Genomic DNA, 56,490 nt, shown 5'->3' on the forward strand with positions numbered 1-56,490 from the left:
GTTTATTGCAAAGCCTTATGTGCCGCCGCCACCCGGATGAATGTATTTTTAATGGACGGTGTCCATGCGGGTGGCGGTAGGGGCGAGGCGCGTGTTTACTGTTTTTTGCGTCGCTCCTGCAACATGCACAACTTTTGCACGCTGCGTTGAAGTGCCTCTTTCATCAGGTCGGCTGCATAGTGTTGCTTGCACGCTGGGCAGAGCATGTCAGAGGCCGACGACACTAGAAAGTCGGGGTCATCCAGCGTCGATTCGTAGGGTTGTTTGCATTGCAGGCAACTTCGGTTCGCTTGTAGATGGGGCACATCGATTCCTCCCTGAATGAACGGCCACTCTCGATTAAGAAATGGGCGTTTTCAACTGCTAAAAAGGAAGAATTCAAACAAGCGATTAGTTGATGTTTTAATGCCGGTATCGAGAGGCGGCGGGGCGGGGATGGCGCTTGGACGGCTGTCGATGTTTTAGAACCCTGGCAGGTTTATCGACAGGCGCGTCCTCACTCTCTGCTCTGTGGGTTCAGCAGTTGGGTTTTCTGCTGCGGGTTTTTTGCCCGGCGGCGGTCGCCTGGCGCTTTGATCGGTCCGGGTTGGGCGGGGTGACGCTACTTGCTATCGAGCCTGCCAGGCCGTCATTCGGCGGGGTTGTCAGCTCCTCCCTGGCTTGTAACCAGTGCACGAAATCCTGACCGCCAGGCTTCCCTTGCTGTTCCCAAATGCGGTACGCGGTGAGTCGGATCGTTTCTTCGTCCATTGTGAGGCTCCCCTATTGAATAAAAGGTGCTATGAGTGAATGAAGCTGCTCACGAAGTCCGCCTTGACCACGGGAGGTTCGATCCCATGGATCAAGCCGGCGGTCAGCGCTTGTTGCGGGTCGAGAATGCGTGGCGCGGCGATCAGGTACTTTTCGGTCTCCAGTTTTTCGACAGCATCGGCGGTGCGCTCGGCCACGATGCGTGCGTACAACTGCAAGTCGTAATCGAGGCTCATCGCATATTCGGACATGCGCGAGTGGTCAACCGCGCCTTGCACATGCCAGTGGAAGGGGTGGAACAGGAATTTACTGTGCTTGCAGGCGGTTCTGCGCTCACCGGCCAGGAAGATGATATTGCCCATGGATTCCACGGTGCCGAGGTTATGGGTATGCACCGGAATCGGCAGGGACAATAAAAAGTTGTACATCGTAAAGCCGTAGCTGCATTCACCACCCATGGTGGCGATATTCAGTACCAGGCCCTGGGCATCTTGTTGTACGGCCATCGAGGCTTTTTCAATCAGTTGGCTGCACGTAGAAGCGGTGACCGGTGCGGTGAAGTTGATAATGTGTAAAGGCATGGTGTCCCTCATCAATGAAAGCAGGGGAGCACGGCTCCCCTGCATCAAGCACATCAGCTTTTGCGTCCGCCGCCGTGGCTGTGTTCGCCACCTTTACGCCCGGCTTCGGAAGCTTTTTCACGGTCGTTGGCAAAATTGCCGCCACTGTTCTGGCCGCCTTTGCTGCCCGCCTCGGCGGCGCGTTCGGGGTCATTCTTGAAATTGCCCCCGCTGTTCTGGCCGCCTTTGCTGCCGACTTCAGCGGCGCGCTCGGGATCATTCTTGAAGTTCCCGCCACTGTTTTGGCCACCTTTGCTGCCGATCTCCTGGTAGAACTCTTTGTCATGGGACGCAGAAGTGGCTTCGCCGCCTTTTTTACCGGCTTCGCTGACGCTCATCTGGCCTTGCTTGTCTTGAGTAGTCATGTTCAGTTACCTCGTCGTTATGTCGGTAATGTAACGTTCACTTCGATTGTGCTGGAAACGTGCACTTAGGCGCGTGAGTCAAGCTGCACGGTTATAAGTGCCTTTCACACAAGGGTGGCGTTTTAGATGCACTTATCGTGGCTTCGGCTTGTTCAGAAAGTTGCTGATGTTCGTAACACGCAGACGTATTAGAACGCAGGCCAGTCCTTGCTTTAGTTTGCACTTCTACAATCGGCCTGCGAGCTGGCTCGCCGCGCTGATTATCAATGGACGCACGCATGATGAATGCCCTTTGTTAACGAACGGAACAGCGGTACTGCCCGTGTGGTCAGGACTTACGTCCACCACCATGACTGTTCTGGCCGCCTTTACGCCCGGCTTCCGAGGCTTTCTCGCGGTCGTTGGCGAAGTTGCCGCCAGAGGCCTGTCCACCTTTCTTTCCCGCCTGTGATGCTTTTTCGCGATCATTGGCAAAGTTTCCAGGGTTTTTATTGCTCGTCGTCATAACAATACTCCCAGTTTTGAAATGTCGTTTCGCTAGTTGCCCGTTTATGCAACGGACATCTTTTCTGATAAGGGCAAGTGCGCAGATGTTTTGAAATTTTTTAAAAAGGGCGATGAACGGTAGAGTGGCAGATGAAACTTGTACAAGTAGGCTCAGAAAGTGCCGCTTCGTCTAAGTTTTTCTGCGTCGATTGATATTGAATTAATGGCGACCTTAACGGTTGGTTTAGCTTTCAATACCCTGTTTGATAGTGGTCATTAAAGGCGCTGGCTCCGCTGGCCGGCGCTCAGCCGCACACTCTGTTGCTGCAGCCCGCACAGACTGCTTGTATGCTGGCACTCTGGAACCGGTTGCCCTGTGAGTACCGACGTTCGAATGATGGCTGGAACGGAAACCGGACTTCCTTAAGGTGCTGACGTGAAGCGTGATACCCGTCTTGTGATGCTGTTGCTGTTGGTGATCGGCTGTTCCCTGACTTCGCTGACGATTTGGAAAGTCCTGTCTTCCCGCGACCGTGCGCTGGCGGAAGTGGATGTGCATGGCTTGAACCTGACCCAGGCCCTTAACACCTATACCGAAGGCATCGTGCGGCAAAGCTCGTTGCTGTTGCTGGGGCTGGTTGAGCGCCTGGAAACCGAAGGCAGTGGCCCGGTGCAAATCCAGCGAATCAGCACGCTGATCAACCTACAGCAGCCGCTGATGCCGCAGCTCAGCGGCATCACCATTTATGATCATCAGGGCCGGTGGCTGCTGTCTTCCAATCGTGCGATTCCGGAGGGCGCCAATAGCAGTGATCGGGCCTATTTCATCCACCATCGCGACGATCCGAGCGCTGAACCTTTTATTGGCCCGCCGATTCAAAGCCGCGCCAACCATGAATGGGTGGTGACCATCAGCCGCCGTTTCAACGACGCGGCCGGCAACTTCGCTGGCGTGGTCGCTGTGACCCTGGGGGTGGAAAACTTTCTGCGGGTATTCGGTAAACTCGATGTGGGCCAGGAGGGCGCCATCGGCCTGTCCTACGCCGACGGCACGTTGCTGGTGCGTTACCCCTTCCGCGAGCAGGACATGGGCCGCAACTTTTCCACCTCGCCTATTTATTCCAAGTACCTCGTCGACCAGCCTGTGGGCACTGCGGCCTATACCTCCAGCCTGGACGGGGTAGAGCGACTCTATGCCTTTCGCAAAAGCGAAACCCTGCCGCTGATCACCACGGTCGCGTTGGGCAAGCACGAAGCCCTCGCGGCGTGGCGCATCGAGGCGGCACTGTCAGCGGTCGTGGTGGCGGGGCTGTTGGGGCTGACGGGGCTGATCGGCTGGTTTCTGATCCTGGATATCCGCAGGCGTACGGCGGCGGAAGAGGCGTTGCGTGTCGCCCAGCAACAGTTGCTCGACTCCAATCGGCAATTGGCGCTATTAGCGAAAAAGGATGCGCTGACCGGCCTCGCCAACCGCCGCTGTTTTGACGAAACGCTGGCGGTGGAAGCGCGCCGGGCGCAGCGCGAGGGTACGTCACTGGCATTGCTGATGATCGACATCGACCACTTCAAACGCTTCAACGATGCCTTTGGTCACGTCGCGGGAGATGCTTGCTTGCAGGCGGTCAGCACGTTATTGGAAACGTGCGTGCGGCGGCCGTCGGACCTGGTGGCGCGCTATGGCGGAGAAGAAATGGCGGTCATCATGCCCGCGACTGACAGTGCAGGCGCTGCGGTGGTCGCGCAACGCATTCTTTCGCGTCTACAGCAGGAGAACATCACACACCCAGGCAGCCCCTTCGGGCGCGTGAGTGTGAGTATCGGCGTTGCGACGGGCATGGGCTCACGGCTGGAGCCGGTGTTGGGTTTGGTCGAGGCGGCCGATGCAGCGCTTTACGGTGCGAAGGCGGCTGGGCGCAATGGGTTCAACGTGCATCCTGCGCACGTGGCTTCGGGCGGCTGAAACGGCTTTTACCTGGGTATGCGCGGCTCACATCCCAAGCGTCGGGATCATGAGTTCGCCGCACTCCATCAGTTGGCCAGCGGTGACTTGCAGCTGCGGGGTGGGTTTGGCCGCATAGCCTGCGATGAAGCCGGCACTTAGCAGTGCCAGGCAGAGGACGGCTTTTTTCACAAGCATGCGCAGGGTCTCGATCGGTTCAAAAGGGTGAACCACAGATTGTGCATTCGAGAAAAGGTTCCTGCGTAGCGCAGATGGCGTTCTGCTTTCTGTAGGAGCGAGCTTGCTCGCGAAAAACCTCAACGATAACGCGCGCTCCCTGAATAAGCGCGGCGCCTGTGAGTGTTTCGCGAGCAAGCTCGCTCCTACAAAAGGTATCGTCAGCGAATGAACCTGACGTACACACGTTCAGGGTCGTTATCGTCCAGATTCTCGATCTGCCCGCTGGGAATAAAGCCGGCTTTCGTCAGCAGGGCCTGGGACGCGCCGTTGGAGGCATTGGTCGACGCGAACAGCTTGGGCGTCTTGCAGGCCGCTTCGGCCGCTGCCAGCAGACGAAGGGCGACGCCTTGGCGTTGGTACAGCGGTGAAACCACCACCAGCGCTATAAACCCATGGTTGAAAAAATCGTGGGTGAGCACCAGGTAGCCGGCGCACACGTTAGCGTTGGCGGCTACCAGGCATTGCTGGCGAACCACGGCATCATAGATAAACACACGACGGCTGGCATGCTCGGTTGCGTAGGCATCCAGTGCGACCAAGGCATGCACATCGTCGGGGATGGCTTGGCGGATCAGCCAGTGTGGAGCAGCGGGAGGCAGAAGGTATTCAGCCATGGTCGTGGAGCATCCTCTGTTTAAACATTTGCCCCCACGTGCTTGATGACAGTCCCTTGTGCATTGATGACGCGATGCTATCGCCCGCTAGAGGGCGGCGTTATGGATAGCACAGTTATGGGGCGCGAAGGGGTTACGTTTGTTGGCCTGATTGCAGTCGTTGTTTAGAAATGTTTATGTGTTCCAATGGTTATCTCGACTTGCGCAGGAAGCGCATCGGCCGAGGCCATTCAGTCTTTTAACAGATTCATCCCAAGGAGTAACACCATGCAAGGAAGCACATCGCTCAAGTACCTGGCGTTTTCGTTGATCCCGTTGATGGCCGCCTGTACCACGCCCACACGCCAGTCCGCCGTCCTCCCTGCGCCACCCTTGCAGTTCGATAACTGCGCGGTTGGTTGCCCCACCGGCGGCAGCCCAGTGACGTTGAACCGCCAGGCCTACACGTTGAACAACAACGGTTCGACCAAGTTTGCCAATTGGGTGTCCTACAAGATCACCAAGGCCAGCGCGGCCAGCGGGCGTTCCCGTGACTGGCGCACCGACCCGGATATTCCAGCCGGGGAAACCCTGGACCCGGTGGATTACAACGGCGCCAACGTCGCGCTCAAAATCGACCGTGGGCATCAGGCCAACCTCGCGTCAATGGCGGGGGTGGCCGATTGGCAAACCCTCAACTACCTGTCGAACATCACGCCGCAAAAAGCCGAACTCAACCAGGGGCCGTGGGCGCGCCTGGAAGACCAGGAGCGCACTCTCAGCAAGGAGCCAGGCGTCGATCAGGTGTATGTGGCCACCGGGCCGCTGTATGAGCATTTTGTTGGCTCGTTGCCAGGTACGAACAAAGTGCACACCATCCCCAGCGGCTATTGGAAAATCATCGTGGTCGGCAGTTCGCCGGAAACGGGCCTGTACGCCTCATTCGTGATGAACCAGGAAACCCCCAAGGGCGCAGACTTCTGCGATTACCAGGTCACCGTGGATCACATCGAAGAGCGCTCGGGGCTGACGTTCTGGAGCACCTTGCCGCAAGCGATGCAAGCCACGCTGAAGGCCAGGCAGGGCCAGTTGCCGAGCCGGATCGGCTGTAGCCGAACCTGAGTCTGACGCCTATTCGGCACACACCAACGAGGGCCTGCGGCTGTTGTTCTTGCCCAGGCGCTCACGGGTGCTGATCTCTGTGAGCGGCGTGCCGGTGTTTGCCTGTTGATGCAGCGCTGCTTCCAGCGCTTGCAAATGCTTGTTCAGGATTTTCACCGAACCGCTCGGGTTAGCGGGGTCGAAGGGGATCCGGCCGTTGGCAATCAGCACCATGGCCAGTTCCCAGGCGCGTTGTGAGTCGTTCATGACAGGGATTCCTTCTTCAGCGTGATCGATATATAGCTGTGACCCGCTGCCAGCGCCCGGGTATCAACTGGGTTGCTGCCGAAATTTCGATCATTTCACCGATTCAGCGGCGCTGGAACCATCATCTTTTTAGATGGTGGCCGGGACGCGTCGAAAGAATGAACCTGAGCGGCACGGTGCTCACCTAATCCGTATGAATCGGTCGTTTCCCATTCACTGTTCCGAGGGGCAACCATGGACTCTGTACTGCGGGCTGTGGCGATTTACCTGGTGCTGCTGGTGCTGTTCAAAGTTGCCGGCAGGCGCACGCTGGCCGAGCTCACCACCTTTGACCTGGTGTTGTTGATGGTCATCGGCGAAGCCACCCAACAGGCGTTGCTGGGCGAAGATTTCTCGATGACCAACGCCGTGCTGGTCATCGCCACCCTCATTGCCATCGACATTGGCTTCTCGCTGGCCAAGCAGCGTTCAGCCTGGTTCGCACGGGTGCTCGATGGCGGGCCGACGGTGCTGGTCGAGCAAGGCCAGGTGCTGCATAAAAGGCTCAAGCATGCGCGCCTGGACGAGGGCGACATTCTTGAGGCGGCCCGGTCCACCCAAGGGCTTGTCGAACTCAAGCAGATCCGCTTTGCGATTCTTGAGCGCAACGGCAAGATTTCGGTGATCCCGTTTGAATAACACGCGGCGCCCATTCGTCAGCCAAGGGGCTATTTTTTGAACGCTAGCGCGCCTGTTCCAGACAGATAGATTATGGGCGGACGAATGTTGCTGTCGTCACGCGGATATCACTCACTCGCCAGCAGGTGAACCCTCATGAAGAAGCTCTATATGTGCCTGGGTCTGTGCAGCGCATTCATGCTGCACGGCTGTTTTGACAACGCCGACAACGCCACTAAAGACAACAACAGTGGCACCCAGTCGTCGGTGCAGATGCAGGAAGGCAAGGCGGACGAGAGCAAATAGAGCGGCCTGCCAGCCGCCGCTTATATCATTGATGCTCATTGCCGAATGTGGGAGCTGGCTTGCCTGCGATAGCGGTGGTTCAGTTAACGATGCAGTGACTGACCGTCCGCCTTCGCGGGCAAGCCCGCTCCCACAGCGGACCTGTGCCAGGCGCTGATTTTGTGGGCAATGCATGGCCAGCTCCCACAGTTGATCGCGACCGATCAGCGCATATGCAGGATGATCGGGCTACTGCTCGCCGGGTCGGTATGCCCACGCAACTTGCCCACGGCCTTCGCATCGACCGCACCGCCGTGGTTGCCCCAGGTACCGCGCACGTAGCTCAGCACGTCGGCGATTTCCGAGTCGGACAATTGCTCCCGGAACGCTGGCATGCGGTAGGCGTCCGGCAGGCCGGCGGTGATCACGCGCTGTGAGCCATTGAGCGTGATGTTGATCGCGGACGCATCTTCCTTGGCCAGGGCCGAGGTAGCGCCGGCCAGAGGCGGCATCCAGTCGGGCTGGCCTTTGCCGTCGAGCCCATGGCAGGAGGCGCAGCGGGTGGCGTACGTGTGAGCACCGGGGACATCCGAGCGCGCCGTTACCGGCTGATATTGCCAGGGGCTGCCGTCACGCTGGGGGTCGCCGGGCAGTGACTTGAGGTAGCGAGCGATCGCGGCCAGGTCATCGTCCTGCATGAACTGCGTGGAGTTGTTGAAGGCTTCGGTCATCGAGCCATAGACCACGGCATGCTGGTTGCGACCGGTCTTGAGGAACTGCACGATCTGTTCCTCACTCCAGCGCCCCAGGCCGGTGTTGTGGTCCTGGCGCAGGCTGGGGGCGTACCAGCCGTCGAGCAGGGCACCGGCCAGGAACGGCGCGCCGGATTCGTCCAGGGCCTTTTCGTTGAACGCCAGCCCCCGTGGCGTGTGGCAACTGCCGCAGTGGCCGGGGCCTTGGACGATATAGGCGCCCCGGTTCCACAGTGCGTCCTGGCCGGGCTTGGCGGCATAGGTCGCGGTCGGTGCAAACACACCGTTCCACAGGGCGATGGGCCAACGCAGGTTGAGCGGCCAGGGAATGTCGCTGGGGATATTAGGCTGGTTGGCCGGTTGCACGCCTTTCATGAAAAACGCGTACAGCGCCTGGATGTCATCGTCGCTGAGCTTCACATAAGACGGGTAGGGCATGGCCGGATAGAGTCGTCGCCCACCCGGTGCTACGCCGTGGCGTACGGCGCGGTCGAAGTCGGCCAGGCTATAGGTGCCGATACCATGCTCGCGGTCGGGGGTGATGTTGGTGGCGTGGATCGCCCCCAGCGGTGTGGCCATTTCCAGGCCACCAGCGAATGGCTGCTTGCCGGCCAGGCTATGGCAGGCCACGCAGTCACTCACTCGCGCGACGTATTCGCCGCGACTGACCAAGGCGGGGTCGAAACTCGTGGCCTGTTGCTGTTCAAAAGGCGAGGCAGGCTCGCGGGTGACGTACCAGGCCAGCAGGCCGGCGGCGACCACGCAGGGCAGCACCAGCCACCCTGCGGTTCTTGCGAATCGGCGGTTATTCATGGGCATTCCCTGTCGGTTAGCTGAAGGTGTAACGGCTCAAAGGCAGACTGCGGATGCGTTGGCCGGTCAGCTGCGCCACGGCATTCGCCACGGCCGGGGCCACAGCCGGCAACGGCGGTTCGCCGATACCGCCCATTTTTTCTCCGCTTTCGACGATCTTCACGTGTACCTGCGCCATACGCGAAGGCGGCAGCACCGGATAAAGGTCGTAGTTGCGCGCCCTTGGCTTGCCATCCACGTATACCGCTTCCTCCAACAAGGTTTGCGACAGTCCCAAGGCCACGGCACCGTTGACTTGCGCTTGCACAATCGCCGGGTTGACGATGCTGCCCGGGTCAATCGCTTCCCAGATGTGATGAACCTTGACCTGGCCGTTCTCGATCGACACCTCGGCCACCACCGCTGCATGGGAGCCAAACGGCGAGGCCATGGCTACGCCGCGTGCACGGCGGGTGCCGTCTTCGGCGGTGTAGGGCCCACGCTTCCAACCGCCAGACAGCTCGGCGGCCGCTTGCAGCAGGGTGGTCAGGCGCGGGTTGTCGCGCAGCAGGTGCAGGCGCAGTTCATAGGGATCATGGCCGCCTTTGTCGGCCAGTTCGTCCAGGAAGGCTTCGTAGAAAAAGTCATTGAGCGAGTTACCCACCGAGCGCCAATAACCGAGCATGGCCGGGCCTTTGACGTAAATCTGCGCGATGCGTTTGTTGGGTATCGCGTAGCTCTTGCCCGACAACCCTTCCAGGGCAGTAGGGTCGATGGCGTCGCCCTGTTTGCCGGCGATGGCTTCGGTGGGGCCTTCGGTGGCGCTCACCGCTTCGATGGCTACGGGCAGGCCTTTGTCATCCAGCGCGGCGCGGAACTTGACCACGGCGACCGGACGCAATACATCGCGCACGAATTCTTCTTCACGGCTCCAGATCAGCTTGATCGGCCGGCCCACCGCCTTTGCCAACGCGATGGCTTGCGGGTAAGGATTTGCCGAGTCATACAGGAAATGCCGGCCGAAAAAGCCGCCCAGCAGCGGCGAGTGCAGGGTGACTTGCTCAATGCTCAGACCGGTGCGCTTGGCAATGTCGGCACGGAACATATCCGGCGCCTGGTTAGGCAGCCACACCTCCAGTGTGCCGTCGGGGTTAAAGCGTGCCAGGGCTGAAGGCGGTTCCAACTGGGCATGGTTGAGGTACTGGTTGTGGTAGGTGGCTTCGACGCGGGTCTTGGCGCTGGCCAGTGCACCGGCCACATCGCCTTCGTTTTCGTCATCGCGGGCCGGGCCCTGCTGGGCGGCGAGGAAGTCGCGGTACTTGTCGCTGGAGAAATCCGCTGGCATGGCCCGCACGGTGGAGTCGGCGGCGGCTTCAAGCCACTCCACCTGGATGGCTTCGACGGCCCGCTTGGCATGCCACCAACGTTCAGCTACCACAGCTACGGCGCCGGGCAGGGTGTGAACCGAATGCACGCCTTTCATGGCTTGCACCTGCGCCTGGTTGCGCAGGCTGCCCACGGTCATGCCCAGGCGTGGCGCATGCTGGACGGCGGCATGGAGCATGCCGTCGATTTTCAGGTCGATGGTGTACTGCGACTTGCCGGTGGATTTGTCATAGGCATCCAGGCGCTTGACCGGCTTGCCGATCCAGCGGAACTGGCTCGGGTCGCGCAGGGTGATGCTGGCCGGGTCGGGCACCGGCATATCCAGGGCGGCACCTGCCAATTCGCCGTAGCCCAGGGAGCGACCGGAAGCGGCGTGCACCACGCGACCGGGCTGTGTGGTCAGCTCGCTGAGGGGTACGCGCAGTTGCTCGGCGCCGGCCTGCATCAGCATCGCGCGGGCGAGGGCGCCGAGGCGCCGCATGGTCGGGTAGCTCATGCGCACCGACATGCTGCCGCCGGTGATGCGCATGCCATTTTCCATCACCACGTAGGCTTCGCCGGGCGGGGCCGCTTCGACGATGAACGTGGCCGGGTCGGCATCCAATTCTTCACCGACGATCTGCGCCATGGCGGTGTGGGTACCTTGGCCGCCTTCCATGAAGGGGCTTAGCAGGCGCACGCTGCCGTCTGGGCGAATCTCCAGAAAGGCGGGTACCTGGGTTCCACGCTCAGCGGCCGCGCCGGTCGCGGCTTGCACGCGGGAGGTGCCCAGCGGCAAGCCGAAGCCGATCACCAGCGCGCCCACCGCGGTGCTGGCCAGGAAGCGGCGACGGGACAGGTTGATCGGTTCGCCCAGGGTAACGCCGGGAATGATCTCGGTGGTGTTCATCAGGCGGTCTCCTTCCCGGCGGCCAAGGCATCCATGGCGGCATGGATCGCGTTGTAGGTGCCGCAACGGCAGAGGTTGACCATCGCCGCGTCGATCTGCGCCTTGGTCGGCGCGGGGGTATGTTTGAGCAGCGCGGTGGCCGCCATCACCTGCCCGGACTGGCAGTAACCGCATTGCGCTACTTGATGTTCGACCCAGGCCGCCACCACACGCTTGCCCACGTCATCGGCCTCCACGGCCTCGATGGTGGTGATCTCGCGACCGACCACGCCGGCCACGGGCGTCACGCAGGCGCGCACCACGTTGCCGTCCACCAGCACCGAACAGGCGCCGCACTGGGCCAGGCCGCAGCCGTATTTGGTGCCGGTCATGCCCAGGTTGTCACGGATCACCCACAATAACGGGGTGTCGGCTTCGGCATCGACCTGATAGGCCTTTTGGTTGATACGTAATTCCATGCGGGCTCACCTGCTGATCATCGGTTGGTGGTGCTGAGTTCTTATAGGAGCGGTGCGACTGGAAGTCGCCCATCGTCGAACTCTAGACCAACGCGCAAGGGCTATCTATCCGATTGCCCTCAAGTTCAGAGGATCAGGCAAGAATTCAACAGGATTGGGTCACTGTCCTCTGTAGGAGCGAGCTTGCTCGCGAAGATCGCCAACGATAACGCGCGCTATCAGGTTTAACGCGGGGTTCTCGGTTTTTTCGCGAGCAAGCTCGCTCCTACAAGAGCCTTCATCAGCAGCCACCAAATTGAAACCCGCCTGACAGCTTTTCCTTCAAATACCCTACCAATACGGTCACCGATTTGGGCACATGGGGCGAGTAGGGCCGAATGAGGTAAATCTCATCGGCAAACGCGCCTTTGAGTGTCCAGTCCTTCAATACCTGCACCACTTTGCCAGCGGCCAGCGCCGCCTGGGCGCTGAAGTCCGGGAGCAGGGCGATGCCCAGGTGGTTGAGTGCGGCGTCGCGCAAGGCTTCGCTGTTATTGGTGGCGAAGCTGCCGGCGATGGGCACGGTGAGGCGCTCGAGGGGTTGGCTGCCGCGTTCGAAGGTCCAGGCGGGCTGGTCGGTGCCGCGTGGGTAAAACAGGCAGTTGTGGGCCGACAGGTCGCCCGGCTCGCGGGGTTCACCGTGGTGTTGCAGGTAATCATGGGTGGCGACCAGTACCGAGTTGGTGTCGCACAGTTTCCACGCCACGTGGGTTTCGGGCACCTGGAAGCCGTGGCGCACCGCCAGGTCGTAACCCTCGGCGGCCAGTGAGCTCAAGGCATCGGAGACGTCCAGTTGAATACGCACCTGGGGGTACTGCTGCAAAAAGCCGGACAGGTGCGGCACCAGTTGTTGCCGGGCGAAGGCCACGGGGGCGGTCAGGCGCACCAGCCCGCGTATTTCCCCGACCGAGTCGCGCACCGAGGAAAAACTGCGGGCGATCTGCGCGTAGGCGCTGCGCACTTCGCGGGCCAATGACAGCCCTGCATCGGTCAGCCGCACGCTGCGGGTGGTGCGCGTCACCAGCCGGGTACCCGTGGCCTTTTCCAAGTCGGAAATGCGCTGGCTCACCGCTGACTTGCTCACCCCCAGGCGCGCGGCGGCGGCGGTGTAGGTGCCTTGTTCCTCCAGCACAGACAGCCAGTGAATGTGGGTCCACAGCCCTTCGATCTCAGCCTTTTCCATGGGGGTATTGTTCGCATATGAGGACAATAAGTTCTGGATTCTGCTCTGGTTCGGAACAAAGTGAAAGCCTATCGTGTGGACCAACGCTACCCACCTGGATCGACTGCCATGACTGCAACCATCGAGCACTACATCAACGACCAGCGCGTCAGCCGCGATGACCGTTATCAGGACGTCTACAACCCGGCCACCGGTGAAGTCACCGCCCGTGTGGCCCTGGCCAGCCGCCATACCGTGGCCGAAGCCGTCGCCGCCGCCCAGGCTGCGTTTGCCGGCTGGGCCGACACCCCGCCGATCCGTCGCGCCCGGGTGTTGTTCCAATACCTGCACCTGCTGCGCGAACGCAAGGACGACCTGGCGCGCATCATCGTCGCCGAGCACGGCAAGGTATTCACCGATGCCCAGGGCGAAGTTGACCGTGGCATCGACATTCTCGAATTTGCCTGCGGCATTCCCAACCTGCTCAAGGGCGAACACTCCGACCAGGTCTCCCGTGGCATGGACAACTGGACGATGCGCCAGCCGTTGGGCGTGGTCGCCGGCGTGACGCCGTTCAACTTCCCGGTGATGGTACCGATGTGGATGTACCCCATTGCCATTGCGGCGGGTAACACCTTTATCCTCAAGCCCAGCCCGACTGACCCAAGCGCGTCGCTGTTCATGGCCGAGTTGCTGCATGAAGCCGGCCTGCCCAAAGGCGTGTTCAACGTGGTGCAGGGGGATAAAGAGTCAGTGGACGCGCTGATCGAACACCCGGACGTCAAGGCTGTGAGCTTCGTCGGCTCCACGCCGATTGCCCAATACATCTACGAGAGCGGCGCCCGCAACGGCAAGCGCGTGCAAGGCCTGGGCGGGGCGAAAAACCATATGGTGGTGATGCCCGACGCCGATATCGAACGCACCGTGGACGCGCTGATGGGCGCCGCCTACGGCAGTGCCGGCGAGCGCTGCATGGCGATCTCGGTGGCGGTGCTGGTAGGCGACGTGGGTGACAAAGTCATCGCCGCCTTGACCGAACGCGCCAAGCTGCTGCGCATCACCGATGGTCGCGATCTCAAAGCCGAGATGGGCCCGATCGTGTCGCGGGCCGCGCTGGAACGCATCAGTGGCTACATTGAGCAGGGTGTGCAAGCCGGCGCGCAGTTGCTGCTCGATGGCCGTGACTACGTGCCCACCGAACCCGGCCTGGAAAACGGCTTCTGGCTCGGCGCGACCTTGTTCGACCACGTGACCCAGGACATGAGCATCTACCGCGAAGAAATCTTCGGCCCGGTGTTGGCCTGTGTGCGCGTCAACGACTTTGCCGAAGCGGTGAAGCTGGTCAACGACCACGAGTTTGGCAACGGCGTCAGTTGCTTCACTCGCGATGGCAACATTGCTCGTGAGTTTGCGCGGCGTATCGAGGTGGGCATGGTCGGTATCAACGTGCCGATCCCGGTGCCCATGGCCTGGCACGGGTTTGGTGGCTGGAAGAAGAGCCTGTTCGGTGACATGCATGCCTACGGCACCGAGGGCGTGCGCTTCTACACCAAGCAGAAGTCGATCATGCAGCGCTGGTCGGAGAGCATCGAGCAGGGTGCGGAGTTTGCGATGCCGGTGTCCAAGTAACGTTCAAGCTGTGCTGCAGGATCTGATGTGGGAAGGCTCAAGCCCTCCCACATTTTTTTTGCCTGTTGACGGTTGAACACATAAAAGTCCAGTATGGAATTATAAGTACAAAATAGCCGCTCCACGTTTTTCTTCACTCTTGCCAAACCAACAACAACTTGCGAGAACCCCTCCATGAAGAAACGCCATCTCCTTCCCGCCCTGGCCCTGAGCCTGTTTGCCGCCAGCCACCTGCTGGCCGCCGAGAAAACCCTGCGTATTGGCATTGAGGCCGCTTACCCACCGTTCGCCTCCAAAACCGGTGACGGCAAGATCGTGGGGTTCGACTACGACATTGGCAACGCCCTGTGTACGCAAATGAAGGTCAAGTGCGTGTGGATCGAAGGGGAGTTCGACGGGCTGATTCCGTCCCTCAAGGTCAAGAAGATCGACATGGCGTTGTCGTCCATGACCATCAACGAAGACCGCAAGAAGTCGGTGGATTTCACCCACAAGTACTACTTCACCTCGTCGCGCCTGGTGATGAAGGACGGCGCCGTGGTGGATGACCAGTACGCCAGCCTCAAGGGCAAGAACGTTGGTGTACAGCGCGCAACGACTACCGACCGGTATGCCACCGAGGTGTTTGAGCCCAAGGGCATCAACGTCAAGCGCTACAGCAATAACGAAGAAATCTACATGGACCTGGCAGCGGGGCGCCTGGATGCGATCTTTGCCGACACCATTCCCCTGAGCGACTTCCTGTCGATGCCGCGCGGGCAGGGTTATGCCTTTGTCGGCCCGGAGCTCAAAGACCCGAAATACGTGGGTGAGGGGGCCGGCATCGCAGTACGCAAGGGTAATGGCGAGTTGGTCAGCGAATTGAATGCGGCCATCGACGGCATTCGCGCCAGCGGCGAATACCAGAAGATTTCACAGCAGTACTTCAAGGCCGATATCTACGGCGACTGATTCTAGCGGATCGAACTCTTGTAGGAGCGAGCTTGCTCGCGAAGAACTCTCAGGCACCGCGTTTACCCAGAATGCACGCGTTATCGTTAAAGTTCTTCGCGAGCAAGCTCGCTCCTACAACTGATCAGGCCTTCAATTCCTTCAAATGCTTGTAGACCGTCGCCCGCCCCATGCCCAGCACATTGGCCACATAGTTGGAGGCGCTCTTGCCCTTGAAGGCTCCCTCAGCATGCAGCGCCAGCACCAGTTCGCGTTTGTGGTCGCGGGTCAACAGGTTCAGGCTCAACTGACGCTCGCGCAGCCAGGCATGCAGGAAGGTGTTGATGCGTTCCTGCCAGTCATCACGGAACAGCGCGTCCGGCTGTGCGATCAGCTTGCTTGGCGACAGGAATAAATCCAGCGCCGCCTTGGCCGTTTCGAACATTGAAATATTCAGGTTGATGCACAACACAGCCAGCCTGCGCCCTTTGTGGTCGTGCAGCACGGTGCTCAGGCTGCGGATTTTCTGGCCGTCCCAGTTGAGCTTTTCGTAAGGGCCGATATTCACCTCGCTGACGTCGCCGTCGAGCATGTCCTCCAGGGACGAGTCGTCACCCAGGCTGCGTTTGGACAGGTTATTGGCGATGTAATCCACGGTTTGCGTGCGCAGGTCATGCAGCACCACTTCTGCATGGGGAAAGAACAACGTAGCGATTGCATCGGCAATCGCGCGAAAGTTCTGCATGACCTTGTCTTGTTCAGCGGTGTTCATCAATGGGGCTCCAGGCGGACCGGTGAGAGCATACCAGCGTCCAGGCCGAACCGGGTCAGTGCCTCCGGCAGCGGTTCGCCGCGCACCAGAGCGGCGCTTGCCTGGCCCATGGCGGGTGAGGTCTGGATACCATAGCCGCCTTGCGCTGCCACCCAGAACAGCCCCGGTACTTGCGGGTCAAAGCCCGACAGCAAATCACCGTCCTGCACAAAACTGCGCAGCCCGGCCCAGGTGCGCGTGGGGCGGCGGATGGTCAGGGTGGTGGCTTCCTCGATCTGGTAAATGCCCATGGCAATATCCAGCTCTTCGGGTTGCACATCCTGGGGTTCTACCGGGTCGGCGTTGGCCGGTGAGCCGAGGAACATGCCGGCATCCGGTTTCATGTAGAACGCTTCGTCGAGGGCTACCAGCATCGGCCAGTCGTGGCTGTCCATGCCCTCGGGGCCGGCAAAGACAAAGGCCGAGCGGCGCTTGGGCTGCAAGCCGATGGACGCTGCGCCCGCCAGCCCGCCGATATGGTCGGCCCAGGCACCGGCGGCGTTGATGATGACCGGCGCGGTGAAGGTCGCATCCTGGGTGCGCACCTGCCACAGGCCGTCGGCGTCGCGGCTCAAGCCCAGCACATGGCTGTCGGTGCGCACTTCGCCCTGGTTGCGGCGGATACCGCGCAGGTAGCCTTGATGCAGGGCGTCGGTGTCGATGTCACAGGCGGTAGGGTCGTAGATTGCCCCGTGGACTTTTTCACGGCGCAGGATCGGCAAGCGTGCACAGGCTTCATCGACCGTCAGGCGCTGCACCTGCTCTACGGTCGCCTTGGCGCTCAGGTACTGGCTGTCTAGTTCGGCCGGGTCACCGTTGAAATCAACGGTCATTTCGCCCCGGGGCGTCAGCAGGGGATGTTCGCAGAAGCCTGCGGGTGGCTGGTCGAAGAAGGCCCGGCTGGCCAAGGTCAGCGCGCGTACTTGCGGGGTGCCGTACGCGGCGGTGTAGAGCGCTGCCGAACGCCCGGTGGAGTGATAGGCCGGGTGGTTTTCACGCTCAAGCACCAACACCTTGCCGTGCTGCGACAACCAGAACCCGGTGGACGCGCCGGCAATGCCGCCGCCGATAATGATGAAGTCTGCCTGGCTCATGGAGATCTCCTGAAATAAGCATTGTAGGCGCGTGCGTGCTCGCGAAAAACGTTGACGATAACGCGCCGATTCTGTGTGACCGCAGTGCCTGTGAGGTCTTGGCGAGCAAGCTCGCTCCTACAGTCGATACAGGGCATTGGCCAGGGCGATGTCTTCCAGGCCCAGGCCGATGGAGCGGAAAAAGACGTGACGATCGTAGTCGGGGCGCTGGGCCATGTCGCTGAACAACTCGGGCAGGTCGCCGACAATCGTGCGTTTGTCCCAGCCGTGCTGTTCGCTGGCGATCAGCATCTCACCGGCCGAATCCGGAGTGGTCTGGCGGTAGTCGCAGAACACGTGCATCTGGTTGAGGCAATGTGGCGGTACTTCATGGGCACGTGGCGCATTGGTGCTGATGGAGGTAATCAGCGCGGGTTTGCTCAGGCGCGAGGGGTCGATGACCGGCCCGGCGGACGAGGTGCACAGCAGGATCACATCCGCGTCTTCCAGGGCGGCCTCACAACTTGAGACGAGGCTCAGGCGCGGGTCCAGGCTGGTCAACTGCGCACGCGTCTCGGCGCTGGCGCTGCCCAGGCTTGGCGAGTACAGGCGGATCTGCTGCCAGTCGCGCAGGTTCTGCACATAACGCAGGTGCGCCTGGGCGACCTTGCCGCTGCCGATGATCGCCAGGCGTAGCGCCGCCGCCGGTGCCAGCGCATCCACTGCCAAAGCCGTGGCGGCGGCGGTGCGTGCAGTGGTCAATTCAGCGGCATCGCACAACAGCAATGGCTGGCCGCTGTGCATCGACATCAATAAGGTCCAGGCCGTCACCAAAGGGCCCTGATCACGCACGATATAGGGGGAGGTCTTGACCCCGTACACGCCGTCTCCGGCCAGTACGCCCAGGTAGTTGATGAAATCCCCGGCGCCTTGAGGAAATTCCACCAGCTGTTGCGCCGGCTGTACCGCTTGCCCGGCGGCGAGGTCGCGGAACAGTTTGCGCAGGATCGCGGGTACATCGACTTGAGCCAATAAAGTACGGGCCTGGGCCTGGTCGATGACGAGGGGCGTCGTGGACATGGGGTTCTCCGGATAAACTAATTTGTCCATTATGGACTTTTAGTTTTTATCCGCAATAACCTGAGGTAAAAATGAGATCAATGTGGGGGGAGCCATGAAGATCAAATGTGGGAGCTGGCTTGCCTGCGATAGCGGTGTGTCAGTCGGTCCATCAGGTGGCTGACCCGCCGCCATCGCAGGCAAGCCAGCTCCCACAGGTGATCGGTGGTGTTCTGGCGGACGAGTTATCGCCTGCCCGAGCGCGTACTCACATCCACCCACACCGCCAGCACCAGAATGCTGCCCTTCACAATCATCTGCCAGTAGCTGTCCACATCCAGCATCGACATGCCGTTGTCCAAACTTGTAATCACCAACGCGCCAAGCAACGCGCCATAGACGGTGCCCGAGCCGCCGCGCATCGATGTGCCGCCGATAAAACAGGCCGCGATGGCATCGAGTTCACCCATGTTGCCCGCCGAGGGTGAACCCGCAGCAAGGCGGGCGGTGTTGACCAGGCCGGCCAGCGCGCACATCACCCCCATGATGCCGAAGATCCACAGTTTCACCGCTTGCACGTTGATGCCGGATAGCCGTGTGGCTTCCATATTGCTGCCTACCGCATACACGCGGCGGCCGAATACGGTCTGGCTGGTGACGTAGCTGAATACGCCGAGCAGCACCAGCAACAGCAGAACCGGCACGGGGATACCGTCGTAGCTGTTGAGGGTGGTGACGAACCCGGCGAGCACCGCGCCGATCAATACCACACGTAACACGTCGCGCACCAAAGCGTGCGCGGCCAAGCCATGCAGTGCGCGGTTGCGCCGCTGCTTCCAGGTCAGGAACAGCGTCAGTGCGAACAGCAGTACGCCAAGCCCCGCGCCCACACTGTGGGGCAAATACCCCTGGCCCACATACACCAGCGACGGCGACACCGGCGCAATGGTGGTGCCGCCGGTAATCCCCAGCAGAATCCCGCGAAACGCCAACATTCCGCCCAGGCCGACGATGAACGAGGGGATGCGCAGGTAAGCGGTCATGTAGCCGTTGGCAAGGCCGATCATCAAGCCGCACAGCGCCACCAGGCTCAGGTTGGCCAATAGCGGCACGTGATAGACCACATCCAGAATCGCCGCCAGCCCGCCCAACAGTCCGAGCAACGAGCCCACCGACAAGTCGATCTCGCCGCTGATAATCACCAGCACCATGCCGCAGGCCAATATCCCGGTGATCGACATCTGCCGCAGCAGGTTGGAGAGGTTGCGCGGGGTGAGAAAACCGCCCTCGGTCTGCCAACTGAAAAACAACCAGATGAACGCCACGGCGATCACCAGCGCGAGCATCTTGTAGCGGGTAAAAAGGTGTTTGACCTGATTCATCTACGCGGTCTTCCGATCATTAGGGTTATGGCTGAGCGCGGCGGCGAGCACCTGTTCCTGGGTGAGCCCTTCATTGATGAAATCCCCCCGCAACTGGCCGTCGCCAATCACCAGCACGCGGTTGGACACGCCGAGCACTTCGGCCAGTTCTGAGGAGACCATGATGATCGACACGCCTTCGGCGGCCAGCGCACCCATCAATTTGTAGATCTCGTACTTGGCGCCCACGTCCACCCCGCGTGTGGGTTCGTCGAGGATCAGCACCTTGGGCTGGGTCATCAGCATTTTCGCCAGCACGGCCTTTTGCTGGTTGCCGCCTGAGAGGTTGGTGATCGGCAGCGACGGGCTGGCGGTCTTGAGGTGCATGCGGCTGATCTGCTGGTCGATGCTGCCCAGTTCGGCCTCAGCGTCGATGCGGGTCATGTGCGCGTAGGTGTCGAGCACCGCCAGGGTAATGTTCTGGCCTACCCCCAGGTCGGGAATGATGCCTTGGCGCTTGCGGTCTTCGGGCACCATGCACAGCCCGGCGCGGATCGACTTGAGCGGCGTGCGCGTATCGATCACCTGGCCGTCCAGCCATACTTCGGCGCTGTAGCGGCCGGGGTAAGCGCCGAACAGCGCCGACACCAACTCCGTGCGCCCGGCGCCCACCAAGCCGGCGATGCCAAGGATTTCACCGCGCCTGAGCACGAAGGAGATGTCGTCGACGCGCTTGCGCTTGGGGTTATCGACGTCGTAGCAGGTGACGTTACGCGCTTCGAAGATCACCTCGCCCACTTCATGGTGCTCGATGGGGAAGAGGTTGCTCATTTCGCGGCCGACCATCTGCGTGATGATCCGGGGGATGTCCATGTCTGCCATGGCGGTGGTTGCGATGTGCTTGCCGTCGCGAATCACTGCAATGGTGTCGCAAACCGCCGCCACTTCATCAAGCTTGTGGGAGATGTACACGCAGGCCACGCCCTTGGCCTTCAGGCCCTTGATAATGTCCAGCAACACCTCGATTTCGCCACGGGTCAAGGCCGAGGAGGGCTCGTCAAGAATCAACAGGCGCGCCTGTTTGTTTAAGGCCTTGGCGATCTCCACCAGTTGCTGGTAGCCGCCGCCGTACTGCGACACCGGCAGCGCCACATTCATGTCTGGCACCTTGAGTTCACGCATCAACGCCTCGGCGCGGTGCAACATCGCCGGGTAGTTCATGCGCCCACCGGGCAGGGTCAGTTCGTGGCCCATGAAAATGTTCTCGGCCACCGACAGGTCGGGCACCAGGGTCAGTTCCTGATGAATGATGACAATCCCGGCGGCCTCGGTTTCGCGGATGGACTGGGCCTTGAGCGGCTGCCCATCCCAGAGGATTTCCCCCTCCCAGGTGCCGTGCGGGTACACCGCCGACAGCACCTTCATCAAGGTGGATTTACCCGCCCCGTTTTCACCGCACAGGCCCACGCATTCCCCAGGCTTGACCTTGATGTCTATGCCGTTGAGAGCGTTGACACCGCCAAAGCTTTTGACGATGCCGTTCATTTGCAGCAGGTAATCGGCGGCCACGGTCATTGCCCGGCGATCTGCTCTTTGGTGTAGAAACCGTCCTTTTCCAACAGGTCGATGTTGGCTTTGGTCAACGGCGTCGGCGTAAGCAGGATGGTGTCCACCTTCTTGCTGCCATTGTCATATTGCGAGCTGTAGGTCGGCTGTTCGCTGCGTGCCAGTTGCACCGAAAGCTTGGCCGCTTCGGTAGCGATCAGCTTGAGCGGTTTGTACACGGTCATGGTCTGGGTGCCGTTGATCACGCGCTTGATCGCTGCGAGGTCAGCGTCCTGGCCGGAGATTGGCACCTTGCCCGCCAGTTTCTGCGCGGCCAGGGCCTGGATCGCACCGCCGGCGGTGGCGTCGTTGGAGGCGACAATAGCGTCGATCTTGTTGTCGTTACGGGTCAGGGCGTTTTCGACAATGCTCAATGCCTCGGTGGGGTTCCATTCCTTGACCCATTGCTGGCCGACGATCTTGATATCGCCTTTGTCGATGGCCGGTTGCAGCACCTTCATCTGACCTTCGCGCAGCACCTTGGCGTTGTTGTCCGTCGGCGCGCCGCCGAGCAGGAAGTAATTGCCCTTGGGCGCCGCTTGCAACACGCCGCTGGCCTGCATCTCGCCGACTTTTTCGTTATCGAAGGAAATATAGGCGTCGATGTCGGCATTGAGGATCAGGCGATCATAGGACACCACCTTGATCCCGGCTTTCTTGGCTTCGGCCACCGCATTGGTCAGCACCGTGGCGTTGAACGGCACGATCACGATCACATCGACGCCCCGGGAGATCAGGTTTTCGATCTGGGCAATCTGCTTCTGCTCGTTGGCATCGGCAGACTGCACGAACACCTTGGCGTCGAGCTTTTCCGCAGCGGCGACAAAGTAATCACGGTCGCGGGACCAGCGCTCCAGGCGCAGGTCGTCGATGGAAAAACCGATTTTGGGGTGCGCAGGATCCGCCATCACCGGCAGGGCGAGCAGTGCCAGGGCTGCGGCGAGCAGGGCAGGTTTGAATGACTTCATGGTGGTGCGTCCTTTTATTGTTGTTGGAAAGACACTAGGTGAAGATCCTCTTTGTGGCGAGGGAGCTTGCTCCCGCTGGAGTGCGCAGCACTCCCATTTTTTGGGGCCGCTTCGCGCCCCAGCGGGAGCAATCTCTGGTCACAGTCAGGTGTAGATAAACCGATTCACCACGCCTTCAAGCATCTCCTGGCGCCCGCTCACCGCCTGCGGGTTCAGCTCGTTGGCAAAGGCATGTTCAGCCAATGACTCCAGGCTGAACTCACCGGCCAACACCGCCTGGCCCAACGGCTGCTGCCAGCCGGCATAGCGTTGGTCCTTGAACTGCTGCAAGCGGTCGTCCTGCACCATCGCCGCCGCACGCTCCAACGCCAGGGCCAGCACATCCATGGCGGCGACATGCCCATGGAACAGGTCCACCTCGTCGAGGCTCTGGCGGCGCACCTTGGAGTCGAAGTTATAGCCGCCGTTCTTGAACCCGCCAGCCTTGAGGATTTCGTAGGTGGCCAGGGTCATCTCCTCGACGCTGTTGGGGAACTGGTCGGTGTCCCAACCGTTCTGCGGGTCGCCGCGGTTGGCGTCGATACTGCCGAAGATCCCCAACGACACGGCGGTGGCGATCTCATGATGAAAGCTGTGCCCGGCCAGCGTCGCGTGATTGGCCTCGATGTTAACTTTGATCTCGTGTTCCAGGCCGTACTCATGCAGGAAGCCGAACACGGTGGCGCTGTCGTAATCGTATTGGTGTTTGGTCGGCTCTTGGGGCTTGGGCTCGATCAACAGGTCACCCGTAAAGCCGATCTTGTGCTTGTGTTCAACCACCATGCGCATAAAACGCCCGAGCTGTTCGCGCTCGCGCTTGAGGTCGGTGTTGAGCAAAGTTTCATACCCTTCACGGCCACCCCACAGCACATAGTTGGCGCCCTTAAGGCGCAGCGTGGCATTCATTGCACTGAACACCTGGGCGGCGGCGAAGGCGAACACCTCTGGATCTGGGTTGCTCGCCGCCCCGGCGGCAAAACGCGGGTTGCTGAAGCAATTGGCGGTGCCCCACAGCAGCTTGATGCCAGTCTGTTCCTGATGGCGCTCCAGGTGGTCGACCATCTGCGCAAAGTGATTGCGGTACTCCTTGAGCGTGCTGCCTTCGGGCGCCACATCGGTGTCGTGAAAGCTGTAGTAGTCGATGCCCAGCTTGGAAAAAAACTCAAACGCCGCCTCGGCCTTGCCGATGGCCACCTCCATCGGATCGCCACTGCGCTGCCACGGGCGCTTGAACGTCCCCATCCCAAACATATCCGCCCCCGGCCACACAAAGGTATGCCAGTAACAGGCGGCCATGCGCAGGTGCTCCCGCATGGGCTTGCCGAGGATCAGTTTGTTGGCGTCGTAGTGACGAAACGCGAGGGCAGAGGTGCTGGCAGGGCCTTCGAAGCGCACCTTTTCGACACCGGGGAAGTACGGCATGGGGTTTTCCTTATTGTTCTGAGCGGTGTCTGGATACTAGCAATGGCACTTGGGCGGCTGATTATGAAAATCACCAAAGGGGAGTGCGATTTTGAGTGAGGGGCTGAGAACGGCTGAGGGAGTACAGGATTTAGAGAAACGTCTGACTTTACGGTGGGGATATGCCTCTTCAAGGTTTGGTGTGCCACTTGCTCGTTACCTCGGAAGGCGTTACGCGTCAGTTTTCTTATCGGGACGAGCAGGGAAGTACGGCCAAAAAACATGGATAAGAGGCAAAAAAATGAGCGTAGGTTATTTCATTGGACTGGGTGACAAGACCACCTGCGGCGGGGAAGTGCTGGACGGTGATAAGAGAGTCAACATACATGGCCTTTTTCATGCGTGCGAAGGTGACCGAGTCACCTGCGGCAAGGATGGGCAAACTTATAAGATCGTCGGTGGCATTTCCCACATAAACAGCCATGGCCGGCTTATGGCCGGCACTTTGGATAGTTACAGCGACTGTCCCTGTAAAGCCGAGCTGATTCCTTCGGTGTACTCGGCCACCTATGAAAACCAACATGCAGAACCACCCATTAACCTGCGAGTAGCTCAACCAAACGCATCATCTGTAAATCGAAACACTGTAGCGCCACGTCATTCTGGTTTCGTGCCGTCCGGTCATGTTGGATCAATGGCATCCATTGGTGTGCAAGGTCAGGAGCCAGGTTTTTATATCGTGCCCAAAAGCATGACCCGCGAGGCGCTGGAAGCCACACTTTTTCCGACGCTCGACCCGGCTGTAATGCGCAAGTTTCAATCGCTGAATCCCAACACAGGCCACGTCAAAGCTGGTTCGATGACCGTGCTCAGCGATCCGAAAAACACCTCCTGCTCGTATGAAGAAGCTCAACTGATGCAGGCTGCACAACACGTCAGCGCATCACTGGATGAGCTGACGCCGGACGAGGCTGACTTTCTGCATCGCCACGGTGCAGAGATCGCCGGTTTCATCGGCCAAACCTCAACCTGGCTCGGCGTCAGCGCAGTGGTGATGGAAAAACACCTGAGCAATCTGCGCGAAACGCTGCAGGCCATGGAGCGCCTGCATCAGGACAGCTATCGGCAGCACGGACACCTTAGGTCACCGCAGTTCTTTGCTGATCGTCAGCGACTTATGAATCAGTTGGATGCTCATCTGCTCAACTCCACCCGCCTGCGCGGGCAGACCACCTTGGGCGATCACCCCAAGTTGAAAACGGCCCTGGGTATATCCAGTCGCAGCTTGGTGCATCACTGGGACAAGGCGGGTGGGCCGGGGCAGATTCCGGGGTATGCCGCTCATGTGGAAGCGGTCAGCCGTGCCACGAAGTACATGAAGGCAGGGGGTTATATCGGTATTGGACTTGGGGGAGTGTCTTCGTTGTTGGCTATACAGCAGGTGTGTAAGGCTGATTCTGGAGCTGCATGTGAGAGGGTTAAGTTCACTGAAGGCGGGAAGTTCGCAGGCGCTACATTTTTTGGTGTGGGAGCAGGAGCGTTAGCCGGTGCGACAGGCGGCTCAGTCTGCTTGGCACTGGGTGTTACGACGGGAATAGGGGGAGTGGTCTGCGTCGCGGGTTTAGTAGGAGCTGGCGCATGGGCAGGTACCACCTACGGTGGTCAAGGTGGTGAATACGTGGGTGAAAAGATCTACGAGGCCATACAACCATGACTAATATCGATACTTGGCCACCTTGGGTTGCGATTATCTTTGCCGGAGGCCCTATTTTGCTTGCAGCTGCTGGCCTTGCTTTTAGCCTTTACCTTACTCACTGTCATCTGGAAGCCATGAAGGAGGCTCTAAAAAACAGTCGTTATATGTACATATGGGGGACAAGTTTGGGGAGGCGCGGTTTGATTTGGTCTCTCTTGGAAATGTCGAAAATCGCCGGAATGGTGGTTTGGCCAAGGGCCTCTATCATTATGGGAGAGGTTGATCCAGTCGACATCGAGAAGTTCCCCCCGTACCTGAAGCGACTTTTAGTTATCGATTTGGCAATGATGATAGTTGCCTGTATTTGGATGGGTGTCGTGGTTGTGCTGCTTAGATTTAGGTGACCTCAAAGCGGGCCTCCTCCGAGGCCCGCTATCCTGATCAGTCAAACCTCTGCGTACTCATCTGCACCGACCGGCCCCAGGACAAAAACAATGAAAACCCTACCGCCCGTTCACCGCATTGCCTTGCTGTTCAACGGCAGCAAAATCTACGACCGCGGCATCATCGCCGGTATCGGCAACTACCTGAGCAGCACCCGTGCATCCTGGGACCTGTTCCTGGAAGAGGACTTCCTCTGTCGCCTGCGCGGTATCGAGCGTTGGCAGGGGGATGGGATCATTGCTGACTTCGATGACCCGCTGATTGGCGAGGCGCTGGCCGGCAGTCGGGTTCCAGTGGTGGCGGTGGGTGGGTCTTATGAGGATGTGGGCAAGTACCCGAAGGGCATTCCCTATGTGGCCACCGATAACCATGCCCTGATGAAGCTGGCCTACGAGCATCTGGTGGAGGCGGGTTTGACGCGGTTTGCCTGTTTCAGCCTGCCCGAAGCCCAGGCCAATCGGTGGGCCCAGGAGCGTGAGAAAGCTTTTCGCCGCTTGATGCAGCGTGATGGCTTGCAGGTAGAGGTGTATCGCGGCCTGGGCACCAGTGCGCCGTTGTGGGACAGCGCGGTGGAGCAGCAGATTGCCTGGCTGCACAGCTTGCCCAAGCCTATCGGCATCATCGCGGTGACCGATGCCCGCGCCCGGCAATTGCTGCAAGCCTGCCTGACGGCGGGTATTGCGGTGCCGGAGGAGGTGGCGTTGATCGGCATCGACAACGACCCGCTGACCCGCACCCTCACGCGGGTGCCGCTCAGTTCGGTGATCCAGGGCACGGAGACCATGGGCCGTACCGCTGCGGCATTGTTGCATCAGATGCTGCATGGCAAACCCTGCACGGGCACGCAGGTGCTGGTGCCGCCAGACGCCATTAACGTGCAAGCCTCCAGCCTGCATCAACCCCTGGGCAACCCTTACGTGATGCAGGCCTTGTTGTTTATCCGTCAGTACGCCTGCCAGGGTATCAAGACCGATCAGGTCGCCGCTTATGTCGGTGTTTCCCGCTCGTCCCTGGAAGCGCATTTTCGCAAGGCGCGTGGCTGCAGCGTGCATGATGAGATTTTGCGCTTCAAACTCGCCGCTGCCGCCAAGGGCCTGGAAAACCAAAGCCTTGCTATAGCCGACATTGCCGCACGCTGCGGCTTCACCTCTGCGCAGTACCTGCATACGGTGTTTCGCCGCGAATTTGGCTGTACGCCACGTCAGTATCAGCAGGGCGCGAGCTAGAACACCGCTTTGACTTGCAAACCCAGCACCAGCGCATTGTCGATGCTCTCACCGGAAAACGCCCCCGGCTCGATGATGTATTGCACATCCGGGCGCAAGGTCAGCCAAGGCGTGGCCTGGTAGCCATAACTGAGTTCGATCAACTGTTCGGCACTGTCGATTGAGGGGTAGGACGCCCCGGCATTGAACGCAGCCAACTCTTGCACATCACGGCTGCGCGGGTTCGGCACCGCGCGGCCATAGCCCAAGGCGACGGTATCGCGCGGGCGACCTTCGAACGGCTTGTACAGCACCACGCCTGCGCCATACCACTTGGTGAACGGCGAGGCCGCTTGGCTGGCGGCAGAGTACTGGCCGAAGGCGTGCAGGCTACGGCCTTGGGATGATTGTGAGGCCCACACAGCCTGGTCGATCAAGAGGTAGTGACCGCCACGCCCGCTGACGTCCTTGTTGCTGCCAATGCGTTTTACATCGGAACTGTCGTAGTAATAACCGAGCTTGTATTCACCGGGCAGTGCGCCCGCATGCTTGTAGATAAGCTCGATGGGCACCACGGTGCCGGTGGTGTGCTTGGGCCCCAGGTGCCAGGCACGGCTTGAGTTGCCATTGCTGGACGGGTCGACATTGAACGCCGCCACGCGCAGTTGCCAGTTGGGCGAAAAGTCGTATTTCACCCGGGCACCGAGGTGCGCATTCGGGTAGTTGGCCCAGCCACTGCCGCCGGACATATTCAGCGGATGCCCGCAGAAGCCGGCGTTCATGAAGTTGCACAGGATGCCGCTGTCCAGGCCGCCGAGATCATTGCCCATGGCCATATAGCCCAGCTTGAGGTTCAGCGCCGGGGTGAACAGCGTGCGCTCGTAGCTCAGCTCGGTGAGGCGCGTGTAGAGGCCGCCGTAGTTTTCCTGGATCGGCAGGCGGTTGCCCACCAAGTCCTCGGAGGCGCTGTTGCCGCGTCGGTCGTTGATGGTCAGCTGGATGCGGTCGCCGTTGTTGAAGCCGTAGAGCTTGCCCAGGTCGAACTGGACGCCGAGCTTGATATTTTGCGAATAGCGCGCCGAACGGTGCTGGCCGCCGTGGGCGTTGTAGGCGGTCTCGCCGCTGTAGTCACCGGTAAAGCGCACACCTTGCGCGTCGAGTTCGCGGCGCAGGCCGCCCCAGTCGCCGGTCAGGGTGGTGTCGTCGGCTTGAACGGGCAGGGCGGCCGCAAAGGCCAGGCCCAGCGCCAGGCGCCAGGCGGTATGAGGAGTAGGGGTCATGGGGGATCTTTCCAAACACAAAGCGCGGTGCCGGAGCACCGCGCGAACAGAGGGCGGTTACGGCAGGGCGTAGGCGATCACGTAGTCGCCACGGTCGGTGGACTGGCGTGCGCCGCCGGCGGTGACGACGATGTATTGCTTGCCGGTTTTCGGCGACACGTAGGTCATCGGCCCACCCTGGCTGCCGACGGGCAGGCGGGCTTTCCAGACTTCATCGCCATTGCCGCTGTTGAAGGCGCGCAGGTAGAAGTCCTGGGTGCCGGCGATAAAGATCAGGCCGCCTTGGGTGGACAGCGTACCGCCCAGGGTCGGCAGGCCTACCTTGATTGGCAGGTGCATGCGGATACCCAGGGGGCCGGTGTCTTCAACCGTGCCCACCGGTACTTGCCAGGCGACTTTTTGCGTCTTCATGTCGATGGCGGTCAAGGTGCCGAATGGCGGTGCCTGGCACGGAATGCCGGCCACCGACAGGAAGCGGTTTTTGTTCACCGCGTACGGCGTGCCCTTGAGCGGCACGGCGCCCATGCCGGTGTTCAGCGCTTCCCCACCGGAAGAGGTTTGGGCCTTGTTCTGCGACGGTACCATCTGGATCCACAGGCCCAGGCGCATGTCGTTGACGAAGATGAAACCGTGCACCGGGTCGGTGGAGATGCTGCCCCAGTTCATGCCGCCCAGGGAACCGGGGAAGCTCAGGGATTTATCGGTGCCCGGCGCGGTGTACAGGCCGTCGTAGCGCATGCCCTTGAAGTCGATGCGGCACAGCAACTGGTCATACGGCGTCGCGCCCCACATGTCCGACTCGGTGAGGGTTTGCGCGCCGATCTGCGGCATGCCCACGGATTTAGGCTGGGTCAGGGAATACGGCTCGTTGGGAATGTTCGCGGCTTTTACCGGCACTTCCTGCACGTCCGTCAGCGGCTTGCCGGTGGCGCGGTCGAGCACGTAAATCTGCCCGGCCTTGGTGCCGATGACCACGGCCGGCACAGCCTTGTCGCTGCCTGGCGGGGTGAAGTCGATCAGGCTTGGCTGCATCGGCAGGTCGAAGTCCCAGAGGTCGTTGTGAACCGTCTGGTAGACCCACTTCTCGGCACCGGTGGAGGCGTCGAGTGCCAGCACCGAAGCGCCGTATTTGTGGTTGAGCTGGGTGCGCTCCACGCCGTAGATATCGGTGGAGGAGCTGCCCATCGGCAGGAAGACCGTGTTCATCAGTGGGTCGTAAGACATCGGCGCCCAGCTGTTCGGGGTGCTGCGCACGTAGGTGGCGTCGCCCGTCGGGGCCTGCTTGTCTTCAGGGTTGCCTGGGTCGAAGGCCCAGCGCATCTGACCAGTGATCACGTCAAAGCCACGGATCACGCCACCGGGCATATCGGTCTGCACGTTGTCTGCCACGCGACCGCCGACTACGACGGTAGTACCGGCCATCAGCGGCGCTGAGGACAGTTGGTAGTAGCTGTCTGGTACATTGCCCAGGCCGGCCTTGAGGTCCACCTGACCGTGGGTGCCGAAGTCTTCGCAGAACTTGCCGGTGTCGGCGTCTACGGCGATCAGGCGTGCATCAATGGTGTTGGTCAGCAGGCGACGCTGGCACTGCGCACCGGCAGGCACGCTGGCGGCCAGGACCGGCGAGCTGTCGGGCTGGGTCGGCTGGGCAATCGGCGCGCTGGCGTCGAAATACGCCATGCCCCGGCAACGCTGCCACACTGCCGATTTGGCGTTGACTTCGTTTTTCCACAGTTCTTTGCCGGTGTCGGCATCCAGCGCGATCAGGTTGTTGTGCGGGGTGCAGATAAACACTTTGTTGCCGATCTGCAGGGGCGTCAGTTGGTCTTCGGCACCGTTACCGTCGCTGATGGCCACGTCGCCGGTGTGATAGGTCCAGGCGACCTTGAGCTTGTCGATGTTGTCGCGGTTGATCTGGTCCAGCGCGGCGAAACGGCTGCCACCTTCGGTATTACCGTAGTGGGCCCAATCTTTCTGCGCATCGGCCGCAGCCACCGGGGTGACGCCCGGGCCTGCACCGGTGGGCGCAACGCTGGGGTGCGCGACAAACATATTGCCCGCTGCCACCGCCACGCCCAGCGCCAATACGGCGGCGACGCCATAGGCACCCCGCGCCGGTTTGCCGGCCAGCAACGGATACACCAGTGCGACCACCACGCCAATCACCGCAAACATGAACAGTCGCGAGAACAGCGGCCAGTATTCCAGGCCCACGTCGGCCACCGCCCACACGGCGGTAGCCACTAGAAACGCGGCGAACAACCAGGCGCCGGCAGGCTTGCAGCGGGCAATCAACAGCCCGGAGATGGCCATGACCACGCCGCCCAGCAGGAAGTACCAGGAACCTCCCAGGCTGACCAGTTTGGCGCCGCCGACGGCAAGCGCAAGGCCGAGCAGGGCGATGACGACGCCCAGGCCCAGGAGTAAGAATCTAGAGACGCCAGCGGCGCGCGATGCTCGTTTCATGTCGAATGGACTCGAGTGAGAGAGGGCAAAGACGCGATTTTAGCAAGATAAGTAACCGGTTAGTACATTTGAGTCCTGCAATAGACTGTTGCAGGTACTGCGATGATGGGCAGGGCCGCCTCTGAGTCGGCCTAGATGGACCCTGCGACGCGTACCCTGTGGCGAGGGAGCTTGCTCCCGCTGGGGCGCGAAGCGGCCCCGCTCTTAATTTAAAAGACTGGGACTGCTACGCAGTCCAGCGGGAGCAAGCTCCCTCGCCACGGTACAGCGCTGCCTTTATTGGGCGGGCATCAGAACTTGAAGCGCCCCACCAGCCCATTGAGCTGGCCGGAAATATCAGTCAGCCGCCCTGAACCGGTCTGCGCCGAATGCGCAAAGCCTTCCACCAACTGCGCGTCGGCGTGGATCTGCGCGATATGCCGGTTGATCTCTTCGGCCACCTGATGCTGCTCTTCGGCGGCGGTGGCGATCTGAGTGTTCTGGTCGCGAATCGAATCCACCGAGCCGCGGATCTTGTCAAAGCTGTCACGGGCCTGCTGGATGCGCTCCACGCTGGTGTTGGACACCAGCAAGCTGCCTTGCATCTGCTGGGTGACTTCCTGGGTGCGGCGGGCAAGGTTGCCCAGTAGGCTGTCGATTTCGCCGGTGGAGTCGGCGGTGCGACGCGCCAGTGCACGCACTTCATCGGCGACCACCGCAAAGCCGCGGCCCTGGTCGCCAGCGCGGGCGGCTTCGATCGCGGCGTTGAGCGCCAGCAGGTTGGTCTGTTCGGCAATCGAGCGGATGGTGTCGAGGATGGTGTTGATGTTCTGGCTGTCTTGCTCGAGCAACTGCATGGTCTGTGTGGATTTTTGCAGGTCTTCGCTGAGCTTGAGCACGCTGCCGGTGGCTTCGCCGATGTGCTGCTGGCCGGTGTGCACGTCGCGATAGCCCTCATCGGCACTCGTGGCGGCGGCGCTGCATGAGCGCGCGACTTCGTTGGCGGTGGCGACCATCTCGTTGAACGCGGTGCTCACCAGTTCCACGGCTTCGCGCTGGCGGCCGGCGGCCTGGTTCATATTGTTGGCCACGGCGCTGGTGTCGGCGGCGGCGGTTTGCAGGTCTGAGGAGGCGTTGCCGATGCGCTGCACCAGTTGCGCGATCATGCTCAGGAACTGGTTGAACCAGCCGGCCAGGCTGGCGGTTTCGTCCTTGCCTTGCACTTTGAGCTGGCGCGTGAGGTCGCCTTCACCTTCGGCGATTTCCTGCAGGCCGTCGGCCACACCGCGAATCGGACGCACGATCACACGGGCGAAACTGGCACCGACGATTGCGAACACCACGGCCAGTACGGCGGCGATCGCAGCGATCAACCACGTCAGGCGGGTGGCGCCGGCCATCACTTCGTCACGCTTGATCAGGCCGATAAAGCGCCAGCCCAAGTCTTTGGAACTGACCACGTTAGCCATGTAGGCCACGCCATCGATGCTCACCTCGGTCACGCCATCGCCGTGCTTGGCCAGTTCGGCGTAGTTCGCGCCCAGGCCCGCCAGGGGCTTGAAGTTGTGCGTGGCATCGCTGGGGTCCACCAGCACGTTGCCGTCGGCTTCCACCAGCATCAGGTAGCCGCTGTCGCCCAGCTTGATGGTGCGCACCAGCTCAGTGAGTTGCTTGAGCGACACGTCAAGGCCAACCACCCCAAGGACGTTACCCGTGGCATCCGCGACGGTGCGCACGGTGCCGATCAGCACCACATCGTCCGGGGCCCAGTAGTAGGCGCCTGTGCGCACGGTCTTGCCTGGCGCTGCAATGGCGGCCTGGTACCAGGGGCGGGTGCGCGGGTCGTATTGCGTCAGCTTGGCGTCGTCCGGCCAACTGGCGTAGCCGCCATCGCTCAGTCCCAGGGACAGGTAGGCGGTACTGGGGTGGCTTTTGGCGAACTGATCAAAAATCGCCAGCAGTTCGGTGTTGGTCGGCGTCAGCGGAATTTGCGCTGCATCGGCGCCGGCGTAGTTCTTCAGGTTCTTGGCCGCGATCACACGCGGGTCTTTGGCGACGAAGTCGACATTCTGGCTGATGCCGTCGAAAAACTGCTGCATGCCATTGTCGATCTGGCGGATCTCGCGGCCGCTGCTGTCGAGGAAGTTGGCCAGCGCACCCTCGCGCAGGTTCAGCACCACGATAATGGCGACCAGGATGACCGGCACGCACGCGATGGCCGCAAACGCCCATGTCAGCTTCTGCTTGATATTCATGACTTCACCCGCGGGTATTTATAGTTTTGGCAAGGGGAGAAAAATGGCTACTGCGTGTCGCAGGCGTTTTTGTGAGAGGCGAGGCCATGCGTACCCTCGGTATATCGGCCGAGGGAGTTGGCACTTGAGGAGGGGGAATCAGGCGATCGGGTCACCGACCAGGGCATCGCGGCGCATCGACTGCAGGTTCTTCTCGATGGTTTCGCAGATGCTTTCCATCTGGATCTGGTGTTCGCTGGAATTGAACGGGCTTTGCAGGTCAGTGCCGATGCGTTCGATGGCCAGCAGCATGAAACCCACGACCGTGGAGGCCAACGGCGTGAACCAACCGAGCGATTCCACCAGGCCCACCGGCACGATCAGGCAGAATAACGAAATGAATAGCCGCGGGAAGTACACGTAAGGGTAGGGCAGTGGCGTGTTGGCAATCCGCTCCATGCCGCCCTGGGCGTTGGAGAGGTCCACCAGGGTCGACTCCAACCGCGCCAGGCGGATGCTGTCCAGGCGCCCGGCCTGGTATTCGCGCGCCAGCAACGAGGCCGAGCCGGTGAGGATGTCATTGGCGAAGTTATTGGTGGCGCCGTTGCGCGCAAATTCTTCGGCGGGGATAAAGGCTCGCACTTCCTCCGGGCACGGCTGGCCCTTGAGGTGCGCAGCCAGGCAATTGACGTAAGCCACGTGACGGCGCAACAGCGTCGACTTCACCGGGTTCACCTCACCAGGGGCGTCATCGAGCAGGGTCAACACTTGCCGAGCAAAACTGCGCGAGTTGTTGACCATCGCACCCCACAGCGTGCGTGCTTCCCACCAGCGGTTGTAGGCGCTGCTGTTGCGAAAACTGATCAGCACCACCAGTGCCGAGCCGAGCAAGGTCAGGGGCATCAGCGGCAAATTGATCTTGGCGGTGAGAAACAGCATGAAATCCACCGTCACCGCCACATCCCACAACAACAGCCAGAACAACGCCCAGCCCACATAGCCCATGGTCTTGATGATCAGGCGGTATTTCTTCAGAAGGGCAGCTTTCAAACGAGAACCTCGCGGCGGGCGGTTGGCAACAATCCCCTGTTACGACGCCGCCGAGGAAGGAAGGTTCGCAGTGTGCTGAATCGATTAGTCCTCTAACCGCCAGGCGGAGAGAATGTAACCAAAGGTTGCGCGTAAGTGTGTGCCATAGGGCATCTGACTGTGGAACAACTTTGGTACTGATGACGTCTTGTCCGGCAATCGCTGTACATTGCGTTCGAGGCAAAAAGCCATTAATGGCAGGATTTTTGAAGTGATTTGTTTTGGGGCCGGGCTGCAGGGATTTCGTAGCTGAGATCAGTGGCATCAAGTTGGATGATCAGGGCTCTTTCATGCGTGTCAGTTCGTTGAAGTTGGCTATGTGTAATACCGCGCAAGCGCTCGAACGTCATAAGGATTTTGAATCGTGCATGAGAGCGCATTACCACGTGCTGCTCGTGCCCTATTCGAGACGACCGTTTTTCTACAAGAGTGCCCTTAAATACAGCCGCTTGATGGTGTCGTTTGCATTATTGAGCCAATACTTTTCTACACCGCTGCCTTTGTTGGCAGAAGTTAAAGCCTTGTGCGTAACGCGCAAATATTGTTCGAAAAACAGCCTGGAATCGATTTTTTTGCTATTCCGGGCCTTGGGTTTCATGGAGGTTGCGCCGCACCCCGAAGACAGTCGCTTCAGGGTGTATGCACCTTCGGATGAAGCCTGCCGCGAAGCGCGGTTGATGCTCACCGCCCTCACGGAGTCTTTGGCGCTGCTCTATCCCGAAAGGGAAGTGTTCCGGCAGATGCGCGACTTGGATGACCGCGAGTTCCTTGCGCTCTATTTCAAGGGTTTTGCCATGATTCTCGCGGCCGAGTTGACGGTGGATGTCTTGCTGCCCGAATGTTACTGGCTGGTGAAGCGCGACGCCGGCCATCTGTTGATGCTGGCGATCTACAACGACGCCTTTGCCCCTGAGAACGACCGCGCCACCTTCCGGTCGTCTTCCTACCTGGCCTTGGCCAAGCAACTTTCCGTGTCCAAGACCCACATTATCCGTATGGTGCAGGAGGGGGTTGAAAAGGGTTATTTCAAAGCCCACTCCAAAACCCGGCTGGAAGTTCTGCCACCCTTTGCCAGCCTGGTAAAGCGGTTCATGGCCTTTTCATTTGCGATGGGCCTGCATGCTATTGAGATGGGAGCGTAAGGATGCCTGCTAACTTGAAGTTGCGGCCCAGAATGCGCAGTTTGTTGTCACCTGCGGTGACCCAAGCCGAAGGGGTAGGGATTATTGCCTGGGTCGGCATGCTCCTGATTCCTGCGGCCCTGAAGTTGAATTTTTATATGTTGGGCGTCACGGTGGGCCTGCTGATTGTTTGCCGGGTACATGCCACCACCACGAACTTTCTGCTCTGGCGAGTTCTGGGGGTCACCTATATGGTGTTGTTGTCCGTCGGCTTCGCTTATCTGATTCATATGAACAAAGAGTTGCGTATCTATGGCCTGCCGTTGGCCGTGACCCTGGTGGTGGGCAGTGCGATCTTGTTTATCAGTGTCCAGGATTACCTGGCCGATGCGCTATTGATCTGGCTGATCCTGTGGCCGCCCATGCAGGCGGATATATACGTTGGCACCGAGGTGTATTTGCTGCTGTTCTGCGCCGCGTCGGTATCCATCGGGTTTATCTTGAGTTATTCCTACTTGAAGAACCTGCGTTCGGTATTGCTGGTGGAAAGCGAGTTTCGCGCCTTGGCCGAGACCGACTACCTGACCTCCATTCTCAACCGGCGCGCTTTTATGCAGAGCTTCGAGAAGTTGCTCGGTGGGGAGCAGGGCGGCTACTTCATCATGTTGGATATCGACAGTTTCAAAGAAAAAAACGATCTGTATGGCCACGACGTGGGGGACAAGATTCTGCGCGCCATGGCCCTGTGCCTGAAAAACGCCAAGGGCAGCCACAGCTTTGGACGGATCGGCGGGGAAGAGTTCGGCGTGTTATTGCAGGGCGACGATGTGGAGGTGGCCTGTGATTATGCCCTGGACTTGTTGCAAGCGATCCGCAGCAGTGTGCCTGCGCCCCACCATTACACCTGCAGTGCGGGAATGGCGCGTTTTTCGCCGGGCGACGAGTTGTCGGCCGTACTCAAGATGGCGGACAAGAACCTGTACGGCGCCAAACGCAATGGCAAGGACTGTGTGCACCTGGACGGCGCGCTGCTAAAGGCGGTCTTGTCCTGAGGCTTGGCGTCTAGTGCATAGGTATCTGCACAACTTTCCAAGTTGCAGCAGCCAACGCTAACCACGATGCGAAGCGAGCCGCTCTTGATCTTGATCTTGATCTGCTTTTGATCTTAAGCGCCCCGTTAAACCACGCTGGCGGATTACGGGCACACCGAGCCTGGGCGAGGTGCCGAATGGTGGGGCAAGAGAACCCTAAGTAGCTGTTACCGCAGGAATGGATATGTACTCGGTATGACTGTGCCGGCTGTCAGGCCGCCTTCGCGAGCAAGCCCGCTCCCACAGTTGGATTGAGGGGTGTCCGGTAAATATGGGGCGGCTGTCGGGCCGCCATCGCAGGCAAGCCAGCTCCCACATTTGGATTGTGGGGTGTCAGGTAGGCAAGCGCCGGATGGCAGGCCGTCACGGGAGCAAGCTCCCTCGGCACAGGCCCGGCGTCGCGCCGAAGTTATGCGTCTAGTGTTGTGACAACACGCTGGCCAGCAACCCAGGGAAGCGGCTTTCCAGCTCGTCACGGCGCAACGAGTTCATATGGGTGGTGCCCACATTGCGGGTGTGCACCAGGCCGGCATCGCGCAATACCCGGAAGTGATGGGACATGCTGGACTTGGGCCGCCCCCCGTCGAGTTCGCCACAGGTGGCCTCTGGCACGTTGGCCAGGTAGCGCACGATGTCCAGGCGCACGGGGTCGCTCAAGGCGTACAGCACACGCTCAAGCGTCAATTCTTGCGGGGTAGGGTGTTTGAAGGCTCGCATGGGGCGGATCATAACAGGGGGGTAGCGTTCAATACCATAGTTCGATTACCATCGAACTATCGAATCACTCATCCCTTCCTGGAGTTCTCAATGTCGGCTTTGTTCGAACCGTTCAAACTCAAAGATGTGACCTTGCGCAATCGCATTGCTATCCCACCGATGTGCCAATACATGGCCGAAGACGGCATGGTCAACGACTGGCACCACGTTCACCTGGCCGGCATGGCCCGTGGTGGTGCCGGCCTGCTGGTGGTCGAGGCCACCGCGGTCGCCCCTGAAGGGCGCATCACCCCAGGCTGCGCCGGGATCTGGAGCGATGCCCATGCCCAGGCATTTGTGCCCATGGTCAAGGCCATCAAGGCCGCAGGTTCGGTGCCGGGCATTCAGATCGCCCACGCCGGTCGCAAAGCCAGTGCCAATCGCCCCTGGGAAGGTGATGACCACATCCCGGCTTCTGATGCCCGTAGCTGGGAAACCATCGCCCCCTCTGCCATCGCGTTTGGTGCCAATTTGCCCAACGTACCGCGTGCCATGACCCTGGAAGACATTGCCCGCGTGCAGCAGGACTTCGTCGACGCGGCCCGCCGCGCTCGCGATGCCGGCTTTGAATGGATCGAACTGCACTTCGCCCACGGCTACCTGGGCCAGAGCTTTTTCTCCGAGCACTCCAACCAGCGTACCGATGCCTACGGCGGCAGCTTCGACAACCGCAGCCGCTTCCTCCTCGAAACCCTGGCTGCGGTGCGTGAAGTCTGGCCGGAAAACCTGCCGCTCACCGCCCGGTTTGGTGTGATCGAATACGACGGCCGTGATGAGCAGACCCTCACCGAGTCCATCGAACTGGCCCGCCGTTTCAAGGACGGTGGCCTGGACCTGCTGAGCGTCAGCGTCGGCTTTACCATTCCTGACACCAACATCCCATGGGGCCCGGCCTTCATGGGCCCGATTGCTGAGCGGGTACGCCGTGAAGCCGGTATTCCGGTGACCTCGGCCTGGGGCTTCGGCACACCGCAACTGGCCCAAGGCGCTTTGCAGGCCGGGCACCTGGACCTGGTTTCGGTAGGGCGTGCGCATCTGGCCGACCCGCATTGGGCCTACTTTGCTGCCAAGGAGCTGGGCGTGGACAAGTCCTCCTGGACCTTGCCGGCGCCTTACGCGCATTGGCTGGAACGCTATCGCTGAGGTACGCCTGCGCGTTGCATGAGCCACTCGATTGAGTGGCTTTTTTTCGCCTGTCGCTTTTGGCGACCTACGCGGTGAAAAATAACAAATGAGAATCGATGTCAAACGAGAATCCGCTGATATATGATGCGCCGCGAATTCTTGGCAGGTTTGCCGTCCCATCTGGCTCATTCACTAGGTTCTACACCCATGCGTCGTACTCTGATTTCCATCTGTGTGCTCCAGGCGTTTTCCCCCTTCGCGTGGGCAGAGCAGGCACCTGTCGAGAACGCCAGTATCGAGCTGCAAGCGACCAATGTCACCGCCACCGCTGACCTTGAGTCGGCCCAAGGCCCCGTGCAGGGCTACCACGCCACACGTTCAGCCAGTGCGACGCGCACCGACACCGCCATTCATGAAACTCCACAGTCCATCAGCGTAGTGTCCAAGGACGTGGTCGAAGACCTCGGTGCAACGCGCCTGCAGGATGCCCTCGATTACGCGGGCGGCGTGGGCCGCGCCAACAATTTCGGCGGCCAGGGCCTGACCACCTTTACCGTTCGCGGCTTCACCACCGGCGAGTTCTACCGCAACGGTTTCCCGATCAACCGGGGTTACCCGAACATGCCGGACGCCAACACCATCGAGCGTCTGGAAGTACTGCGCGGCCCCGCGACCATGCTCTACGGCCGTGGCGACCCAGGCGGCACCTTCAATGTGGTGTCCAAGCAACCGCTGGCCGAACGCACCGTCACCCTGGGCAGCCAGCTCAATGACCAGGGCATGAAGCGCGGCACCCTGGATGCCTCCGGCCCGCTGGACGAGGAAGGCCGCCTGGCCTATCGCCTGAACGTCGTGGGCGAGGGCGGCGACACCTTCCGCGATCACGTCGAGACGGAACGCTACGGCGTGACGCCGGTGATCACCTGGCAGGCCACCGATGACACCAAGGTGACCTTCGAAGGCGATTTCATGCGCAACAACCACCCGCTGGACCGTGGCCTGACGCGTTTCCCCAACCAGCGTGGCACGCCCTCGCGTGATACGTTCTGGGGCGACAAGGACGCCGGCAAGCTGCACAACGACAACAACATGGCGCAGTTGCGTTTCGAGCATGCACTGAGCGACAACTGGACCCTGGGCGGCGGTTTCCAGTGGTTGGACGGCAGTTTGAAAGGCAATGCCATCGAAGCCAACGGGCCGGGCAGCCTGGGCGCTGATGGCCGCACCCTGCAACGCAACTTCAACTACCGCAAGCTGGAATGGACCGACAAGGACTATCAGCTCAACCTGACCGGGCACTTCTCCACTGGGGGCTTCGATCACACCTTGCTCACCGGTATCGAGTACGAGGACTACGACTACAAGTCGATTATCCAGCGTTCCAGCGCCGCGGCGGGTACCTATCCCATTGACATCTTTGACCCGGTGTACGGTCAACCCCGTCCGGCACTGACCCGTACGCCGACCCACGACAAAGAAAACCTCAAGACCTACGCCGCTTTTGTACAGGACCAGGTTGCTCTCACTGAACGTCTGAAAGTGCTGGCCGGTGCCCGCTTCGAGCGTTTCGAGCATGATTACCAGAACTATGTAGGTAAAAGCTGGCAGGCCGCCGACAACGCCGTCACCCCGCGCGTGGGTGTGATCTACGACCTCACCGACACCGTCGCGGTCTATGCTGACGCCGCACGTTCGTTCAAACCCAACGCCAGCGCCAGCCGCGAAGGCGGTGGTTTTGCGCCGGAGAAGGGCAAGTCCTACGAGATGGGCATCAAGTGGGAGGCGCTGGACCGGCAGTTGAGCGTGGATGCGGCGATCTATCAGATCGAGAAGAAAAACGTGCTGACCCCCGATCCGGTGGACAGTGCCTTTAATGTCGCGGCCGGCCAAGTTCGCAGTCGTGGATTTGACCTGAACGTTGCAGGCAACCTCACGCCCGAATGGCGCGTGATCGGCGGTTACGCCTATGTCGATGCCGAAGTCACCCGTGATAACACTCTGCGCTCCGGCACTCGCTTGATGAACATCCCGCGCAACAGCTTCAGCCTGCTCAACGTCTACGAGTTCCAGGACGGCGCGCTCAAAGGCCTGGGCCTGGGCGCCGGCGGCAAGTACGTCGACCAACGCGCCGGCCAGACCGCCAATACGGCATTCTCCATGGACGCCTATACCGTGGTCGACCTGCTCGGTTACTACAAGGTCAATGAGCGTGTGCGCTTGAATCTCGATGTGAAGAACCTGTTCAACCGCGAATATGAAGAAGGCGCGTTCGGCAATATCTACGCCTACCCCGGCGCGCCGCGTACCGTGCAGGTGGGCATCGCCTACACCCTGTGATGAACAGCTGCGGTACCACGCAGGGCCTGTAGCGAAGGAAATTGCTCCGCAACGGCCCCTATCTACCTGACACGCCGCATTCCAACTGTGGGAGCTGGCTTGCCTGCGAAGACGGCCTGCCAGCCGACGCATTTCTACCTGATACCCTCGCGATCCAACTGTGGGAGCTGGCTTGCCTGCGATGACGGCCTGACAGCCGACACTTCTCTACCTGACACCCCACATTTGGAATGCGGCGCGTCAGGTGGATATGCGTCGGCTGGCAGGCCGTCGTGGGAGCAAGCTCCCTCGCCACAGGGGCCTGCATCAGCTTCCCTGTCAGGTTTAACAGTAGACACTGGCGGGCGATCGAGGGATGTTTGCTCGTAACGTGCCAGCGCAGCGGTCGGCGCTCATTGCTTTTCGAAGCCACGCTTAATAGGGATATTAAAAATGGAACGGGAACTGATCGAGAAAGCTGAAGACCTGATCAAAAAGACCAACGATGCCGAGCGTCTGTTCACCCGATACGCCACCAAGTGCTACACGTCAGCCTTGCAAAAATATGCCAAGGAGATCAGCGAAACCTCCTATACCTATCTGCTGGCCGAGCTGGCCGAAAGTTCGCTGAGTTCGGAAATTCTAGGCCGTCCAGGCGCCAATATCAGCCTGGTCAGGATCGAGATAGAGGAGGTCATGCTCGAAGCCGATGTGATCAAGAAATTGAAGCGGGCCGAAACCCATTACCTGGAAACCCTGGAATCGGTGCGCAAGTTCGAAGACCTTAAACGCTTCGAGAAAATGCAGGACACGTCCGATATCGTCCGCTCGATAAAACTCGGCGTGTCACGTTTCAATATCCTGTTTGTCATCTTGCTGATCGGTGGGTTGACCTGGGCGGCGATCAATCTGCCTAAAGAAGCCTTGGCGTTGATTTCCGCTGCGATCGGCGGCGCCATCACTCACTTGTTGTCCGAGCGCCAGGCCGTGCTGGCGCTGAAAAAAGAGGGCGATAACACCTGCCCCAGGGCCAACAATAACAGTCAGGAATGACGCGGGCTCACAACGGCGTCAACACGTTCATCACCGTATCCAGCGCCACTCGGGTGTCGTCCAGTTGCACCAGCGACGCATGCCGTGCACCCAAGGCATCGCGGTTCTGGATCGCCGTGAGGATCGCCTTGTGCCGAGGCAGACTCAGGCCCTGGATATCCGGGCGGCGGTTGGTGATGTTGATCGACTCGCGCAACGGCAGCGAGAGCATGTTGCACATATAGGCGAGCAGGTCGTTGCGGGTGGCGTCGGCAATCGCGCGGTGGAAGTCCAGGTCGGCCTGTAACAGGTCCTCGTGGGTCTTGGCGGTTTCCATGCCTTGGTAGGCTTGTTCGATGGTGGCGATGTCTTCATCGGTGGCGGTGGTCGCGGCCATGGCGGCGATTTCCGGTTCGAGAATGCGGCGCACCCCGGCCAGGGTGTTGAAAAACTCGCTGTGGGGCGTGGACTGCATCAACCAGGACAGCACGTCCGGGTCGAGCAGGTGCCATTTCAAGCGTGGCCGTACCACCGCGCCCACCCGTGGCTTGGAGTACACCAGGCCCTTGGCGCTGAGCACCCGCGTGGCTTCGCGCAATACCGAGCGGCTGACCTGGTATTCCTCGCACAGCGTGGCTTCCATGGGCAAGCGTTCTTCAGGCTTGAAGCGACCGGAAACGATGTGCATGCCCAAGTCCTGAACGATCTGGGCATGCTGGCTCTTGCGCGGCTTGGGCGGCTGGTGATCCATAACGACGGGGAGGCTCTGGCTTAGATTCGCCGCATCATAGCATCCCAATTAGTGGGAATGCCGTGGGACTTCTGCCCCGCGACAGCCCACCAGGAAGTCAAAGTCACAGCCTTGGTCGGCCTGCAACACATGGTCGATGTACAGCTGGCGATAGCCGCCGACAATGAGGTTCTGCGCGGGGGGCAGGTCGGCCATGCGCGCTGCCAGCTCGGCATCTGGAATGTCCAGGTGCAGGCGGCCATTGGCGCAATCGAGTTCGATCCAGTCACCTTCCTTCACTGTCGCCAACGGCCCGCCGGCGGCGGCTTCCGGTGCCACGTGCAACACCACGGTGCCGTAGGCGGTGCCGCTCATGCGCGCATCGGAAATGCGCACCATGTCCGTCACGCCCTGGGCCAGCAGCTTGGCGGGCAGGCCCATGTTGCCGACTTCGGCCATGCCGGGGTAACCCTTGGGGCCGCAGTTCTTCATGACCAGGATCGAGTTGGCATCCACGTCCAGCTCCGGGTCGTTGATGCGTGCCTTGTACATGTCGAAGTTCTCGAACACCACGGCGCGGCCACGGTGTTGCATCAGTTCGGGGCTCGCTGCCGAAGGCTTGAGCACCGCGCCCAGGGGCGCGAGGTTGCCACGCAGCACGCAGATGCCGCCGTCGGCGCGGATCGGGTTGTCCAGCGTGCGGATCACTTCGTCCTGGCCGTAGATCGGCGCATCCTGGGTGTTCTCGCCCAGGGACTTGCCGTTGACCGTCAAGGCGTTGGGGTGGGGGATCAGATTGGCCTCACCCAGGCGACGCAGCACTGCGGGCAGGCCGCCGGCGTAGTAGAACTCTTCCATCAGAAAGCGTCCGGAGGGCTGCAGGTCGACGATGGTCGGCATACCGCGGCCGATGCGGGTCCAGTCATCCAGGTCGAGTTCGACGCCGATGCGCCCGGCGATGGCTTTCAAGTGGATCACGGCGTTGGTCGAGCCGCCGATGGCCGCGTTCACGCGGATAGCGTTTTCAAACGCCTCCTTGGTGAGGATTTTCGACAGCTTCAAGTCCTCACGCACCATCTCCACGGCGCGCATGCCCGACATGTGCGCCAGTACATAGCGGCGCGCATCCACGGCCGGAATCGCCGCGTTGTGGGGCAGGGAAGTGCCCAGCGCCTCGGCCATGCAGGCCATGGTGGAGGCCGTGCCCATGGTGTTGCAGGTGCCCGCCGAGCGCGACATGCCGCCCTCGGCCGCGAGGAAATCATCCAGGGTGATGGTGCCGGCCTTGACCTGTTCGCTGAGCTGCCACACTACCGTCCCCGAGCCGATGTCCTGGCCCTTGTGCTTGCCGTTGAGCATCGGCCCGCCAGTGACGACGATGGCCGGCACATCACAACTGGCCGCGCCCATCAGCAGCGCCGGGGTGGTCTTGTCGCAGCCGGTCAGCAGCACCACACCGTCAATCGGATTGCCGCGAATCGCTTCTTCCACATCCATGCTCGCCAGGTTGCGCGTGAGCATGGCGGTAGGGCGCAGGTTGGATTCGCCATTGGAAAACACCGGGAACTCCACCGGGAAGCCACCGGCCTCGATCACGCCACGCTTGACGTGCTCGGCGATCTGGCGGAAATGCGCGTTGCACGGCGTCAGCTCCGACCAGGTATTACAGATGCCGATGATCGGCTTGCCATGGAACTGATGGTCGGCAATGCCCTGGTTCTTCATCCAACTGCGGTACATGAAGCCGTTTTTGTCGGCGGTACCAAACCACTGGGCAGAGCGTAGGCCGGGCTTTTTGTCAGGCATGATCGATTCTCTTATTGTATGACTATATGTTCTATGCGTGCTTAAACATAAGCGCAAAATCGCCGCTTTGGAAGTGTTGTTTTGCAAATAGTCATACTATATAGTCGGTCTCAACTGAGGTATGGCCCTGGCGGATTTCGCCAGAGGCGTCCCCCGAGCTTCTATAAAAACAACAATCGGAGATCGACCCCATGAGCCAGGAACTGCGGCTTATTCGGCGCATCACGCTGAAACTGATTCCCTTCCTGATCCTGCTGTACCTGATCGCCTACGTGGACCGTTCCGCCGTGGGCTTCGCCAAGCTGCACATGGGCGCTGACGTGGGCATCGGTGACGCCGCCTATGGCCTCGGTGCCGGGTTGTTCTTCATTGGCTATTTCCTGTTTGAAATTCCCAGCAACCTGATGCTCGACCGCTTCGGCGCGCGGCGCTGGTTTGCGCGCATCATGATCACCTGGGGCGCCATCACCATCGGCATGGCCTTCGTGCAGGGGCCGCACAGCTTCTATGTGATGCGTTTTCTGCTGGGCGCGGCGGAGGCGGGCTTCTTTCCCGGCGTGCTGTACTACATCACCCAGTGGTTCCCGGTGCGCCATCGCGGCAAGATCCTCGGGCTGTTCATCCTCTCCCAACCTATTGCAATGATGATCACCGGCCCGGTGTCCGGCGGTTTGCTCGGCATGGACGGCATCCTTGGCCTGCATGGCTGGCAGTGGCTGTTCATCGTGATCGGCACCCCGGCGATCCTGCTGACCTGGCCGGTGCTGCGGTACCTGCCGGACGGCCCCCAGAAGGTCAACTGGATGAGCGAGGAAGAAAAAGCCTGGCTCACCGGCGAGCTGCACAAAGACCTGCAAGCCTACGGCCAGACGCGCCATGGCAACCCCTTGCATGCGCTCAAGGACAAGCGCGTGTTGCTGCTGGCGCTGTTCTACCTGCCGGTGACCCTGAGCATCTACGGCCTCGGCTTGTGGCTGCCGACCCTGATCAAGCAGTTTGGCGGCAGCGACCTCACCACCGGTTTCATCTCCGCCGTGCCCTATATCTTCGGCATCATCGGCCTGTTGATCATCCCGCGCAGTTCCGACCGCTTGAACGACCGTTACGGCCATCTCGCCGTGCTCTATGTACTGGGCGCCATCGGCCTGTTCTGCAGCGCCTGGCTCACGGTGCCAGTGTTGCAAATGGCCGCACTGTGCCTGGCGGCGTTTGCCATGTTTTCCTGCACCGCCGTGTTCTGGACCCTGCCGGGGCGCTTCTTTGCCGGCGCCAGTGCGGCAGCCGGTATTGCCTTGATCAACTCGGTGGGCAACCTCGGCGGTTACATCGGCCCGTTCGTGATCGGTGCGCTCAAGGAGTACACCGGCAATCTGGCCTCAGGCTTGTATTTCTTATCCGGTGTGATGGTGTTCGGGTTGCTGCTGACCCTCGTGGTCTACCGCTTGTTGGAACGCAAGCACGTGCTGCCCGTCGACCAATTCGCCGCCAGCGCCCGTGGCGCCACACGCACTTAAATCCAGGAGAACCTGCATGCGTTTAGTTCAGTTCGAGTTGAGCAACGGTGAGCGCCGCGTCGGCGTGGTAGAAGGCAACCAGGTACGCGAAGTGCGCGGCGCCCACAGCGTGCGTGAACTCGCGCTGGCTGCCATCGATGTCGGCGGCAAGTTGCAGCAACAGGTAGAAGCCCTCGGCCTGGGCGTCAGCCATGACTACGCCGCCTTGTTGGCGGAACACAAAATCCTGCCGCCGTTGGACCATCCGGACCCGGCCCATATGCTGATCAGCGGCACAGGCCTCACCCACCTGGGCAGTGCTTCGGCCCGCGACAAGATGCACCAGCAGGCCGGTGACGACAGCGCGATGACCGACACCATGCGCATCTTCAAATGGGGCGTGGAGGGCGGCAAACCAGGCGCCGGCCAGGCCGGTGTGCAACCAGAGTGGTTCTACAAAGGCGATGGCAGCATCGTCGTGCGCCCGGGCCAGGCGTTCCCGGTGCCGCCGTTCGCCGAAGACGCCGGCGAAGAACCGGAAATCGGCGGCCTCTATGTGATCGGGCATGACCGTAAACCCTATCGCCTGGGCTTTGCGGTGGGCAACGAGTTCTCCGACCATGTGATGGAGCGCAAGAACTACCTGTACCTGGCCCATTCCAAGCTGCGCAGTTGCAGCTATGGCCCGGAGTTGCGCGTGGGCGAACTGCCCGAGCATCTGGCGGGCACCAGCCGCATCCTGCGCAACGGCGAGGTGATCTGGCAGAACGAATTCCTCAGTGGCGAGGCCAATATGTGCCATAGCCTGGAAAACCTCGAATACCACCACTTCAAATACAGCCAGTTCCTCAAGCCGGGCGATGTGCACATTCACTTCTTCGGCACCGCCACCTTGTCATTCGCCGACGGTATACGTACCCAGCCGGGCGATGTGTTCGAGATCAGCCAGGCTGAATTCGGCGCGCCGTTGATCAACGGTATCGGCAGCAGCGATGCGGCATTTGAACCCGGCCAAGTCACCCCCCTTTAAGGAGATCAACATGACCCCGTTCCTCGGCCACAACTACATCGGCGGCCAGCGCAGCGCCAACGGCAGCATCAAGCTGCAAAGCATCGACGCTACCACCGGCGAAGCCTTGCCCCAGGATTTCTACCAGGCCACCGCCCAGGAAGTGGACGCCGCCGCCCGGGCCGCGGCCCAGGCGTACCCGGCCTATCGTGCCTTGAGCGCCGCACGGCGTGCGCAGTTCCTGGATACGGTGGCCGATGAGCTGGACGCCTTGGGCGATGACTTCGTCGAACTGGTCTGCCGCGAAACCGCCTTGCCGGCCGCACGCATCAAAGGCGAACGCGGGCGCACCAGCGGCCAGATGCGCTTGTTCGCCACCGTGCTGCGCCGTGGTGACTTCTATGGCGCGCGTATCGACAAGGCCCTGCCAGAGCGCCAGCCGCTGCCGCGCCCGGACCTGCGCCAATACCGTATCGGCCTCGGCCCGGTGGCGGTGTTCGGCGCCAGCAACTTCCCCCTGGCATTTTCCACGGCTGGCGGCGACACCGCTGCCGCGCTGGCCGCCGGCTGCCCGGTGGTGTTCAAGGCCCACAGTGGGCACATGGCGACCGCCGAGCGCGTGGCCGATGCGATCATTCGTGCTGCCGAGGCCACCGAGATGCCGGCTGGCGTGTTCAATATGATCTTTGGCGGCGGCGTCGGTGAGGCGCTGGTCAAGCATCCGGCGATCCAGGCGGTAGGCTTTACCGGCTCGCTCAAAGGCGGCCGCGCCCTCTGCGACATGGCCGCGGCGCGCCCGCAACCGATCCCGGTGTTTGCCGAGATGTCGAGCATCAACCCCGTGATCGTGCTGCCCCAGGCGCTGCAAGCCCGCGCTGAAAGCATTGCCCGTGACCTGACCGCGTCGGTGGTACAAGGCTGCGGCCAGTTCTGCACCAACCCAGGCCTGGTGATCGGTATCGGCTCGCCTGCGTTCACCGCGTTTACTCAGCAGGTCGCGCAATTGATCGGTGAACAACCGGCGCAAACCATGCTGAATGCCGGCACCCTGGGCAGCTACGGCAAGGGCCTGGAAAAACTCCGGTCTCACCCTGGCATCCAGCATCTGGCGGGCAGCGCGCAGTCGGGCAACCAGGCGCAACCGCAACTGTTCAAGGCGGATGTACGTCTGTTGATTGACGGCGATGAAGTGCTCCAGGAAGAAGTCTTCGGCCCCACCACGGTGTTCGTCGAAGTGGCCGATCAGGCCCAACTCAGCGCCGCCCTGCAGGGGCTGCACGGGCAATTGACCGCCACGCTAATCGGCGAACCGACCGACCTGCACCAGTTCGCCGAACTCACGCCCCTGCTGGAACAGAAAGTCGGGCGCATCCTGCTCAACGGTTACCCCACTGGCGTGGAGGTGTGCGATTCCATGGTTCACGGCGGGCCGTATCCGGCGACTTCCGACGCCCGTGGCACCTCGGTCGGCACTTTGGCTATCGACCGTTTCCTGCGCCCGGTGTGCTTCCAGAACTACCCTGATAGCCTGCTGCCCGACGCGTTGAAAAACGCCAACCCCTTGCGTATTCAGCGCCTGGTAAATGGCACGCCATCGCGCGAATCGCTGTAACTGATCAGGAGGCTTCATGTCGTTGAGCGCAGTCACCCCGCACCGTGCCCGGTTGGGCGAAGGGCCGTTCTGGGATGTACCGACCCAGGCCCTGTATTGGGTGGATATCGCCGCCCGCCAGGCGCTGCGTCTGATGGGGGGGCAGTTGCAGGTGTGGCAATTGCCTGAGCACGTCTCGGCGTTCATCCCCTGTCAAAGCGGTGATGCGCTGGTGACCTTGAGCAGCGGTGTGTATCGCCTGGACCTGGCCACCGAAGCCTTGACCCTGCTGTGCGTAGCCGACCCGCAAACGGGCAACCGCGGCAATGAAGCACGCTGCGATGCCCAGGGCCGGCTGTGGTTGGGCACCATGCAGAACAACATAGGCGAGCAGGGCGAAGACCTGCCGATTACCCGGCGCTCCGGTGGCCTGTTTCGCATCGATGCCGATGCGCGGGTCACGCCGTTGCTGGCGGGCCTGGGCATTCCCAACACCCTGCTCTGGAACGAGGAGGGCAGCCAGGTGCATTTCGGCGACAGCATGGACGGCACGCTCTATCAGCATTCGATCCAGGCTGACGGTCAACTCGGTGCCGCCCAGGCCTGGTTCGGGCCGCACACACGCGGCGGCCCGGATGGCTCGGCCATGGACGCCGACGGCTACATCTGGAACGCGCGCTGGGACGGCAGTTGCCTGCTGCGGCTAACGCCTTCAGGTGAGGTGGATCGCATCATCGAACTACCGGTCAGCCGTCCCACCAGTTGCGTGTTCGGTGGGCCCGAGCTCACCACGCTGTACATCACCAGCGCGGCGAGTCCCTTGGATCACCCCCTTGATGGTGCGGTATTGGCCATTGAGGTCGACGTGCCAGGCAAGCCCTGTCACCGCTTCGCCGGATAAACCAAACGCGCTGTTGTGGCGAGGGAGCTTGCTCCCGTTCGACAGCGCAGCTGGAGCCGGCTTTTTTGGGGGGGGCGCTGCGCACCCCAGCGGGAGCAAGCTCCCTCGCCACAACAGTACCCGTACACAAAACGAACATTGAAAAAAAACAACAACAAGGAGTCACCCCTATGAATCGTCGTCGTGGTTTGCGTTCCCTGTGCTGCGCCGCTGTGGCTGTCTCGGCCATGAGCTTGAGCGGCCTGTTGCTGGCCGCTGAAGAAGTGAAAATCGGTTTTCTGGTCAAGCAGGCCGAAGAGCCGTGGTTCCAGACGGAGTGGGCGTTTGCGGAAAAAGCCGCCCAGGACAAAGGCTTCAAACTCATCAAGATCGCGGTGCCCGACGGCGAGAAAACCCTCTCGGCCATCGACAGCCTGGCCGCCAACGGCGCCAAAGGCTTCGTGATCTGCCCGCCGGACGTGTCCCTGGGCCCGGCCATCGTTGCCAAGGCCAAGGTCAACGGTTTGAAAGTGATGGCCGTGGATGATCGCTTTGTCGATGCCAAGGGCAACTTCATGGAAGACGTGCCGTACCTGGGCATGGCCGCGTTTGAAGTCGGCCAGAAGCAGGGCGCCGCCATGGCCGCCGAAGCGAAAAAACGTGGTTGGGACTGGAAGGACACCTATGCGGTGATCAACACCTTCAACGAACTCGACACCGGCAAGAAGCGCACCGACGGCTCGATCAAGTCGCTGGAGGAAGCTGGCGTTCCTAAAGATCACATCCTCACCGCCCCGCTGAAAACCCTCGACGTGCCAGGCAGCATGGACGCCACCAACTCGGCACTGGTCAAGCTGCCGGGTAGCGCGAAGAACCTGATCATCGGCGGCATGAACGACAACACCGTGCTCGGCGGCGTGCGCGCCACCGAAAGTGCCGGTTTCGCCGCAGCCAACGTGATTGGTATCGGCATCAATGGCACCGACGCCATCGGCGAATTGAAGAAAGCCAACAGCGGCTTCTTCGGCTCGATGCTGCCCAGCCCGCACATTGAAGGCTACAAAACCGCTGAGATGATGTACGAGTGGGTTACCCAGGGCACCGAGCCGCCGAAATACACGGCCATGGACGAAGTGACGCTGATCACCCGTGAAAACTTCCAGGCGGAACTGACCAAGATCGGGCTGTGGAAATGACCGCTGCGGCCCTGCGGTTTGACGGCATCGGCAAGACCTTTCCCGGAGTCAAGGCGCTGGATGGCATTTGCTTCACCGCCCACCCCGGGCAGGTGCACGCGTTGATGGGCGAGAACGGCGCAGGCAAGTCGACCCTGCTGAAAATCCTCGGCGGCGCCTACATTCCGTCCAGCGGTACGGTGCAGATCGGCGCGCAAACCATGGCTTTCAAGTGCGCTGCCGACAGCATCGCCAGCGGTGTGGCGGTGATTCACCAGGAGCTGCACCTGGTGCCGGAAATGAGCGTGGCCGAGAACCTGTTCCTCGGGCATTTGCCCACGCGCTTTGGCGTGGTCAACCGGAGCCTGCTGCGCAAGCAGGCCCTGGCCTGCCTCAAGGGCCTGGCCGATGAAATCGACCCCGACGAGAAACTCGGGCGCCTGTCCCTGGGCCAGCGCCAATTGGTGGAAATCGCCAAGGCGCTGTCCCGTGGCGCCCATGTGATCGCCTTTGACGAGCCGACCAGTAGCCTCTCGGCGCGGGAAATCGACCGCTTGATGGCCATCATCACGCGCCTGCGCGAGGAGGGCAAAGTGGTGCTCTACGTGTCGCACCGTATGGAAGAAGTGTTCCGTATCTGCGACGCAGTGACGGTGTTCAAGGACGGTCGCTACGTGCGTACGTTCGAGGACATGAACACGCTGACCCACGATCAACTGGTGACCTGCATGGTCGGTCGCGATATCCAGGATATTTACGATTACCGACCGCGTGAGCAGGGCGAAGTGGCGCTCAAGGTGGACGGCTTGCTCGGCCCCGGCCTGCGTGAACCAATCAGTTTTCAGGTGCGCAAGGGCGAGATCCTGGGCCTGTTCGGGCTGGTGGGCGCGGGGCGTACCGAGCTGTTTCGCCTGCTCAGTGGGTTGGAGCGCGCCAGTGCCGGCAGCCTGGAACTGTGCGGGCAAGCGCTGCAACTGCGCTCACCCCGCGACGCCATTGCCGCCGGAGTATTGCTGTGTCCGGAGGATCGCAAGAAAGAGGGCATCATCCCGCTGGGCAGCGTCGCTGAGAACATCAACATCAGCGCCCGTGGCGCCCATTCCACCTTTGGCTGGCTGTTGCGCGAAGGCTGGGAGAAAGGTAACGCCGACCGACAGATCCAGGCGATGCGGGTCAAAACGCCGAACGCGGCGCAGAAGATCCTGTACCTGTCCGGTGGCAACCAACAGAAAGCCATCCTTGGCCGCTGGTTGTCGATGCCGATGAAGGTCCTGCTGCTGGACGAACCCACCCGGGGTATCGACATCGGCGCCAAGTCGGAGATCTACCAGATCATCCATAACCTGGCGGCCAGCGGTATAGCGGTGATCGTGGTGTCCAGCGACCTGATGGAAGTGATGGGCATCTCCGACCGCATCCTGGTGCTGTGCGAAGGCGCCCTGCGCGGCGAACAACTGCGCGAGCACGCGACTGAATCCAACCTGCTGCAACTGGCCTTGCCACGCGGCCTGGCGAACTGAGAGACGACCATGACTATCCAAAACAACGCGCTGCCCTCGGCACGCAAACCCCTCGATATGCGCGCATTGCTCGATAACTGGGCGATGCTCTTGGCGGCGGTGGGCATCTTCGTACTGTGCGCGCTGCTGATCGATAACTTCCTCTCGCCGCTGAACATGCGCGGTCTGGGCCTGGCTATTTCCACTGTGGGCATCGCCGCGTGCACCATGCTGTTCTGCCTGGCCTCGGGGCACTTCGACTTGTCGGTAGGCTCGGTGATCGCCTGCGCCGGCGTGGTTGCGGCGATTGTGATGCGCGATACCGACAGCGTGATGCTGGGCATTGGCGCAGCGCTGCTGATGGGCCTGATGGTGGGGTTGATCAATGGCATCGTGATCGCCAAGCTGCGGGTCAACGCCTTGATCACTACGCTGGCGACCATGCAAATCGTGCGCGGCCTGGCTTACATCTTTGCCGACGGCAAGGCCGTAGGCGTGTCCCAGGAGCAATTCTTCGTGTTCGGCAACGGCCAATTGTTTGGTGTGCCGGTGCCGATCCTGATCACCATTGTCTGCTTCCTGTTCTTCGGCTGGCTGCTCAACTACACCACCTATGGGCGCAACACCATGGCCATCGGCGGTAACCCGGAGGCGGCGCTGCTGGCGGGCGTGAACGTTGACCGCACCAAGATCCTGATTTTTGCCGTGCACGGCCTGATTGGCGCGCTGGCGGGAGTGATCCTGGCTTCACGCATGACCTCCGGCCAGCCGATGATCGGCCAGGGCTTCGAGCTGACGGTGATCTCGGCCTGCGTGCTGGGTGGGGTGTCGCTGAGCGGCGGCATCGGCATGATCCGCCATGTGATTGCCGGGGTGTTGATTCTGGCGATCATCGAGAATGCGATGAACCTGAAGAACATCGATACCTTTTACCAGTATGTGATCCGCGGTTCGATCCTGCTGTTGGCCGTGGTCATCGACCGCATGAAACAACGCTGAACCCAGGCGCTGTGAAAAACCAATGTGGGAGCTGGCTTGCCTGCGATAGCGTTGGTTCAGGCAATAATTGAGTAGCCTGTGCCACCGCCATCGCAGGCAAGCCAGCTCCCACAATTTAATCAGCGGTGAACTTGAAAATAGTGTGTTGGGTGTAAGTCTGCCCTGGATTCAAACGCGTTGAGGCAAAGCTCGGCTGGTTAGGCGCATCCGGAAAATGCTGGGTCTCCAAGGTAAACCCACTCCAGTGCTGGTACGTCTTGCCGCCTTTGCCCTTCACCGAACCGTCCAGGAAGTTGCTGGTATAGAACTGCACGCCAGGCTCTGTGGTGTAGAGCTGCAAACGTCGGCCTGATTCAGGATCATGCACCTCGGCGGCCAGTTGCTTGACGTCCCCTTTGGTATCCAGCGCCCAGTTGAAGTCGAAGCCACCTTGTTTGGGCTCGGCGAATTTGAGCTGCGGATGGTCGTCCTTGATGTGCTGGCCGATGGCGGTAGGCTTCAGGAAGTCCATGGGCGTGCCCTTGACCGGCGCCAGTTCGCCGGTGGGAATCAAGGTGGCATTCACCGGTGTGTAGTGGCTGGCGTGCAAGGTGGCGACCTGCTTGAGAATGTCGCCGTTGCCCGCGCCGGCCAGGTTGAAGTAGCTGTGGTTGGTGAGGTTGAGCACCGTCGGTTTGTCGGTGGTGGCGGTGTAGTCGATGTGCAGTTCGTTGTGGTCGTTGAGGCGGTAGGTGACCTCGGTTTTCAAGTTGCCCGGAAAGCCCATTTCCCCGTCCTTGGACAGGTAGGTGAGGGTGACCCCCACCGAGTCTTTGTCCTTGACCGATTTGGCTTGCCACACCTGCTTGTCGAAGCCCTGGGCGCCGCCATGCAATGAGTTGGGGCCGTCGTTGAGCGGTACCTGGTAGCGTTTGCCGTCGAGTTCGAAGGCGCCGCCGGCCAGGCGGTTGCCGAAGCGGCCAATGGTGGCGCCGAAAAACGCGGTACCGCCTTGATAGCCTTGCACGTCGTCGAAGCCCAGCACCACGTCGTCGAGCTTGCCGTGTTTGTCCGGCACCTTGAGCGACTGCAGCACACCGCCGTAAGTGATCACCGTGGCTTGCATGCCGTGGCTGTTGCGCAACACGTACTGTTCGACGGCGGTGCCATCGTTGGTTTTACCGAAGGGTTTGTGTTCGCTGCTAAGGCCGGCTGCGTGCGCGCCGCCGCTGGCGATCAGCATAGACAGCGCGAGGCCGGACAGCAGGTATCGAGGGTGCTTCATGGTCGAACTTCCTTTTGTTGTTTTGCTGGAATAGTTCTACTAATTTGAGATATTTTGTCGATATGACAGCAGATTTATAGCCTTTAACGCCGTTCTTGCAAAATAAAATAAGACTAATTAAGCGGAGCACTCATTGTTATGACTACCCAGCAAGCGATTTATCCCGACCTCAAGGACAAAACCGTGCTGGTTTCCGGCGGGGCTTCGGGGATTGGCGAGTTCATGGTGCGGGCCTTCGCCGCGCAGGGTGCCAAGGTGGCGTTTGTGGACCGTGCACAGAGCCAGGGTGAACGCTTGGCGGCGCTGCTCAACTCCAAAGGCCAGAGTGTCGAGTTCGAGTGCTGCGATATCACCGACGAGATCGGCTACCGTGCGGCGATCGGGCGTTTCGAGCACTCCCTGGGGCCGATCACGGTACTGGTCAACAATGCGGCGAACGATGTGCGCCACAGCCTGGAAGAAATCGACTCGCACATGTTCGACCAACTGATTGCGGTCAACCTCAAGCACGCCTTCTTTGCCGCCAAGGCGGTGGTGCCCATGATGAAGGAGGCCGGTAGCGGCTCGATCATCAACCTGGGCTCGGTGGGCTGGATGATGGCCTCGGCCGGCTACCCCGTATACGCCGCCAGCAAGGCTGCCGCTCACGGCATGACCCGAGCCCTGGCGCGTGAACTGGGGCCCAACCATATCCGCGTCAACACCTTGGTGCCGGGTTGGGTGATGACCGAAAAACAACTGACCATGTGGGTCGACGACGCCGCCAAGGAGCTCATCGCCCGCAGTCAGTGCCTGCCCGGCAGCGTGATGCCGGAACACATCGCCAACATGGCGCTGTTTTTGGCCTCGGATGCCTCGGCGATGTGCTCGGCGCAGAACTTTATCGTCGACGGCGGGTGGGTGTAGCGACGCGAACAGGGCTCTTGGTAAGGGTAACGCTTGAACGCCGGGTGCTGCCCCAGGCGTTCAGCATGGCGCTTGAGGTTGGGGCGCTTGTACAACGGCCTCGCGTAGCCGCCGATACGCCTCCACCAGTTGCTCAAGGCTGAACGCCAGGTTGCGCCCGCTGGGGTTGGGCAGCACCCATACCGAAGCGTCGCCCAGTAGCTGCGCTTGCAAACCCCAGGCGACCTCGCGCTGGCCGGTCAGTGCGCTATAGCCGGGCTTGCCGAGGAACGCGACGAAACGCGGGGCATGGCGGCGAACTTTATGTTCGAGCGCCGCAGCCGCGTCCTGGAACTCATGCCGCGCCAACTCGCCTGCACTGGCCGTTGGCCGTGCCACCAAAGTGGTCAATCCGCAACCGTAGTGCAGCAAGGTGGCGCCGTCTTGCGGGCGAATTTCATTGGGCGTGAAACCGGCCAGGTGCACGGTGCGCCAGAAACGATTGCTGCGATTGGCAAAATGCAGGCCGAGGGCTGCCGAGCCCTTGCCAGGGTTGATGCCGCAGAACAGTACGTGCAAGTGGTCGGCGAGGAGGTCGTCGAGTCGATCATTCATGCCGGATCTTCCATGCTGATAGGTGTGACGAATCATCGACCTTTGGTTTAGTCTGGAGCGCTTAGTTGATCGCAAGCGCCTCTGGAGCATTGATTATGACCGAGTACGTACCTGCCAAAGTCTGGACCTGGGACACCGAAAGCGGCGGCACCTTCGCCAGCATCAACCGGCCCATCGCCGGCGCCACTCACGAAAAGCCGCTGCCGGTGGGCAAGCACCCGCTGCAGTTATACTCCCTGGCCACGCCCAATGGGCAGAAGGTCACGATCCTGCTGGAAGAGCTGCTGGCCCTGGGGCACAGCGGCGCCGAATACGACGCCTGGCTGATCAAGATCGGCGACGGCGACCAGTTCGGCAGTGGCTTTGTGGCGGTGAACCCGAACTCGAAGATTCCTGCGCTGATGGACCACAGCGGCGCCATACCGATTCGCGTGTTCGAATCAGGCGCGATTTTGCAGTACCTGGCCGAGAAGTTTGGTGCGTTACTGCCCACGGAGCCCGTCGCACGGGCTGAATGCCTGTCGTGGCTGTTCTGGCAGATGGGCAGCGCGCCTTACCTGGGGGGCGGCTTTGGGCATTTCTATGCCTATGCGCCGAGCAAGATGGAATACCCGATCAACCGCTTCGCCATGGAGACCAAGCGCCAACTGGATGTGCTGGATAAGCGCCTGGCGGTCAGCCAATACATCGCCGGGGATGAATACACCATTGCCGATATCGCCATATGGCCTTGGTATGGTGGGTTGGTCAAAGGCCGTTTGTATGGTGCGGCAGAGTTTTTGTCGGTGCATGAATACAAGCATGTGATGCGCTGGGCGGATGCGATTGATGCGCGGCCGGCGGTGCAGCGTGGGCGGCGGGTGAACCGGGTGTCGGGGGATGATCAGTTGCCCGAGCGCCATGATGCAAGTGACCTGGATTGATACGATAACCACGTGGCGAGGGAGCTTGCTCCCGCTGGGGCGCGAAGCGGCCCCGCTCTTTGTTTAAAAAGGCTGGGACTGCTACGCAGTCCAGCGGGAGCAAGCTCCCTCGCCACAGTTGCCGCTTCTG

The 56,490-nt window shown here is 60.9% G+C and carries 50 protein-coding genes and 2 pseudogenes (1 of these 52 cut by a window edge); 24 read left to right on the forward strand and 28 right to left on the reverse strand.

What is annotated here, in order from left to right; all coding sequences use genetic code 11:
• On the forward strand, positions 1–40 hold the 3' portion of the coding sequence (locus ACP7CZ_RS11645; RefSeq protein ID WP_054895698.1) for a DUF6555 family protein. Its footprint begins 230 nt before the window's first position; the window shows 40 of its 270 coding nt (coding positions 231–270); the start codon falls outside the window, past its left edge; its stop codon occupies positions 38–40.
• Positions 41–516: 476 nt separating this feature from the next.
• Here the strand turns inward: ACP7CZ_RS11645 and ACP7CZ_RS11650 are convergent, their stop codons facing one another.
• The 4 genes from ACP7CZ_RS11650 to ACP7CZ_RS11665 all read right to left on the reverse strand — a co-directional run bounded on the left by ACP7CZ_RS11650 (position 517) and on the right by ACP7CZ_RS11665 (position 2,240).
• The gene (locus ACP7CZ_RS11650; RefSeq protein WP_089042644.1) at positions 517–750 is read right to left on the reverse strand and encodes a DUF2934 domain-containing protein; all 234 of its coding nucleotides are present in this window, start codon (positions 748–750) and stop codon (positions 517–519) included.
• 29 nt (positions 751–779) lie between these two features.
• The gene (locus ACP7CZ_RS11655) at positions 780–1,331 is read right to left on the reverse strand and encodes an ATP-dependent Clp protease proteolytic subunit (RefSeq protein ID WP_181124146.1); all 552 of its coding nucleotides are present in this window, start codon (positions 1,329–1,331) and stop codon (positions 780–782) included.
• A 53-nt stretch (positions 1,332–1,384) separates the two neighbouring features.
• Positions 1,385–1,735, reverse strand: coding sequence for a general stress protein (locus tag ACP7CZ_RS11660; RefSeq protein ID WP_054895695.1), 351 nt, complete (start codon positions 1,733–1,735; stop codon positions 1,385–1,387).
• A 328-nt stretch (positions 1,736–2,063) separates the two neighbouring features.
• Positions 2,064–2,240, reverse strand: a complete 177-nt coding sequence (locus ACP7CZ_RS11665; protein ID WP_003190478.1) for a general stress protein — start codon at positions 2,238–2,240, stop codon at positions 2,064–2,066.
• Between the two features lie 417 nt (positions 2,241–2,657).
• Between ACP7CZ_RS11665 and ACP7CZ_RS11670 the strand changes: the two genes are divergently transcribed.
• Positions 2,658–4,181, forward strand: coding sequence for a sensor domain-containing diguanylate cyclase (locus tag ACP7CZ_RS11670; RefSeq protein ID WP_197900731.1), 1,524 nt, complete (start codon positions 2,658–2,660; stop codon positions 4,179–4,181).
• Between the two features lie 27 nt (positions 4,182–4,208).
• Here the strand turns inward: ACP7CZ_RS11670 and ACP7CZ_RS11675 are convergent, their stop codons facing one another.
• Both ACP7CZ_RS11675 and ACP7CZ_RS11680 read right to left on the reverse strand, forming a co-directional pair.
• The gene (locus ACP7CZ_RS11675; protein ID WP_106117608.1) at positions 4,209–4,535 is read right to left on the reverse strand and encodes a hypothetical protein; all 327 of its coding nucleotides are present in this window, start codon (positions 4,533–4,535) and stop codon (positions 4,209–4,211) included.
• 23 nt (positions 4,536–4,558) lie between these two features.
• Positions 4,559–5,014, reverse strand: a complete 456-nt coding sequence (locus ACP7CZ_RS11680; RefSeq protein WP_034127108.1) for a GNAT family N-acetyltransferase — start codon at positions 5,012–5,014, stop codon at positions 4,559–4,561.
• A gap of 267 nt (positions 5,015–5,281) precedes the next feature.
• On the opposite strand from ACP7CZ_RS11680, the gene ACP7CZ_RS11685 reads away from it, so the two are divergent.
• A complete protein-coding gene (locus ACP7CZ_RS11685; protein ID WP_198791170.1) occupies positions 5,282–6,115 on the forward strand; it encodes a DNA/RNA non-specific endonuclease in 834 nt (277 codons plus the stop codon).
• Between the two features lie 9 nt (positions 6,116–6,124).
• Here ACP7CZ_RS11685 and ACP7CZ_RS11690 read toward each other — a convergent pair whose 3' ends face one another.
• Positions 6,125–6,361, reverse strand: coding sequence for a hypothetical protein (locus ACP7CZ_RS11690; RefSeq protein ID WP_294204474.1), 237 nt, complete (start codon positions 6,359–6,361; stop codon positions 6,125–6,127).
• 234 nt (positions 6,362–6,595) lie between these two features.
• Between ACP7CZ_RS11690 and ACP7CZ_RS11695 the strand changes: the two genes are divergently transcribed.
• Positions 6,596–7,039, forward strand: coding sequence for a DUF421 domain-containing protein (locus tag ACP7CZ_RS11695; RefSeq protein ID WP_014718042.1), 444 nt, complete (start codon positions 6,596–6,598; stop codon positions 7,037–7,039).
• 135 nt (positions 7,040–7,174) lie between these two features.
• Positions 7,175–7,324, forward strand: coding sequence for a hypothetical protein (locus ACP7CZ_RS11700; RefSeq protein ID WP_003190489.1), 150 nt, complete (start codon positions 7,175–7,177; stop codon positions 7,322–7,324).
• Positions 7,325–7,527: 203 nt separating this feature from the next.
• Here ACP7CZ_RS11700 and ACP7CZ_RS11705 read toward each other — a convergent pair whose 3' ends face one another.
• From ACP7CZ_RS11705 to ACP7CZ_RS11720, 4 genes are all read right to left on the reverse strand, one after another.
• Positions 7,528–8,868, reverse strand: a complete 1,341-nt coding sequence (locus ACP7CZ_RS11705; RefSeq protein WP_054895690.1) for a c-type cytochrome — start codon at positions 8,866–8,868, stop codon at positions 7,528–7,530.
• Between the two features lie 16 nt (positions 8,869–8,884).
• The gene (locus tag ACP7CZ_RS11710) at positions 8,885–11,122 is read right to left on the reverse strand and encodes a xanthine dehydrogenase family protein molybdopterin-binding subunit (RefSeq protein ID WP_294204470.1); all 2,238 of its coding nucleotides are present in this window, start codon (positions 11,120–11,122) and stop codon (positions 8,885–8,887) included.
• On the reverse strand, positions 11,122–11,580 hold the full coding sequence (locus tag ACP7CZ_RS11715; RefSeq protein ID WP_014718046.1) for a (2Fe-2S)-binding protein: 459 nt from the start codon (positions 11,578–11,580) through the stop codon (positions 11,122–11,124). Before ACP7CZ_RS11715 ends, ACP7CZ_RS11710 begins: the two co-directional genes overlap by 1 nt.
• Before the next feature lie 280 nt (positions 11,581–11,860).
• Positions 11,861–12,802, reverse strand: coding sequence for a LysR family transcriptional regulator (locus tag ACP7CZ_RS11720; RefSeq protein WP_057978049.1), 942 nt, complete (start codon positions 12,800–12,802; stop codon positions 11,861–11,863).
• A 108-nt stretch (positions 12,803–12,910) separates the two neighbouring features.
• Between ACP7CZ_RS11720 and ACP7CZ_RS11725 the strand changes: the two genes are divergently transcribed.
• Both ACP7CZ_RS11725 and ACP7CZ_RS11730 read left to right on the forward strand, forming a co-directional pair.
• A complete protein-coding gene (locus ACP7CZ_RS11725; RefSeq protein WP_236279701.1) occupies positions 12,911–14,410 on the forward strand; it encodes a CoA-acylating methylmalonate-semialdehyde dehydrogenase in 1,500 nt (499 codons plus the stop codon).
• Positions 14,411–14,584: 174 nt separating this feature from the next.
• Positions 14,585–15,361 (forward strand): ABC transporter substrate-binding protein, encoded by a 777-nt coding sequence (locus ACP7CZ_RS11730; RefSeq protein ID WP_057978047.1) that lies wholly within the window; start codon positions 14,585–14,587, stop codon positions 15,359–15,361.
• Between the two features lie 124 nt (positions 15,362–15,485).
• Here the strand turns inward: ACP7CZ_RS11730 and ACP7CZ_RS11735 are convergent, their stop codons facing one another.
• The 7 genes from ACP7CZ_RS11735 to xylA form a co-directional block, all read right to left on the reverse strand.
• Positions 15,486–16,112, reverse strand: a complete 627-nt coding sequence (locus ACP7CZ_RS11735; RefSeq protein ID WP_161906660.1) for a helix-turn-helix transcriptional regulator — start codon at positions 16,110–16,112, stop codon at positions 15,486–15,488.
• Positions 16,112–17,245: an NAD(P)/FAD-dependent oxidoreductase gene (locus ACP7CZ_RS11740; RefSeq protein WP_072448524.1), complete on the reverse strand. Its 1,134-nt coding sequence runs from the start codon at positions 17,243–17,245 to the stop codon at positions 16,112–16,114. The genes ACP7CZ_RS11735 and ACP7CZ_RS11740 overlap by 1 nt, the downstream gene beginning before the upstream one ends.
• A 117-nt stretch (positions 17,246–17,362) precedes the next feature.
• A complete protein-coding gene (locus tag ACP7CZ_RS11745; protein ID WP_294204461.1) occupies positions 17,363–18,304 on the reverse strand; it encodes an ornithine cyclodeaminase family protein in 942 nt (313 codons plus the stop codon).
• A gap of 224 nt (positions 18,305–18,528) precedes the next feature.
• Positions 18,529–19,665 (reverse strand): sugar ABC transporter permease, encoded by a 1,137-nt coding sequence (locus tag ACP7CZ_RS11750; protein WP_106118377.1) that lies wholly within the window; start codon positions 19,663–19,665, stop codon positions 18,529–18,531.
• Entirely contained in the window at positions 19,666–21,219 is a 1,554-nt protein-coding gene (xylG, locus tag ACP7CZ_RS11755) for a D-xylose ABC transporter ATP-binding protein (protein WP_181124157.1), read from the reverse strand.
• On the reverse strand, positions 21,216–22,217 hold the full coding sequence (gene xylF / locus ACP7CZ_RS11760) for a D-xylose ABC transporter substrate-binding protein (protein WP_181124158.1): 1,002 nt from the start codon (positions 22,215–22,217) through the stop codon (positions 21,216–21,218). Before xylF ends, xylG begins: the two co-directional genes overlap by 4 nt.
• 144 nt (positions 22,218–22,361) lie before the next feature.
• Complete coding sequence (xylA, locus tag ACP7CZ_RS11765; RefSeq protein WP_054895675.1) at positions 22,362–23,678, reverse strand: xylose isomerase; 1,317 nt, start codon at positions 23,676–23,678, stop codon at positions 22,362–22,364.
• Positions 23,679–23,958: 280 nt separating this feature from the next.
• Here xylA and ACP7CZ_RS11770 point away from each other — a divergent pair, with 280 nt between their 5' ends.
• The 3 genes from ACP7CZ_RS11770 to ACP7CZ_RS11780 all read left to right on the forward strand — a co-directional run bounded on the left by ACP7CZ_RS11770 (position 23,959) and on the right by ACP7CZ_RS11780 (position 27,023).
• Positions 23,959–25,371 carry a PAAR domain-containing protein gene (locus ACP7CZ_RS11770; RefSeq protein WP_294363127.1) on the forward strand — a complete coding sequence of 471 codons (1,413 nt, stop codon included), beginning with the start codon at positions 23,959–23,961 and terminating at the stop codon, positions 25,369–25,371.
• Positions 25,368–25,757: a hypothetical protein gene (locus tag ACP7CZ_RS11775; protein WP_034127135.1), complete on the forward strand. Its 390-nt coding sequence runs from the start codon at positions 25,368–25,370 to the stop codon at positions 25,755–25,757. The genes ACP7CZ_RS11770 and ACP7CZ_RS11775 overlap by 4 nt, the downstream gene beginning before the upstream one ends.
• A gap of 90 nt (positions 25,758–25,847) precedes the next feature.
• Entirely contained in the window at positions 25,848–27,023 is a 1,176-nt protein-coding gene (locus ACP7CZ_RS11780) for a XylR family transcriptional regulator (protein WP_034127136.1), read from the forward strand.
• Here the strand turns inward: ACP7CZ_RS11780 and ACP7CZ_RS11785 are convergent.
• From ACP7CZ_RS11785 to ACP7CZ_RS11805, 5 genes and pseudogenes are all read right to left on the reverse strand, one after another.
• Positions 27,020–28,282: a carbohydrate porin gene (locus tag ACP7CZ_RS11785; protein ID WP_072448538.1), complete on the reverse strand. Its 1,263-nt coding sequence runs from the start codon at positions 28,280–28,282 to the stop codon at positions 27,020–27,022. The two genes, ACP7CZ_RS11780 and ACP7CZ_RS11785, sit on opposite strands and share 4 nt — an antisense overlap.
• 57 nt (positions 28,283–28,339) lie before the next feature.
• The gene (locus ACP7CZ_RS11790; protein WP_294204449.1) at positions 28,340–30,748 is read right to left on the reverse strand and encodes a glucose/quinate/shikimate family membrane-bound PQQ-dependent dehydrogenase; all 2,409 of its coding nucleotides are present in this window, start codon (positions 30,746–30,748) and stop codon (positions 28,340–28,342) included.
• A 290-nt stretch (positions 30,749–31,038) separates the two neighbouring features.
• Positions 31,039–31,575, reverse strand: a pseudogene (locus tag ACP7CZ_RS11795) (methyl-accepting chemotaxis protein); the annotation flags it as partial.
• Positions 31,576–31,902: 327 nt separating this feature from the next.
• Positions 31,903–32,982 (reverse strand): annotated as a pseudogene (locus ACP7CZ_RS11800) (HAMP domain-containing protein); the annotation flags it as partial.
• A gap of 138 nt (positions 32,983–33,120) precedes the next feature.
• Positions 33,121–34,011 (reverse strand): bestrophin family protein, encoded by an 891-nt coding sequence (locus ACP7CZ_RS11805; protein WP_003190542.1) that lies wholly within the window; start codon positions 34,009–34,011, stop codon positions 33,121–33,123.
• A 329-nt stretch (positions 34,012–34,340) separates the two neighbouring features.
• Between ACP7CZ_RS11805 and ACP7CZ_RS11810 the strand changes: the two genes are divergently transcribed.
• Together ACP7CZ_RS11810 and ACP7CZ_RS11815 are read left to right on the forward strand one after the other, a co-directional pair.
• Entirely contained in the window at positions 34,341–35,192 is an 852-nt protein-coding gene (locus ACP7CZ_RS11810) for a hypothetical protein (protein ID WP_169922168.1), read from the forward strand.
• Positions 35,193–35,194: 2 nt separating this feature from the next.
• Entirely contained in the window at positions 35,195–36,223 is a 1,029-nt protein-coding gene (locus tag ACP7CZ_RS11815; RefSeq protein ID WP_072448543.1) for a GGDEF domain-containing protein, read from the forward strand.
• Positions 36,224–36,679: 456 nt separating this feature from the next.
• On the opposite strand, the gene ACP7CZ_RS11820 is transcribed toward ACP7CZ_RS11815, so the two are convergent.
• Positions 36,680–36,979, reverse strand: coding sequence for an ArsR/SmtB family transcription factor (locus ACP7CZ_RS11820; protein ID WP_003190545.1), 300 nt, complete (start codon positions 36,977–36,979; stop codon positions 36,680–36,682).
• 90 nt (positions 36,980–37,069) lie between these two features.
• Between ACP7CZ_RS11820 and ACP7CZ_RS11825 the strand changes: the two genes are divergently transcribed.
• From ACP7CZ_RS11825 to ACP7CZ_RS11835, 3 genes are all read left to right on the forward strand, one after another.
• Entirely contained in the window at positions 37,070–38,161 is a 1,092-nt protein-coding gene (locus ACP7CZ_RS11825) for an NADH:flavin oxidoreductase/NADH oxidase (RefSeq protein WP_014718067.1), read from the forward strand.
• A gap of 189 nt (positions 38,162–38,350) precedes the next feature.
• Complete coding sequence (locus ACP7CZ_RS11830; RefSeq protein ID WP_294204446.1) at positions 38,351–40,480, forward strand: TonB-dependent siderophore receptor; 2,130 nt, start codon at positions 38,351–38,353, stop codon at positions 40,478–40,480.
• Positions 40,481–40,912: 432 nt separating this feature from the next.
• Positions 40,913–41,512 (forward strand): hypothetical protein, encoded by a 600-nt coding sequence (locus tag ACP7CZ_RS11835; RefSeq protein ID WP_034126738.1) that lies wholly within the window; start codon positions 40,913–40,915, stop codon positions 41,510–41,512.
• Between the two features lie 7 nt (positions 41,513–41,519).
• On the opposite strand, the gene ACP7CZ_RS11840 is transcribed toward ACP7CZ_RS11835, so the two are convergent.
• Positions 41,520–42,242, reverse strand: a complete 723-nt coding sequence (locus ACP7CZ_RS11840) for a FadR/GntR family transcriptional regulator (protein ID WP_034126739.1) — start codon at positions 42,240–42,242, stop codon at positions 41,520–41,522.
• A gap of 48 nt (positions 42,243–42,290) precedes the next feature.
• Positions 42,291–44,027 carry an IlvD/Edd family dehydratase gene (locus tag ACP7CZ_RS11845; RefSeq protein WP_089042659.1) on the reverse strand — a complete coding sequence of 579 codons (1,737 nt, stop codon included), beginning with the start codon at positions 44,025–44,027 and terminating at the stop codon, positions 42,291–42,293.
• Positions 44,028–44,218: 191 nt separating this feature from the next.
• Between ACP7CZ_RS11845 and ACP7CZ_RS11850 the strand changes: the two genes are divergently transcribed.
• From ACP7CZ_RS11850 to araH, 7 genes are all read left to right on the forward strand, one after another.
• Complete coding sequence (locus ACP7CZ_RS11850; protein ID WP_003190554.1) at positions 44,219–45,541, forward strand: MFS transporter; 1,323 nt, start codon at positions 44,219–44,221, stop codon at positions 45,539–45,541.
• Positions 45,542–45,557: 16 nt separating this feature from the next.
• Complete coding sequence (gene araD1 / locus ACP7CZ_RS11855; RefSeq protein WP_089042661.1) at positions 45,558–46,550, forward strand: AraD1 family protein; 993 nt, start codon at positions 45,558–45,560, stop codon at positions 46,548–46,550.
• A 10-nt stretch (positions 46,551–46,560) separates the two neighbouring features.
• Positions 46,561–48,141: an aldehyde dehydrogenase (NADP(+)) gene (locus tag ACP7CZ_RS11860; RefSeq protein WP_294204442.1), complete on the forward strand. Its 1,581-nt coding sequence runs from the start codon at positions 46,561–46,563 to the stop codon at positions 48,139–48,141.
• Positions 48,142–48,157: 16 nt separating this feature from the next.
• Entirely contained in the window at positions 48,158–49,021 is an 864-nt protein-coding gene (locus tag ACP7CZ_RS11865) for an SMP-30/gluconolactonase/LRE family protein (RefSeq protein WP_038449806.1), read from the forward strand.
• 170 nt (positions 49,022–49,191) lie between these two features.
• Positions 49,192–50,196 (forward strand): substrate-binding domain-containing protein, encoded by a 1,005-nt coding sequence (locus ACP7CZ_RS11870; protein WP_294363130.1) that lies wholly within the window; start codon positions 49,192–49,194, stop codon positions 50,194–50,196.
• The gene (gene araG / locus ACP7CZ_RS11875; protein ID WP_426174320.1) at positions 50,193–51,695 is read left to right on the forward strand and encodes an L-arabinose ABC transporter ATP-binding protein AraG; all 1,503 of its coding nucleotides are present in this window, start codon (positions 50,193–50,195) and stop codon (positions 51,693–51,695) included. The genes ACP7CZ_RS11870 and araG overlap by 4 nt, the downstream gene beginning before the upstream one ends.
• A gap of 9 nt (positions 51,696–51,704) precedes the next feature.
• Entirely contained in the window at positions 51,705–52,673 is a 969-nt protein-coding gene (gene araH / locus ACP7CZ_RS11880; protein WP_005787495.1) for an L-arabinose ABC transporter permease AraH, read from the forward strand.
• 115 nt (positions 52,674–52,788) lie between these two features.
• Here the strand turns inward: araH and ACP7CZ_RS11885 are convergent, their stop codons facing one another.
• On the reverse strand, positions 52,789–53,937 hold the full coding sequence (locus ACP7CZ_RS11885; protein WP_072435710.1) for an aldose epimerase family protein: 1,149 nt from the start codon (positions 53,935–53,937) through the stop codon (positions 52,789–52,791).
• 138 nt (positions 53,938–54,075) lie between these two features.
• Between ACP7CZ_RS11885 and ACP7CZ_RS11890 the strand changes: the two genes are divergently transcribed.
• Positions 54,076–54,843: an SDR family NAD(P)-dependent oxidoreductase gene (locus ACP7CZ_RS11890; RefSeq protein ID WP_197901143.1), complete on the forward strand. Its 768-nt coding sequence runs from the start codon at positions 54,076–54,078 to the stop codon at positions 54,841–54,843.
• A gap of 60 nt (positions 54,844–54,903) precedes the next feature.
• On the opposite strand, the gene mug is transcribed toward ACP7CZ_RS11890, so the two are convergent.
• Complete coding sequence (mug, locus tag ACP7CZ_RS11895) at positions 54,904–55,437, reverse strand: G/U mismatch-specific DNA glycosylase (RefSeq protein ID WP_054898565.1); 534 nt, start codon at positions 55,435–55,437, stop codon at positions 54,904–54,906.
• A gap of 95 nt (positions 55,438–55,532) precedes the next feature.
• Between mug and yghU the strand changes: the two genes are divergently transcribed.
• Complete coding sequence (gene yghU / locus ACP7CZ_RS11900) at positions 55,533–56,360, forward strand: glutathione-dependent disulfide-bond oxidoreductase (protein WP_054898564.1); 828 nt, start codon at positions 55,533–55,535, stop codon at positions 56,358–56,360.
• Positions 56,361–56,490: the final 130 nt, after the last annotated feature.

Origin of the sequence: Pseudomonas sp. DWP2-2 (genome assembly GCF_049897065.1) — a bacterium.
Lineage (GTDB): Bacteria > Pseudomonadota > Gammaproteobacteria > Pseudomonadales > Pseudomonadaceae > Aquipseudomonas > Aquipseudomonas paracarnis.

Bases quoted from the DNA above. Each gene is read 5' to 3' on its own strand.
- araD1 (WP_089042661.1), top strand. From the start codon at position 45,558: ATGCGTTTAGTTCAGTTCGAGTTGAGCAACGGTGAGCGCCGCGTCGGC.
- ACP7CZ_RS11775 (WP_034127135.1), top strand. From the start codon at position 25,368: ATGACTAATATCGATACTTGGCCACCTTGGGTTGCGATTATCTTTGCC.
- ACP7CZ_RS11730 (WP_057978047.1), top strand. From the start codon at position 14,585: ATGAAGAAACGCCATCTCCTTCCCGCCCTGGCCCTGAGCCTGTTTGCC.
- ACP7CZ_RS11815 (WP_072448543.1), top strand. From the start codon at position 35,195: ATGCCTGCTAACTTGAAGTTGCGGCCCAGAATGCGCAGTTTGTTGTCA.
- ACP7CZ_RS11885 (WP_072435710.1), bottom strand. From the start codon at position 53,937: ATGAAGCACCCTCGATACCTGCTGTCCGGCCTCGCGCTGTCTATGCTG.
- ACP7CZ_RS11650 (WP_089042644.1), bottom strand. From the start codon at position 750: ATGGACGAAGAAACGATCCGACTCACCGCGTACCGCATTTGGGAACAG.
- xylG (WP_181124157.1), bottom strand. From the start codon at position 21,219: ATGACCGTGGCCGCCGATTACCTGCTGCAAATGAACGGCATCGTCAAA.
- ACP7CZ_RS11665 (WP_003190478.1), bottom strand. From the start codon at position 2,240: ATGACGACGAGCAATAAAAACCCTGGAAACTTTGCCAATGATCGCGAA.
- ACP7CZ_RS11680 (WP_034127108.1), bottom strand. From the start codon at position 5,014: ATGGCTGAATACCTTCTGCCTCCCGCTGCTCCACACTGGCTGATCCGC.
- ACP7CZ_RS11715 (WP_014718046.1), bottom strand. From the start codon at position 11,580: ATGGAATTACGTATCAACCAAAAGGCCTATCAGGTCGATGCCGAAGCC.
- ACP7CZ_RS11850 (WP_003190554.1), top strand. From the start codon at position 44,219: ATGAGCCAGGAACTGCGGCTTATTCGGCGCATCACGCTGAAACTGATT.
- ACP7CZ_RS11825 (WP_014718067.1), top strand. From the start codon at position 37,070: ATGTCGGCTTTGTTCGAACCGTTCAAACTCAAAGATGTGACCTTGCGC.
- ACP7CZ_RS11750 (WP_106118377.1), bottom strand. From the start codon at position 19,665: ATGAATCAGGTCAAACACCTTTTTACCCGCTACAAGATGCTCGCGCTG.
- ACP7CZ_RS11740 (WP_072448524.1), bottom strand. From the start codon at position 17,245: ATGAGCCAGGCAGACTTCATCATTATCGGCGGCGGCATTGCCGGCGCG.
- ACP7CZ_RS11865 (WP_038449806.1), top strand. From the start codon at position 48,158: ATGTCGTTGAGCGCAGTCACCCCGCACCGTGCCCGGTTGGGCGAAGGG.
- ACP7CZ_RS11785 (WP_072448538.1), bottom strand. From the start codon at position 28,282: ATGACCCCTACTCCTCATACCGCCTGGCGCCTGGCGCTGGGCCTGGCC.
- xylA (WP_054895675.1), bottom strand. From the start codon at position 23,678: ATGCCGTACTTCCCCGGTGTCGAAAAGGTGCGCTTCGAAGGCCCTGCC.
- ACP7CZ_RS11745 (WP_294204461.1), bottom strand. From the start codon at position 18,304: ATGTCCACGACGCCCCTCGTCATCGACCAGGCCCAGGCCCGTACTTTA.
- ACP7CZ_RS11830 (WP_294204446.1), top strand. From the start codon at position 38,351: ATGCGTCGTACTCTGATTTCCATCTGTGTGCTCCAGGCGTTTTCCCCC.
- ACP7CZ_RS11870 (WP_294363130.1), top strand. From the start codon at position 49,192: ATGAATCGTCGTCGTGGTTTGCGTTCCCTGTGCTGCGCCGCTGTGGCT.
- ACP7CZ_RS11735 (WP_161906660.1), bottom strand. From the start codon at position 16,112: ATGAACACCGCTGAACAAGACAAGGTCATGCAGAACTTTCGCGCGATT.
- ACP7CZ_RS11860 (WP_294204442.1), top strand. From the start codon at position 46,561: ATGACCCCGTTCCTCGGCCACAACTACATCGGCGGCCAGCGCAGCGCC.
- ACP7CZ_RS11810 (WP_169922168.1), top strand. From the start codon at position 34,341: ATGCGTGTCAGTTCGTTGAAGTTGGCTATGTGTAATACCGCGCAAGCG.
- ACP7CZ_RS11685 (WP_198791170.1), top strand. From the start codon at position 5,282: ATGCAAGGAAGCACATCGCTCAAGTACCTGGCGTTTTCGTTGATCCCG.
- araG (WP_426174320.1), top strand. From the start codon at position 50,193: ATGACCGCTGCGGCCCTGCGGTTTGACGGCATCGGCAAGACCTTTCCC.
- ACP7CZ_RS11820 (WP_003190545.1), bottom strand. From the start codon at position 36,979: ATGCGAGCCTTCAAACACCCTACCCCGCAAGAATTGACGCTTGAGCGT.
- ACP7CZ_RS11780 (WP_034127136.1), top strand. From the start codon at position 25,848: ATGAAAACCCTACCGCCCGTTCACCGCATTGCCTTGCTGTTCAACGGC.
- ACP7CZ_RS11695 (WP_014718042.1), top strand. From the start codon at position 6,596: ATGGACTCTGTACTGCGGGCTGTGGCGATTTACCTGGTGCTGCTGGTG.
- ACP7CZ_RS11720 (WP_057978049.1), bottom strand. From the start codon at position 12,802: ATGGAAAAGGCTGAGATCGAAGGGCTGTGGACCCACATTCACTGGCTG.
- ACP7CZ_RS11790 (WP_294204449.1), bottom strand. From the start codon at position 30,748: ATGAAACGAGCATCGCGCGCCGCTGGCGTCTCTAGATTCTTACTCCTG.
- ACP7CZ_RS11660 (WP_054895695.1), bottom strand. From the start codon at position 1,735: ATGACTACTCAAGACAAGCAAGGCCAGATGAGCGTCAGCGAAGCCGGT.
- ACP7CZ_RS11835 (WP_034126738.1), top strand. From the start codon at position 40,913: ATGGAACGGGAACTGATCGAGAAAGCTGAAGACCTGATCAAAAAGACC.
- ACP7CZ_RS11770 (WP_294363127.1), top strand. From the start codon at position 23,959: ATGAGCGTAGGTTATTTCATTGGACTGGGTGACAAGACCACCTGCGGC.
- yghU (WP_054898564.1), top strand. From the start codon at position 55,533: ATGACCGAGTACGTACCTGCCAAAGTCTGGACCTGGGACACCGAAAGC.
- araH (WP_005787495.1), top strand. From the start codon at position 51,705: ATGACTATCCAAAACAACGCGCTGCCCTCGGCACGCAAACCCCTCGAT.
- ACP7CZ_RS11845 (WP_089042659.1), bottom strand. From the start codon at position 44,027: ATGCCTGACAAAAAGCCCGGCCTACGCTCTGCCCAGTGGTTTGGTACC.
- ACP7CZ_RS11690 (WP_294204474.1), bottom strand. From the start codon at position 6,361: ATGAACGACTCACAACGCGCCTGGGAACTGGCCATGGTGCTGATTGCC.
- ACP7CZ_RS11725 (WP_236279701.1), top strand. From the start codon at position 12,911: ATGACTGCAACCATCGAGCACTACATCAACGACCAGCGCGTCAGCCGC.
- ACP7CZ_RS11840 (WP_034126739.1), bottom strand. From the start codon at position 42,242: ATGGATCACCAGCCGCCCAAGCCGCGCAAGAGCCAGCATGCCCAGATC.
- ACP7CZ_RS11890 (WP_197901143.1), top strand. From the start codon at position 54,076: ATGACTACCCAGCAAGCGATTTATCCCGACCTCAAGGACAAAACCGTG.
- ACP7CZ_RS11710 (WP_294204470.1), bottom strand. From the start codon at position 11,122: ATGAACACCACCGAGATCATTCCCGGCGTTACCCTGGGCGAACCGATC.
- xylF (WP_181124158.1), bottom strand. From the start codon at position 22,217: ATGAAGTCATTCAAACCTGCCCTGCTCGCCGCAGCCCTGGCACTGCTC.
- ACP7CZ_RS11700 (WP_003190489.1), top strand. From the start codon at position 7,175: ATGAAGAAGCTCTATATGTGCCTGGGTCTGTGCAGCGCATTCATGCTG.
- mug (WP_054898565.1), bottom strand. From the start codon at position 55,437: ATGAATGATCGACTCGACGACCTCCTCGCCGACCACTTGCACGTACTG.
- ACP7CZ_RS11655 (WP_181124146.1), bottom strand. From the start codon at position 1,331: ATGCCTTTACACATTATCAACTTCACCGCACCGGTCACCGCTTCTACG.
- ACP7CZ_RS11705 (WP_054895690.1), bottom strand. From the start codon at position 8,868: ATGAATAACCGCCGATTCGCAAGAACCGCAGGGTGGCTGGTGCTGCCC.